Raw genomic sequence first — 57,671 nt, 5'->3', positions numbered from 1 at the left:
GTAATGTGAGTATGGGCATAAAAGAGCTGCAATCTTGGCAATTAATTAAAGTTCAGCACATTCCGGGTGATCGTAAAGAGTATTATGCGCCTGCAGGCGATATTTGGGATATGGCTAATCGAGTATTTGAAGAGCGAAAAAAACGTGAAATCGATCCCACGCTCAGCCTTTTGCGAGATAACTTACTCGACGAAGCGAATAACGAAGAAGAAGTGTATGCCCAAAAGCAAATGGAAGAAATTCACAACCTACTTGAAACGGTCACTAAATGGTCGTCTGAGTTACAGCGTTTAACTCCCGAGCAGCTCAACAAACTTATGAAACTGGGATCAGGAATTGGCAAGGTCATCGATTTAAAAGAGAAAATTTTTAAAAAAGAATAAAGCCGCATTGTGCGGCTTTATTTTTTGTTGAACTATATTTTTGGGTATCCGATTCTATCAGACAAATAACCCACACTCGTTGCAAAGTAATAAGAACGGTTCCAATGCATTAACACTTTGTAATTATCATAGGCCAAAAACATACGGCCGTTGATATCATCGGGCATAACCAGTGCTGCTCGTACATCAACATTAGGCAATGCAGTACCGTCTGCTCTTCTCACCCCTAAAGCCTGCCATTCATTGAGTGAACGCTCAGAATCATTCCAATACTCAAGCCATTGTTTACGTGTTTTAGTACCACGAACTAAAATATATTTATTGTCAAAGTTATCAGGAAGCATAACTTGACGACCCCAAGTTAATGAATCGTTCCACCCTTCTTGCTTTAAATAATTAGCAATTGAAGCAAACGCATCTTCTTTTGTAGTCCAAATATCTTTGCGACCATCGTTGTTATAATCAATTGCGTAAGCATTAAAAGACGTTGGCATAAATTGAGTTTGCCCCATAGCCCCAGCCCAAGAACCTTTAAACTTATCTAAGGTAATATGACCCGATTTTAAAATGTCTAAAGCCGCCCACAACTGGCGTTTATAAAGTGCTTCACGGCGGCCATCAAAGGCAAGTGTCACTAATGATGAAATAACATTGTGACCGCCTTGAATAGTACCAAAGTTACTTTCAAGACCCCATAAAGCGACTATAAAGCGTGCTTGTACGCCAAACTCTTTAGCTACTTGCTCAAGAATATCCTTGTTCTCAGCATAAAGTTTACGAGCACGGTCAATTTTCCATTGTGGTACACGTTTTGGTAAATAGGTCTCGAGTGTTTCTTTCACTTCAGGCTGGTTTTTATCAGCTGATACCACTTTCTCTTTATAAGTCGCGGTCGCAAATGCACTATCAATTAACGACGCTTCGTAGCCTTTTGCGATTGCTTCTTCTTTTAGGTTTACTAAGTAATCTTTAAATTCGGCTTGTGTTTTGGCAACAACTGACGAACTCAAGCATAAACCACATAATACAACTGCCAGTTTTTTAATCACGATCGGCTCCATTTTGTTTTCTTAGTTCAGTAAGCAAATTATCTTCCGGTGGTGGAAGTTGTAAATAGTATCCTTGATCGGTTAATGCACCCTTAACGGTTTCCAAATCCGCACCACCTAGGTGCTCACGTTTAGCTAAGTTGATGAGCATCACATATTGAGGTTTGCCAAACATAGCCATTAGAGGTTCTGGAACTTTGCTAAAATCATCTCTTTTTTCAACAAATAAGAAGGTATCCGTCTTTTTCTTACTTTTATATACCGCAGTTAACATTATGACCCTATAAATTCTTGCACAACAATGCTGCACACTATACCATGAGAGTAATAATAAGTTAGAAAATTTAGATTAGAAATTTTGATTAAGGCCTTATTCAGCCTGTGTTTATCTAATTATAATTTCTTATCATACAATTCAATTGAGCGTGTATGTCGGACCAAATTTTTGAGTTAAAAGGGAATCTTTTTACGTTATCAGTTTTACATCTTTATAGTGCTGATATAAACCTTTTAGCAGAACAATTGTACGTAAAAATAGCCCAAGCCCCTCGTTTTTTTGAAGGAGCCCCTATTGTTGTCAATTTAGAAGAAGTAAAAAGCAGTTCTTTAGACTTTGTTCATTTAAAGTCACTTATCGAACGAATGAGCTTCAACGCAGTGGGTGTATGCAATGGCTCTGATGGGCAGCATGCAAATGCCAAAAAAGCTGGCTTTTCAGTATTAAATTATTCGCAAGACATAAAAGCAGAGCCCGTTGAAAAGCAACCTAACACTTCAATTGTCGAAAAAAATATTATACTTCCAGCACAAATAATTAACGGTACTGTACGCTCGGGTCAACAGGTGTATGCAAAAGACCGCGACCTTATTGTATTAGGCGCTGTTAGTCATGGTGCAGAAGTAATAGCAGATGGCAACGTACATATTTACGGAACCCTTCGTGGTCGCGCAATAGCGGGCGCAAAAGGATTAGAAAACGCACATATATTTTGCCAAAAGCTAGAAGCAGAACTTGTTTCCATAAATGGCAACTACTGGATCAGTGACTCTCTACAAGGTGAGTTTTGGGGCAGTGCAGTGCAAATACAACAAAAAAATGAATCATTAGAAATTTCAGCTTTGGTTAAAGGATAAATCTCATGGCAAAAGTAATTGTCGTTACCTCGGGTAAAGGTGGTGTTGGTAAAACAACATCAAGTGCCGCAATAGGCACAGGCTTAGCATTAAAAGGCTACAAAACGGTTATTATCGATTTTGACATCGGTTTACGTAACCTTGATTTAATTATGGGGTGCGAGCGCCGCGTTGTTTATGACTTTGTAAACGTCATAAACGGTGAAGCAAACCTAAACCAAGCACTTATCAAAGACAAACGTGTTGAGAAGTTATTTTTACTTCCAGCATCGCAAACGCGTGATAAAGATGCACTAACTCGTGATGGTGTAGAACGCGTTTTAAACGAGCTAAAAGAAGACTTTGATTATATTGTATGTGATTCACCAGCAGGAATTGAAGCGGGTGCGATGATGGCAATGTATTTTGCTGATGAAGCGATTGTAACCACCAATCCAGAAGTGTCATCTGTACGAGACTCTGACCGTATTTTAGGTATTTTGCATAGCAAATCTAAACGCGCTGAAGAAGGCCTTGAAAATATCAAAGAGCACCTATTATTAACACGCTACAACCCTGAGCGTGTTGCTAAAGGTGAAATGCTTTCGGTAGAAGATGTACAAGACATATTAGCTATCGATTTGTTAGGTGTTATTCCTGAGTCACAAGCAGTATTGAGTGCATCAAATTCAGGTCAACCGGTAATATTGGATGGCGAATCAGATGCTGGTCAAGCATATGCTGATGCCATAAACCGCTTACTTGGTGAAACCGTCGATTTTCGCTTCTTAGATGTAGAGAAAAAAGGCATTTTTAAACGGATTTTTGGAGGCTAATGTGTCGTTACTTGACTATTTCCGCTCAGAAAAGAAAAACAGTGCGTCTCTTGCAAAAGAGCGATTGCAAATCATTGTCGCACACGAACGTTCTCAGCGTGGAACACCTGAATACCTACCACAATTAAAACAAGATATTTTGGATGTAATTCGAAAATATGTGAACGTTAATAGTGATGCAGTGCAGGTACAATTTGATCAGAATGAAGACGACTTAGCCGTATTAGAGCTAAACGTAACTTTACCTGACGAAGAAAAGAAATAATTGAAGAATGGGCGCGTTAAGCGCCCTCTTTATAACTAACAACTACTAAAATATTAACCTTTTAGGTATCCCACTCTTTTAGTGCTTCTTTAATAAAACTATAACGCCAAGAGCTCAATAAATCTGGCTTTATATGTGTCTTTTTTTGCTCTGCCGTCAACTTCCAATTCCAGCTAATTAATTGATTAACTTGTTTTTTAGATGCTAAAACGTCCTCAGGAATATTATTAGCCTTAGCAACTTTCGTTATTTTTTGCTTAATATCTTTTGCCGTTTGTTTATAATTAGGAAAATCTATTAAACGCTTCAACACTTGCGGGTGCTCGTCAACGGCAATTGCTTTAGCTTTTTCTATACACTTTAAAATCTCAACCCCTGAGCGATTAACTTCAATAGATTCTACACCCGGTATTTGACGCAATGAATTTAAACTAGATGGCCCTCGCTTAGCGATTTCGGTCATGTTATGTTCTTTCAACACAAAATTAAGAGCAAGGTTTTTACGTATTGCTTTATTACGGCGCCATATTGCTAGCTCTTTTAATACAGCTAATTCATGTGGTTTTAACTGCCAAGCATTTTTAATATCTTTATAGAGCAATTCATCCGGTGTTTGAAAAGCCCGTTTATTAGCAATTAATTCGCTCTCATCCAAAATAATCTCAAACAAATCAGCTTTGTTAATGCGATCGATAATTAATTCAAAGCACGGTAATAAATGAAATGTATCAGCGGCAGCATAATCAAGTTGCTTTGTAGTTAGCGGTCGTTGTAACCAATTGGTACGTGATTCGCTTTTATCTATTTCAATACCTAGGAGTGTTTTAACCATAAGGGCAAACCCCATACAGTTTCCTTCACCAAGCAATTGCAAAGCAAATTGAGTATCAAACAATGGTGCAGGAACAAACCCAGCATATTTTTGAAATACTTCAATGTCTTCAGATGGTGAATGAAGCACTTTTAAAACTGCGGGGTCTTTTAAAACCTGCCAAAAATCAAATAACGAGAGCTCAGCTAAAGGATCGATAAGTGCTAGATGCTCACCGTCAAAAACCTGAATGAGTGCAACTTCTGGATACAAAGTGCGACGACGCATAAACTCGGTATCAATAGCTAATATAGGCTTATTTTGGATCTGCTCAACAAAGGTATCAAGCTGAACTTGTGTTTGAATTAATTGATATTGCACTTAGTCTCCTACAATAAAAAAGCCGGCTAATGCCGGCTTTTTTATAGTTTTCTAATCTTTCAAGGCTCGTCTGAGTATTTTACCTACGTTTGTTTTAGGTAACTCATCCCTAAACTCAACGAGTTTTGGAACCTTGTAATTAGTTAAATTATCACGACAATGGTTTATTATATCTTTTTCAGTTAAAGAAGGGTCTTTTTTAACAACAAAAACTTTAACTTGTTCACCGCTGACATCATGAGGAATACCAACAGCCGCCACTTCAAGCACACCGTCGTGCATTGCAACAACTTCTTCAATCTCATTTGGGAAAACGTTAAAGCCAGATACTATAATCATGTCTTTTTTACGATCTACTATATAGAAGAAGCCTTCATCGTCATATGTAGCAATATCACCTGTTGCAAACCAACCGTCTTGTAAACATTCGGCTGTGGCATCTGGGCGCTTATAATAGCCAAGCATAACCTGAGGGCCTTTAACGCATAATTCGCCAGGCTCACCTTTAGCTGCCTCTTCACCATTCTCAAGCATTAGCTTAATGTCAGTATTTGGTGCAGGTAAACCAATAGAACCGTTATAAGACTCTAAGTCGTAAGGGCTAATTGTAACAAGTGGAGCACATTCAGTAAGGCCGTAGCCTTCCATCAGTTTTGACCCCGTCACTTTTTGCCACTTTTCAGCAACAGGACGTTGAACCGCCATACCACCACCTAACGACATTTTTAGGTGGCTAAAATCAAGTTCATCAAAACCTGGGGTGTTTAGTAAACCATTAAATAATGTGTTTACACCGGTGATTGCTGTAAATTTAGTTTGGCTTAACTCTTTTACAAAACCCGGCATATCACGCGGATTAGTAATCAATAAGTTTAAACCACCATATTTCATGAACGTTAAGCAGTTAGCCGTAAGTGCAAAGATATGGTAAAGCGGAAGTGCAGTAACAACCACTTCTGTTCCACGGTTTAGTACCTTATCTAAACAACCAGACACCTGCTCAAGGTTACCCACCATATTACCATGGCTCAACATAGCACCTTTAGATACACCGGTCGTACCGCCTGTGTATTGTAAAAATGCTAGGTCAGATAAATTTAATTCAGGGCGTGTGTAAGCATTTTCGTCAGCGTTTAACAAATCTGAAAATTTAATCGTGTTTGGTAAGTTGTATTTAGGCACCATTTTTTTAACGTGCTTAACAACAAAGTTAACAATGTGCTTTTTAAGGCCACCCACCATGTCACCAACTTGAGTAACCACGATGTGTTTAACGTCTGTTTTACCTAAAGCCTTTTCAAGAGTATCTGCAAAGTTTGCAAGAATGAAAATGGCGCTTGTGTCTGAATCTTTTAACTGATGTTCGAGCTCACGTACAGTGTATAAAGGGTTAACGTTAACTACCACACACCCGGCGCGTAAAATACCTAAAATAGAAATAGGTGTTTGTAATAAGTTAGGCATCATTACGGCAACTTTGTCGCCTTTTTTGAGTCCCAAATCATTTTGAATATACGAGGCAACTTTTTTAGTTGCTGTGTCTATTTCTTCATACGACAACGTTTTACCCATGTTTGTGAATGCAGGTAAATCTTTGTAATCAGAAAAACTTTTTTCGAACACTTCGAGTAACGAGTTGTAATGCTCAGGATCGATTGTTTCAGGCATACCTTCTGGGTAGCGCTTAAGCCAGATTTTTTCCACTCTTAGCCCCTGTTTATAGTTATATTTTTATTAACCTTAATCTAAGTAAGGCACTTTAACAATTGAGCAAATACTCTAATGCGGGAATAATCCCACATTTAACGTCAATATACAATTAACGTGCACCACTTTGCACCATAAATGCTTGAATGTGTTCATAACATTCTTTGCTACTTTGCATATGGCAATGGTGCCCACCTTCCACATTAATTACACTCAAGTCATTGTAATAATTAATATACTTTTCTAAATTTTGTTTTACAAACGCGTAACCTTGGTTACCTAAAATTAATTGGCATGGTGCAATTAATTCTTTTATTGCACCAATACATTGCACTTCATCAAACCTAAAACCTGAATGATTTTTGAGCTTAGGATCGGTTGTTAGTGCAAAACCCTTAGAGACTGCTTTGATATTTCGTTCCATCAATAGCGAAATTAATTCAACATCTAAGTCGGTTGTTTTAGACCGTGCCTCGTAAATATCTTTTTTACAGGGATATATTCTTGTTTTTTTATTATGCGTTCTTGCACGATTAAGCACAGCATTTTTTAGTTGCTCCGTAACTTCCTCGCTGGGTGTTGTTACGCAGCCAATACCCTCAATAAAATTTACCGATTTAACCATTTGACTAAAGCAACTGGCCAAAAGACCCGCGACCATAGCTCCCATAGAATGCCCGACTAAATGAACTTTGTCAGCACCAATGGCTTCAATAAATTGATAAACATCATCGATGTAATCAACAAAATAGTAATGAGCGTCATCACTGCGCCACGATGTTAAACCATGTCCAGAAAAATCAATACAGTACCAAGTTTGCTCTGGCTTTTGGCCATCAAGCATGGGCTTAAAACTATTACAATTATCTAACCAACCGTGAAGTGCTATTACTACCTCTTCACCAGAGCCTATTTTTAAACCATGAATATCTAAATTACGTGTTTTAATATTAAATGGCCGCACATAAACCCCTTTTATTTTTGTAAATTTATAACATACAAGTTGTCAGACCACTAAATAGTTTCACTAAATGTTTGTTATTTTAGTCGCTGAGGCTACAACTGCAACCTAGAAGAATAAATAAAAACCGTCATTTATTCATAATGTTATTTTTAATTTAGCTCGACTATTATGTGTGTATTTTTTGTTATTTGGTGATTCCTAATAGATATTTTAACGGCTTTACAATAATTTTTACGCACAATAATCAGCTTATATATAGCTAAATCATCATTTGTCGCAATCTATTAATTTATTTATCATAGTTAAGGTATACAATAATTTAGCTATTAATAAAGTACACTCAAAAGGTACATAAAACATGAAAAAACAATTAAGTGTGTTAGCTCTAATGTGCACTGCATCTGGTGCAATGGCCGAAACTGCACCTAAAAATGTAATTTATATGATTGGTGATGGCATGGGGCCTGCTTATACTACTGCTTATCGTTATTTTAAAGATGACCCCACTACAAAGTCTGTTGAGCAAACCGTTTTTGATACCATGCTGACAGGAATGGCGCGTACTTACCCTGACGATCACACAGTTGTAACCGATAGCGCCGCAAGTGCGACAGCGTTGAGCAGCGGGCATAAAAGTTATAATGGTGCAATTGCCGTAGATACTGATAAAAAACCACTTAAAACAATGCTTGAAATCGCTAAACAGCGAGGCATGACTACAGCCCTATTAGCTACATCACAAATAAACCACGCTACACCAGCAAGCTTTGCCGCTCATAATGAATCACGTAATAATTACGACGAAATTGCTAATGATTATATTGATAATAAAATTGCAGGCAAACTACCCGTTGACCTAATGCTGGGTGGTGGTACTAAATACTTTATTCGAGACGATAGAAATTTAGTTGACGAATTTAAAGCAGCGGGTTACCAGTATGGTGACGATATTCAAAACCTTGATCAAATTACGCAACTTCCAGCTATCGGTTTATATGCCGCTAAAGGCTTACCTTTTGCGTTAGACGAAAACCCAACAAGGTTAACTAAGCTTACTTCTAAAGCACTCGACCTTCTAGACAATCAAAATAAAGATGGTTTTTTTGTAATGATTGAAGGTAGCCAAATTGATTGGTGTGGGCATGCAAATGATATAGCCTGTGCCATGGCCGAAATGGATGACTTTGCATCTGCTATCGAAAAAGCTAAAGCATATGTTGATAAAAATAAAGATACTTTATTAGTTATAACTGCTGATCACTCTACAGGTGGCTTAACATTGGGTGCGCACGGCCAATATAAGTGGGAAGCAGATGTTGTGCATGGCGTAAAAGCAACAGCGGGTACAATTACACAACACTTACTTGAGTCTGATGATTTAAAATCAGTGTGGAATAAATATACCAGCATTGCATTTACCCCTGAAAACAAAATAAAACTTGAGCAAGCTAAATCTATGGGTGACAAAGCACTCAACTTAGCCGTTAAAAGTATTATTAGTGACACAAGCTTTACTGGATGGACTACGGGTGGACATACTGCAGTAGACGTACAAGTTTTTGCTTATGGTAAAGGGAGTGAACAATTTGTTGGCTCTCAAAATAATACAGATATAGCTGATAAGTTAATACACTTTATAGAACAGTAAAATACGTATAAAGCAAAAAAAACCGAACAGTGTTCGGTTTTTTTATTAAAGGTTGATTACTTTTAAGCGTAAATATCTACCCCAATTAAATTTTGTACTTCAGCTCTGCGTTCTAAATTTGCAAACTCAGTATAGGTAGAAATGGCTTTGCTATTTTTTGCACTAGGCTGGTCGTAAATTGTTTGGCTGAAGTTATCACCCTTTGCGCTAGTTTTGAACAATCGATTAGCAAGCTCAACGCCCTCGGCACTGGTTTTTACATAATCAGTATTTGTTTTTTGAGCAGCAGCTTGATCTGCCAAACCTTGTGGTCTTGCAGTTACTCCCTTAGCAGGGATTACTCTACCAGGAATATCACCTGTAAAAAAACCTGAGCCAATAGGCAGCGTCATCACTCTTCTCCAACCTTAAACACAACTAAAATTATGATTTAAAAACAATCAATTTGCAAATTAACGCGGTACTGTTTTATTCGCGCCCTGGTAACTTTTTCCATGTTACGGTATCACGAACGTACTTTGGTTGGGCATCACTTGCTTGAACGCCCTGGCCTGCAATAAATGCGGCATCAACAAAGGCAAGCATAAAACGTGCATCTGGTAATGTTATGTCTGTATTAATAGTGATGTTTTCAAAGTTTGCTAATGCATCAGGGTACGTTTTAAAACCTGTGCCTACTGCAACTGATGCTTCGTTACTCGTTATATACTCATTAGTTAAAAGTTCAGGTTTAATAACACACTCGTTATTAACTAATTCCATTAAACCATTATTTTCTTGGTATTGTGCAAAGTAAATTTCACCCATACGCGCATCTATACTTGGAAAAACAAGTGAGCTGTTGTTTTGCTCGTATGCTTGTTGCGCCATAACAGCCAATGTAGAAACACCTACCAATGGTAAATTAGTTGAGTACGCTAACCCTTGAGCTATAGCAACACTAATTCTTACGCCTGTAAAACTACCGGGCCCTTGGCCAAAACCAATAACATCCAGTTCTTTTAATTTACAATTTGCTTTGGCCAATAACTCATCAATCAAAGGTAGAATTTTTTGACTATGCTGCTGAGGGCACTCTTCAAAATGATGAAATGTCTCTCCCTTATAATGTAAAACAAGTGATAGTGCTTCTGTTGAAGCATCAAGGGCAAGAATATTACTTTTGATCATTTTATTACTCTAATTAATTTGTTGTAAAAATGTATTAGCGACTTCTAAGCTTCGCGTACGACGCATTGCAGGTAAGCTTTTTAAGAACACTTGACCATATTGGCGTGTTACTAATCTATTATCACATATAACAAGCACGCCTTTATCTTTGCTATCACGAATTAATCGCCCTACACCTTGCTTTAAGGCAATAACTGCTTGTGGTAATTGGATATGTGCAAATGGGTCTTTTCCCTGCATTTGGCAATCCTGCATTTTAGCTTGCAACAAGGGGTCGTCAGGCGCTGCAAAAGGCAATTTATCTATAATAACACAGCTTAATGTACTGCCTCTCACATCTACCCCTTCCCAAAATGATGCCGTACCGAGTAGAACTGCATTACCATGGCGGGTAAATTTTTCTAAAATAATCCGCTTAGACATTTGCCCTTGCATATAAACGGGGTAGTCTATTTGCGTTGTGAGCCCCTCTGCAACTAAATGCATCATACGGTAACTTGTAAAAAGCACAAAACAGCGCCCTTGCGCTGATTTTATAAGCTCAAGGGTTAATTTTACAATAGCATGAGGCATATTATCAGCATGCGATTCTGGCAAGTATCTTGGCAAACACAATAATGCTTGGTTTGGGTAATCAAACGGGCTGTCAACCATCATGCTTTGTGCTGGTTTTAACCCTAAGCTTGCATTAAAGTGGTCAAGCTTATTATCAACCGAGAGCGTTGCAGAGGTAAACACAAATGCAGCACCGGTATCTTGCATCATTTGTGAAAATTTTGCCGATACATTTAACGGCGTAATATTTATAGTTAAAAAACGCCGTGTTGTCTCATACCAGTAACTAAAACCAGTTTGTGCTGTATCAAAAACCCGCTCTAATTGACCTTTAAATGCTAAAGCCCGTTCAAACGGATGTTCTATTTTATCGCTTCTGTCTAAGCATAGTTTTAGTACTTGATAAACAAAGTCCAAATCGCTAATGACACGATGCAGTGCTGCACATATTTGCTTATCGCTAAGCTTTTCTCGCCAATCACCTCTACTGCCATCAACACCAAACTGCAAGCGTAAATCAGCTACACTGGTCTCTAATTTATTCAAGCTTTTACCAAGTTGTAACATATCAGGAATTTCAGCTCGGTATATCGCGCGTAAATCGTTAATTAAATCCACCAGCTTTTTAGTACTTACACTTTCACCAAAATAGTCGCTGGCAATTTCGCTTAGTTGGTGAGCTTCATCAAAAATATAAGCGTCGGCTGTGGGCATCAATTCAGCAAAGCCACTTTCTTTAACAGCCATATCTGCAAAAAATAAGTGATGATTAATAACAACAACGTCAGCTTCAGCAGCAGTTAAACGCGCTTTTCGTATGTAACACTCTTGAAAGTCTGGACACTCTTTACCTAAACAATTATCTGCAGTGGAGTTCACATAAGGTAAAACTTTGGCGTCATCTTCTATACCAATACAATCAGCTAAATCGCCTGATTGTGTTTCACTTGCAAATTTAGCAACCATGGCAAGTTGATGCATAACATCGGGATCGTCTGTAGGCACATGCGCAACATGTTGATTTAGCCTGTAAGTACATAAGTAATTAGCGCGACCTTTTAGTAAAGCCGTTTTTTTTGTAGCACTGAGTGCCTTTACTAATTGAGGTAAATCACGATGATACAGTTGCTCTTGCAATGCTTTAGAGCCAGTAGAAATAATTGTTCTACCCTTAGACTTAAGCGCGGGTGCCAAGTAAGCGAACGTTTTGCCCGTACCTGTGCCGGCCTCAACAACGAGTTGGGAACTGTTTTTTAACGCTTGGGCAACTGCAACGGCCATATCAATTTGCGGTTGACGTGGTGTGTAGCCATCAAAAGATAACGCTAAGGGGCCGGTTGCACTAAACAATTGTTTGATAACAGCAATCACATTTTAAAAACAATAGCGCGATTTTACGTAAGGCTGTAACCAAGGGCAAGCAAATCCCCCTCCTAACAAAATATAAAAAATTAAAATTAAGTACTAAAGACTGCAAAAGGAGCAACCCATATAAAATATTTACTTACCAACATTTGAAAAATCGAGAGCTAAATGCGGGTAATAGTGATCACAACTTTTGTTAATAAGTGCCGTTGGCATTGCCGCAAATTGCCCATGATCTTTTAAATACTCCATATGCTTTTCGCCGTCAGCAGTAAATTGATGAAATAAAGAGTGGTTTACTCCATCAAATTCTAATGGCTTTATACTAACGAGGTCACATAGCTCTTTATTAAAGGCAGGTGTCGATTTCACCCACTTTCCCTCAATAAACTGCTCTACATAAGCGTGCATTGTAAACACATCATTTTTTAGTAACTTGTCTAACTTAGGTGTACTTAAATGATTACGAACATCTGCCAAACCCAAGCGGGCAGGAATATTAATAGCTCGGCTCAATGCAATTTGTAATGATGCCTTTGGAATACAGTATGCTGCTTTATTGTCTAAGCAATAGTCACTACTAAGTGACTTTGCCCCATCTAAAAGTGTAAAAGGATCATATTTAATTCCATCTCTTACAAGGTAATAAATTGAAATGGCCTTAGTGCGATCGTCATGGCCTTTAACATTTTTCAACCAGTTATTTATTTCACTGTGCTTTTGATTAAAATAAGCATCATTTTGTATATACTGCTGCAAACCATTCCCCTTTGTGACTCTGATTTTTATAAATTAAAATATTTAAAATGCATTTAATGTGAAATAAAATAACTTTAAAACAGTTACTTAAAAATTAACCGCTATTTGAAGTAGGTTTTAATGTTACTAATATAAAAATTAAAATAATATGTCTGCACGGGTACTTTTAACAGTCCGATTGGGCCAAATGAAATTATGAAAAATATAGCAATTATTGCCTACGAGGGATGCTGGGCCGTCAGCGTATTATTAGCTAAAGACTTTTTTACCATTGTTTCGTTACTCGACTCGCATTATTTATTGCCTCAAAGTTATAACGTAGAAATAGTTACGACAGACGGTGCACCTATAACAAGCTCAAGTAATTCAATTGTTGTTGCCGATAATTCGCTTTCTGACAAACCGTATGATTTAGTGATTATTCCACCAATTGAGGGCTCTAAATTAAAGAGTATGCCCTCTAGCAGTATATTAATAATTGAATGGTTAATACCTAAAATCAATAGTAGTACGTCTATTCTCAGCTTAAGCACTGGTTCTTATTTTTTAGCCGCCACAGGCGAGTTAAATAACACAGCCATTGCAACTCATTGGAGTTTGGTTAAACCATTGAGTAAACTATTTCCCGACTGCCAGTTTATTAATCATAAATCGTATTTAAAAATGGGAAGTATCTATACAACGGGCTCTTTTGAGGCGGGAATAAGTGTACTACTAGAAATAGTTGCAAAAGACAAAGGCGATCGCTTTTCCCAGCAATGTGCCACACATTTACTTATTTCTGACTCTGGTAAATTAAATTTTGCATTACCAAAATATAGTAGCCACAGAGACGAAAAAATTAGTGAGGTGCAAGACTGGATTTATAATCACTCAAGCAGCGTAATCACAATCGTTGAGTTAGCAAAATACTTTAATTTTAGTGAGCGCAATTTAAAGAGGCGATTTACGCAAGCAACCGGTATATCTATAAATAGGTACGTGCAAGAAGTGAGAATAGACAAAGCTAAAAAACTGTTACTGTCTACAGATAAAACCGTAAACGAAATATCAATTAACGTAGGCTACGAAAACAGCAGTTTCTTCACCCGCCTGTTTAAAAAAAACACAGGGCTAACACCCGCAAAGTGGCGTAAAAATGAATAACAAGTTTTAATTTTATGAGCATTTATGCCCATGTGTCTAAATGCTCAATACCATCGTCATCTTTATTAACGCTTTTATTCTGGGTTGGTGGTTGAGTCTCGTCACTTAAACCGTTTAGTTTTTTCTTTTTCTGTAATTCTCTCTTTTTTTTGTTTTCAAGTTCTACTTTTTCACTCGCCGTGCTACTTTGCACACCTGCAATATGGAATGCCCCTTTAGTTTCAATTGACAGTCGCGTTATTCTACCCAAATAAGGGATCATCATATCCATTAATACATCCTTAAAGCCAAAGCCTAGTTGTGAGCAAAAATCAACCAATTGATATAATACAAACTAATGCGGTTACATCTATAGTATCGGCAGTTATAAGATATGCTTTAATTAAGCTTAAAAAACACTTGCCATAGTGGTGCATAATATGTTTTTATAATCGCGAAATTTATTAAAACAGATATTTGTTGAGCGTTACGTTAGTAACGAGCAGCACAAAGGAAATAAAATGCGCTTAAACCTGACAACAGTACATCATCACCACCATTCACCGGAATAACCTGTCAGGTCTTTCGCTGAGAGGTTATTCCTAAAAGGAACCTCTGGCGATTCAAAACACATTGATTCATTTTCGCCCTGAGGTTCCCCTCGGGGTTTTTAGTTTTTAAATTAAAGGAAAATGAATAATGAATAACACAAATCGTCTACGTATCGCCATCCAAAAAGGCGGTCGCCTGTCTAAAGATTGTCAAGATTTACTAAAGCAACTAGGTGTTAAATTAAACCTACGTGAGCAACGCTTAATTGCACACTCAACCAATATGCCAATTGACGTACTTCGTGTGCGCGATGACGATATTCCGGGCTTAGTAATGGACGGTGTTTGTGATTTAGGTATTGTTGGCGAAAACGTACTAGTAGAAGTACAAGCCGAACGTGAACGCCAAGGTGTACCAAGCGAAGTTAGCAAACTAGCAAAACTAGACTTTGGTTACTGCCGCCTTGCACTTGCATGGCCACAAGAGCTTGGCCCACGTGATAAAAGCTGGTTTGAAGGCAAGCGTATTGCAACAACCTACCCAGAAATATTAACGCAGTGGTTAAAGCGCGAGGGCATTAATGCAAGTACTGTAATGCTTACAGGCTCAGTAGAAGTAGCCCCACGTGCAGGTCTTTCTGATGCAATTTGTGATTTAGTTTCAACCGGTGCAACGCTAGAAGCGAACGGCTTGATTCAAGGTGATACAATTTTAGAATCAAACGCATGTTTAATTCAAAATAAAGACCTGCAAGATGAAGACAAACTAGCGCTAATCAATAAGCTTATGCCACGCCTTCGCGGTGTTAAACAAGCTAAAGAAAGCAAATACATTATGCTACACGCGCCAAAAACTAAACTTGATGAAATTTGCGAAATTTTACCAGGCTCAGGTCAACCTACTCTACTTGCACTTGCTGGTAATGAAGAGTACGTAGCGCTTCACATGGTAAGCAGCGAAACATTATTTTGGGAAACAATGGAGCAGCTTAAAGCCCTAGGCGCTAACTCTATTTTAGTAATGCCAATTGAAAAAATGATGGAGTAAGTACCATGCTTCGTTGGAATGAGGAATCTTCACAAGTACAAGCAGCGGCGCTAATGCGCCCTGCGGTTTCTGCCAGCGCAAAGGTTGAAGCAATATGCCAAACAATTATAAGCGATGTGAAAGAGCAAGGCGATATAGCCTTACTTGATATGGCTAAAAAGTTTGATAATAGAGCTAACCCTCGTTTACGTGTACCGCTTGATGAAATAAACGCATCAGAGCAGGCACTAAGCGCAGAGCTTAAATACGCAATTGACACCGCTTATGCAAACGTTAAACGTTTTCACGAAGCGCAATTGCCTAAAGATATTAAGTTATCAACCCAACCTGGCGTTGAATGTGAACTGAAATATCAGGCCATCGAAGCTGTGGGTATTTATGTACCGGGTGGCAGTGCTCCACTGCCATCATCGGTTATTATGCAAGGTGTACTTGCACAATTAAGTGGTGCTAAAACTGTTGTACTTGCAACCCCTGTGCAAGGTGATGAAAGCATTAACCCTGCGATATTATATGCAGCTAAGTTATGTGGCATTACAACTTTAATTGAAAGCGGTGGCGCAGGTGCAATTGCCGCAATGGCCTACGGCACTGAATCAGTGCCTAAAGTGAACAAAATTTTTGGCCCAGGTAATAGCTTTGTAACGATGGCCAAACAGCTTGTTGCGCAAACAATTCCTGGTATGGCAATCGATATGCCAGCAGGCCCTTCTGAAGTACTAGTTATTGCAGATGAGCGTGCAAACCCAGAATTTATAGCGGCAGATTTACTCTCGCAAGCTGAGCACGGCGCAGACTCGCAAGTTATTTTATTGTGTAACAGCGAAAGTATCATTGAGCAAACGCAGCAGGCTCTTACACGTCAGCTTGTTAAATTAAGCCGCAAAGAGACAGCCGAGCAAGCTCTGGCTAATTCATCACTTATTTTAGTGGACTCTGTTGAGCAAGCATTTGACGTATCAGCGCAATATGGCCCTGAGCACTTAATTTTGCAATTAGCAGATTCAACACCTTACTTAGATAAAGTAAAAAATGCAGGCTCGGTATTTGTTGGAGACTACACACCAGAATCAGCGGGCGATTACGCATCGGGTACTAACCACGTGTTACCTACCTACGGTTACAGTGCAACGTATTCAAGCTTAAACTTGCTTGATTTTTTCCGCACTTACACAGTACAAACTATAAGTAAAAGTGGCCTAACACAGCTGTCAAAAGCTATTTTGCCACTAGCAGATGCAGAAGGCCTTGATGCACACGCAAATGCGGTTTCAATTCGTTTAGAGGCAATTAAAAATGAGCAATAAGAGCGCGCAAGCGACAAGCTTGTTACCACAAAACATTGCAGCTCTTGCTGCCTATAGCTCTGCTAAAAGTGAAAAGCTAACAGGGTCAACGTGGTTAAATGCCAATGAAAGCCCGTACGCTAAAAATATTGAGCTGAGTATTGAAGATTTAAATCGCTACCCAGATCCACAGCCGCAACTGGTTATTGACCGCTACGCTGCGTATGCAGAGCTTGAAAGCGAAAACGTATTAATGACGCGCGGCGCCGATGAAGGCATTGAGCTTTTAGTACGTACCTACTGCGAACCTGCAAAAGACAGCATTGCTTTATTTTTGCCAACCTACGGTATGTACAAAGTAACTGCTGATACGCACAACGTTGCAATCAATGGCTTAACCCAAGCGCTATTACTTGATGGCAGTGTTAATGAAATAGTTGAGGCAGTGGGCAGCTCAAAACTGGTGTTTATTTGTAACCCAAATAACCCAACTGGTAGCTTAACCCCCCTTGAAAAAGTAAAAGCACTGGCAACAGCGCTTGCCGGTAAGGCCTTAGTTATTGTTGATGAAGCCTACATTGAGTTTTGCCCTGAGCAAAGTGCTACAGCGCTGATTAACAAATATAGTAATTTAGTGGTACTGCGCACTTTATCTAAAGCGTTTGCGCTTGCAGGGTTAAGAACCGGTTTTACACTTGCACAAGAAAGTGTACTTGCCCCTATTCGTAAAGTGATTGCGCCGTATCCGGTATCGGGTGTGGTAGCAAGTATTGCAGCACAAGCCATAGCGCCTGATGCAATTACATCAATGCGCCGCCAAGTGACTATTTTAAATAGTTTAAAAGCTAAACTTGTACAGTGGTTAAACGAATCCCCAGCTGCATTAAAAATTCTCACTGGTGAAGGTAACTTTGTTACCTTAAAATTAGCCGACAAAAACTACTTTAAAGTAGCACTTGAACAAGGCTTAGTGATGCGCGCGTTTACCCTATACGGTGAAGACGATTGGCTACGTATCTCCATTGGTAATGAGCAAGAACTTGAGCAAGTAAAAATTTGGTTAGATGGCCTTGATAAGCCAGCAACCTCACCTCTTTTATCAGGACAAGAAGTATCATGAGTAACCCCTATTTATTTATTGACCGTGACGGCACCATAATTGAAGAGCCAATCACCGACAAGCAGGTAGACAGCCTAGAAAAATTAGCGTTTTTACCTGGTGTTATCCCGGCTTTATTACAATTGCAAGCCGCAGGGTACCGCTTAGTAATGGTATCTAACCAAGATGGCTTAGGCACAGACAGCTTCCCGACTGCTGACTTTGACATAGCCCAAGATAAAATGATGGACATAATGCAAAGCCAAGGCATTAGCTTTGACGAGGTCTTAATTTGTCCACACTTTGACGAGCAAAACTGTGATTGCCGTAAACCTAAAACAGGTTTACTTACCGAGCTTATGCGCTCAGGCAAAGTTGATTTAGCTCGTTCATATGTAATTGGCGATCGCCAGACCGATATTGGCCTTGCTCAAAATTTATGTTGTGAAGGCATTTTGTATGATGGCAGCTGGCCTGCCATTGTTACAAAGCTTACAACGGCTAACCGCGAAGGCCGTGTTACGCGTAACACCAAAGAAACCCAAATTGATGTAGCCATAAACCTAGATCAAACTAAAAACGGTAGTATTGAAACAGGCCTTGGCTTTTTTGATCATATGCTTGATCAAATTCGCACCCACGCCAACATTGGTCTAAATATTAAAGCGAAAGGCGATTTACACATAGACGAGCACCACCTTGTTGAAGACATAGGTATTGCCCTAGGTGTTGCGCTTAAACAAGCGCTTGGCACTAAATCGCAAATAGCGCGCTATGGTTTTGCGCTACCTATGGATGAGTGTAAAGCTGAAGCACAAATTGATTTATCGGGCCGAGCTTCATTTGTATTAAACGCTAACTTTAGCCGCGAAAAAGCCGGCGATTTAGACGTACAAATGGTGGAGCACTTTTTCAAAAGCTTAAGCGATAATGCCGCTATTAGCCTTATTTTATCGGTGAGCGACGGTAACTGTCATCACCAAGTAGAAGGCTTATTTAAAGCGTTTTCACGTGCCCTTCGTATGGCAGTAGCACAAGACACGACCCAACAAACAGCCAGCTCTAAGGGATGTTTATGATTGCTATAATTAATACCGGGTGTGCCAATATAAATTCAGTTCGTTTTGCCTTTGAACGCTTAGGTCAAACGCCAACGGTCATTACCTCGCCAGAGCAATTAGCTGGCTTTGAGCGTGCAATATTACCAGGCGTTGGACATGCATCTGTTGCCATGAAGCGCCTTGTAGATAACGGCTGGCAACAAGCTATAAATGAATACCAGCGCCCTCTCATGGGTATTTGCTTAGGTATGCAGTTACTGTGCGAAAGCACCGAAGAAGGTAACGTTCAATGCTTAGGTAAAATACCAGGCCAAGTAAAAGCCCTTGATGTTGGCAATTTAACATCGCCGCATATGGGTTGGAATAACTTAAGCGTAAATAAAGAGCATGCACTCACAAAAGGCTTAACACAAGACGAGCAAGTGTACTTTGTACATAGCTTTGCGCACACCGTAAACGATGCAACACTTGTAAGCGGCGAATACGGCCAAACCTTTTCAGCCATAGTTGCAAAAGACAACTACGCTGGCATGCAGTTTCACCCAGAGCGCAGTGCAAAAGTAGGCACACGTTTATTACAAAATTTTGTTGATTGGCAGTTATAAACGGCCCATTAACCAACAATAAAGAGATTATTTGTGATTATCCCAGCATTAGACGTATTACAAAATCAAATTGTTCGTTTATACCAAGGTAAGTACGACACCGCTCAGTTTTACCCTTTTGAGCTTGGCGCACGTTTAAAAGAATACGCCGACAGCGGCGCAGGTAAATTGCACCTTGTAGATTTAGAAGGCGCACGCGATCCAAGTAAAAAACAGTGGCAACATATTCAAGCTGCAACTAAAGCGCTTAACGTACCGTATCAAGTGGGCGGCGGTATTCGCTCAGAGCAAGATGTAAGCGATTGGCTAAAAGCCGGGGCTAACCAAGTTGTTATTGGTTCTATGGCGGTAGAAAAACGCGAGCAAGTAAAAGCCTGGATTGAACAATTTGGCGCAGAGCACTTTGTTATTGCCCTTGATGTAAATAAAACAGCCACGGGCTGGGCTCCTGCAACCCATGGTTGGTTAAGTGAATCTGAGTTTGGTTTACTTGAGCTTGTAGATTTTTATGTAAGCTTGGGTGTTATTGACTTTTTATGTACGGACATCAGTAAAGATGGCACCATGACTGGCCCATCGTTTGAGCTTTACGAAGATTTAACTCGCCATAACAGCAGCATTAAAGTGCAAGCTTCAGGCGGCGTAAGCTCACTTGATGACATTAAAAAGCTTAAAGAGCTGGGCGTAGGTGGCGTTATTTTAGGTAAGTCACTACTGGATGGCGCATTTAGTGTTGAGGAGGCGTTGGCATGTTATCAAAACGCATAATCCCGTGTTTAGATGTAAAAGACGGCCAAGTAGTAAAAGGCGTTAAATTTAAAGGCCATGAAGTTGTTGGCGATATTTTAACAATGGCAAAAGCCTACAGCGATGCCGGTGCCGATGAACTGGTTTTTTACGAAATCAGCGCAAGTGTTGAAAAACGCCTACTTGATGTAAATTGGGTAGAGAGTATTGCCCGCCACATCGATATTCCATTTTGTGTGGCTGGCGGCATTAAATCGGTAGCCGATGCAGCACGTGTACTAGAGCGTGGCGCTGACAAAATAAGTATTAACAGCCCCGCTATTGCCCGCCCTGAGCTTATAAAAGAGCTACATGATGAATTTGGTAAGCAATGTGTTGTTGTAGGTATTGATAGCTTTTACGATGAGGTGACCGGCGAATATTTAGTGTATCAATTAACCGGCGATCCTAATGCATCAAGCCGTACACGTTATAAAACCGAGGAATGGGTTAAACGCGTACAAGACTTAGGCGCAGGCGAGATTGTTTTAAACTGTATGAACCAAGATGGCGTACGTAACGGTTACGACAATGAGCAGCTAAGTAAAATGCGCGCATTATGTAATATTCCTTTAATCGCATCAGGCGGTGCAGGCAGTATGCAAGACTTTGTTGATGTATTTAAACAAAGCGAAGTCGATGGCGCATTAGCAGCAAGCGTTTTTCACAAAAATGTGATTAACATTGGCGAATTAAAACAATTTTTAACCGATAACCAAGTGGCAGCAAGACTATGCAAGTAACACAACAAAACCAAACTCAAGTAGATTTTGCTAAAAGCGAAATGATCCCTGCGATTGTTCAAGATGCTCGCTCTGGTGTTATTTTAATGCAAGGCTTTATGAACAGCGAAGCACTAAAGGCGACGCTTGAAAGTAACAAAGTAACCTTTTACTCGCGTTCAAAGTCACGTTTATGGACCAAAGGTGAGTCATCAGAAAACTACTTAAACGTAGTATCGGTGCATACCGATTGTGACTACGACTCAATTTTAGTACTAGCTAATCCAGAAGGCCCAACATGTCACTTAGGCACACAAAGCTGCTTTGGTGATGATGCAAAACCTAGCCTAAGCTTTTTAGCACAATTAGAAGATGTGATTGTTGAGCGTAAAAACGACGACCCAGCAAAAAGCTACACCGCTTCATTGTTTGCTAAAGACTTAAGCCGTAGCTGTCAAAAAGTGGGCGAAGAAGGCGTAGAAGTAGCGCTTGCCGCAATGAAACACGATAACGATGAGCTTACTAACGAATCGGCTGATTTAATTTATCACCTTACTGTATTATTACAACGCCAAGGCTTAGCCCTAGAAGACGTTGTAAAATGCTTGCAAGGTCGCCATAAATAACGCGTGCTAAAGTAAGTTAAAAAGAGGCTCATATTTTATGGGCCTTTTTATTTTCCCTTTTAGTTGAATAAATGATGTGTGTTATAGTGCATGGCTCAATTTATCGGTTACTGTGAACTATGAAAAACTATATTACCCTTCTTATTATCGTGTTTATTTTAGCAGGCTGTACAAGCAAAACTAATCAGACTACAACCAAAGCTACTACAACGAATCAGTCTGTAAAAACCACAGTCACATCCGATGAATGTAGCAGCATAAATAAACTAATAAATGGTTATGAGTATGGTTTTAATTCAATCAAAGCAGATAAAGTGAATAACCCGTTTTCAAACCAATGGCACACTAATACTCATATCATTGGATCTGCCTGTACAATTACTTTAAATAAGTCTGAGCAAGTAAGTTACCAATGCCAAACACCTGTTAAAGCGCAAACGCATGCAGTAAATTCGCATCAAACACTTGCTGAACAGTTACGCCAATGCCTATCAAAAACAGGTTGGTTTGAAAGCCAAAAAGAAACAGCCAGTTCAATTTACAGCACCTTTGTACTTGATACTAAAAATCCGGTTATTACACTGTCTACAAATCAAGAAGGTAATGGGTTTTCTACTCGCTTTGAAATTGCTCCACCGTTAGGATTTTAATAATGCGAAAAACGAATAAAAACACATCTAAATTAAAAAGCGACTGTTTAGGCATATGTGAACGTCGCAGCGGTTATTGCACTGGGTGCGGTCGAACTAATGAAGAAATATTTGATTGGATCATTCTCTCTAAAGAAGAAAAAAACGCCATTTTAGCACAGCCGCGAGCTGACTTAAAAAATCCATAAATTTGCCACTTGCGTGTAACAGCCCCTCTTTAGTATTGCTAAAAATGCTAGGGGGTGAACATCATGGCAGCATTATTTGTAATAAACTTAGCGCGCTCAACGCAGCGACTCGCAAATACTCAAACACAACTGGCACGTGTTAACTTGCCATTTGAACGTATTGATGCCGTAGATGGCGCACAATTGAGTACACTACAAAAGTACCTTCATTACAGCCCGCAATTGAATAAACAACAGTATCACTATCCGCTAAGCAATGGCCAAATTGGCTGCTATTTAAGCCACCGTAAAGCATGGCAAAAAATAGTTGATGAGAAATTAAAATACGCGATTGTGCTAGAGGATGATTTTTATATTGATGACAGCATTCATAATGCGATTAAAAATATTGAGCAGTTAAACCAGCCCTGGCAACTTATTAAACTCGCAGCCTATGAAAACCGCACTCGCCCTATTGCCTATCAGCAAAACTTAAATAACCACCAGCGATTAGTCATACATAAAAAGCTAATGACTGGCTGCTGCGCCACAGCAATAAGCTATGAAGGGGCTAAGCAATTACTTAAAGCTACAGCTCAATTTGGTCGCCCTGTAGATTGCGACTTACAACATATTTGGGAAACCCACGTAAATGGTTTTTCGCTTATGCCATACCCTGTTTCGCAAAATACAGATATACAGAGCGATATTGCAAGCTGCGCTACTAAAACCAAGGTTAAAAAAGCTTTTTTGAGGCGTAAAGCACAGCAAATTAAAAGCTGTATTTTTAATAAGGTTTATACAAGCGCCTTTGTAAAAAAATTTAAACAAAATGAAAAAGGAGCCTCAAAGGCTCCAAGTTTAATTACTCAACGCTTATAACATCCTTAAAAGCTGAGAACCTGGTATGCCAGTTTGCGGTAATAACGCAGGGGTAACTGCAAATACTTCTGGGATTTTACTACTGATTTCGTTCATCTTTTTGCGGTTATTTTGTTTATCATAAACATAGTATTTAAGGATATTTCCGTATACATCATCTTTTGCATCTACCTGCTCTAGAGTTTTTAAAGCCTTATCGTAATCAGCAAGGTAAATGTATGCCAGTGCTAAGTTATCAGCAGAGCCAACATGTAGTTTCCCTCCAAGCTGTTTTGATAAATCTTCAAGCTCTACAACTGCAAGCTCATAACGCCCTAGTTGTATATACGCGGTTGCTAGTGAATTTTTTAAAAAGTAAGGCGGGTTACTACCAGGCTCATACCATTTTTCGTAAGCACTTAATATATCTTCATATTGCTCAAGTTTAGAGTAAACGTGATTTAGCAGCCTAAAGCTTTGTAGTTTGATTTCAGCTTCTTCAAAACCAGCAAGTTTATCTCTATTTAAGTGCCATTGTTGAATGCCTTGCGCAGCTTGGGTTAACAGTTCAGAGTTATCACTTTTTGCCCCTGCTGCACTTTTAAGAAGTTGTGCAAGTTGTTGATTATAAGCTTCACTTTTTACAGGTACCTGAGAAGTTTTACTACTTTGCTGTTTACTACTCGTATTACCATCTACAATTTGCGCTGCAGCTAAAGCACTAAAAGACATTGCCGCCGCAACCATAACCAAATATTTACTTTTCATTGTTTTTTCCTTGTTTAACATTTTGATCCTCTGAATATTAAAGCTCTTAGAATGAGCAATATTCAAAAGTGGGGGGGTAAAAAAGTTGTTTTTACTTATAACGTTTTGCTTTTTTAGTAATAAACTGGCTAAATCTAATTGGTATTTATCTTTTAGCTTTTCCATACACAATTCGTCACAGCTCAGTTCAAGTTGTTCTCGCGCTAAACCAGTTAACTTTAAGCAGATAGGATTCCACCAAAAAACGCTTTCTATAAAACAAATAAGCCACGTCCAATAAATATCACCTTGTTGTAAATGGGTTACCTCGTGCTGAATGACTGAATCTAATTCTTCACGATTTATCATCGTCGACTCTAACCAAATAACAGGCTTTATTAATCCTGTAGCAAAAGCTGGCTCTGTATGGGTTGTTAGTCTAATTGAATACTGATTGTTGATGTGTTTAAGTTCAGGACTTGGCTTTGAGTTAATGTATAAGTTTTTTATAAGCTTTACATATAAGCCCATGCGTAATAAAAACAATCCAAAACCAGCTAAAACTAAAACCATAAAAACAATACTAAGTGATGGCAATAAGTCCCATATACTCATATCGCTTTGTAATTCATCCTTAATTACTACTTGTTCAGCGTTTGGTATTAATGCTTTAACATCGGGAATTAATTGCGCCACGTTGAATGTGTAACGATTTGTCCCTTCAAATAACGGTAGCTGGGAAAAGTACTGCCAAGGGACAAACCAACATGCCAAGGCAATCATTAAAATGTAAAAGTTTAATCGTGCAGGGGCATTTTTTAATCCTTTTACTGTAAGTAAAATACATAAGCTAATAAGCGTGCTGGTAAATAAATAATCCGTCATTACCCTCTCCTTTAATCTAACTTCTTATTTTTTAAAAGCGTTTGTAAGTATTCTATATCTTCATCATTTAACTTTTCTTCTTTGATAAAGTGGGCAATTAAACTACGAGAATTACCTTTAAAAAATCGTTGCATAAAACTAGGCATAGCTTGCTCCGATAACGTGTCTTGAGTCACGATTGTTCTAAATACGATAGCTCGCCCTTCAAGCCCACAGCGCTCTATAGCACCTTTTTGCTCTAGCCTATCAACAATGGTTTTAACCGTTGTATAAGCTACTTTTTTATCTTTTTGTTTATCTGATAAAAGTACTTTATGTAGTTGACTCGCAGTACAGGGTTCTTCCTGCCAGAGCAGCTGCATAATATCCATTTCAAAATCACTAAGTTTCATTGTCGCTCCTATTACTACATTTGTAGTTGTACTGTTACAAATGTAGTAGTAAGTAATCTTAGTGTCAATACAAAATTGTCATATGAATAAAAAACAAACGGTAGAAATATAAAAGTCTTAGGAAGGTTTTATAAAAAAGGTAGATAAAATAAAGAGGTATACTTATTAATCGATTTTAGAAAAACATAAAAAACAATAGTTTATTTTCAACTATCGCTTTTTATGCTTTAAAGGTTTTTATGAAAGGTAGTGAGGTAACTATGCTTTATCGAGCGCTTGGCTTACATCGGCAATTATGTCTGCAATGTTTTCAATACCAACCGACAAACGAATTAAATCGCGACTTACGCCTGCATTAGCTAGCTCTTCATCGTTTAATTGGCGGTGTGTGGTTGACGCAGGATGGCAAGCCAGCGATTTAGCATCGCCAATATTAACTAAACGCAGGATCATATTAAGCGCATCAATAAAGCGCGTGCCTGCTTCAAGGCCGCCCGCGATACCAAAACTTAAAATGCCTGAGGCTTTACCACTGGTGATTTTTTGGCTCATTGCATTATACGGGCTTGATGTTAAACCTGCGTAATTAACCCAAAGAACTTTAGGGTGATTTTCTAAGTATTCAGCCAATTGCTGCGCGTTTTCGCAGTGGCGATCCATTCGTAAGCCTAAGGTTTCAAGGCCGATTAGAATGTCAGATGCGTTTTTAGGCGCAAGTGCTGCACCGGTATTTCTAAGTGGCACTACTCTACAACGACCAATAAATGCAGCTTCAGCAAACGCGTCGGTATACACAACATTGTGATACGACGGATCGGGCTCGTTCATCATTGCAAAACGTGTGGCATTGGCTTTCCAATCAAATTGACCTGAATCAACAATCATACCGCCAATAGCTGTACCGTGTCCGTTTATATACTTTGTCAGTGAGTGAACCACTATATCGGCACCTAACTCAAATGGCCGGCATAAATACGGCGTAGCCACGGTATTATCAACTATAAGCGGCACACCTTTGCTGTGTGCAATACGTGCTAAACGTTCAATATCAACAATATTACCTGCAGGGTTACCAATAGATTCACAAAAAACAGCGCGGGTGTTGTCATCAATCGCGTCTTCGAATGCGCTAAAGTCATCAGCTTTAATCATGCGCGCTTCAATACCTTGGCGGGGTAACGTATGAGCAAATAAGTTATATGTACCGCCATATACTTGGCTGGTGCTCACAATATTAGTGCCTACTTCACATAAGCATTGAATAGCATAGGTAATAGCTGCCATGCCCGAGGCTACCGCTAGTGCGCCAATGCCCCCTTCCATTGCAGCTATACGCTGTTCAAGCACGGCATTAGTAGGGTTCATTATGCGGGTGTAAATATTACCAGGTACTTTTAAGTCGAATAAATCTGCACCGTGTTGCGTGTTATCAAACGTGTAGGATGAGGTATTATAAATAGGTACTGCTGCTGATTTCGTGGTTTCTTCAGACTCGTAACCATGGTGCAGTGCTAATGACTCTAATTTCATAATTAATTCCCTTGGTAAATTATTAAAACATACCACTTAAGGGTAATTAAATGCACGTAAAAATATAAATTCACAATAAAAGAACAATTTAACCCCTTGATCCGAAAATTAAGATTAAACTAGTTAATTTTATTTAAGATCTCCTACTAACTCATACTAGAGCATGCACCAAACTTGTTAATTTTTATTGTCTATTAAATTGTCACCTCAAAACATAGCAGACGCTGAATGTGAAGTACTGATATAACTCGACCGATTTAAGAGCCATGGCACAGTCAAAACCCAACAAATACGCCTTCATGCTGCTGTATATGGAAGTAATAAATTAAACGAAGTCTTAAATCGATTTATGTTTGAATTAGAAAACCATTTAAAAAATGTTATTTAAACACGGTAGTTACATCGCACCCGTTACAAGGTTTACTGCAAGTTAACTATAAAATCGTATCGAAAAATCAATGAGGTCCTGCTCAGGTATTGGTTTACTAAAATAATATCCTTGAGCTAGATCGCAACCAAGTTCTTTTAATATTGTGAGTTGTTCTTTTGTTTCTACGCCTTCAGCGACAACTTTTAACCCTAAACCATGTGACATGGCAATTGTTGCTTCTACTAAACTGTAATCCTCATTATTTTTTGTAATCCCATTTATAAAACCACGGTCTATTTTTAGTACATTAAACGGGTACTTTCTTAAATAACTTAACGAGGAATAACCTGTGCCAAAATCATCCATTGACAATATAACACCTAAATTTGTTATATCGTTTAATGTTTCAGTAATGCTGGACTCTCCACTCATTAAAACACCTTCTGTAATTTCAAGTTCAAGACTTTGAGGTTCAATGTTCGCATTTGATAACGATGTTTTGATAAAGTTAAACAGGCTCAGATCTTTAAATTGACTAGGAGATAAATTTACTGCAATTGAAAAATTTCTGTTGAGCTGTTCTACGTTCTTCCATCGATTGAGTAAACTAAGTGACTCTTTAATAACAAACTCACCAATAGATATGATCACGCCTGTTTTTTCTGCAATAGGGATAAACTCATCTGGTGCCACACTTCCTAGTACAGGGTTTAGCCACCTGAGTAATGCTTCTGCCCCTATAATTTCGTTCTTTTTAACATCAAATTGCGGTTGGTAATAAAGAATGAATTCATTGCGCTGCAAAGCACCTCGCATTTGCTCTTCTATTGTTAAGCGTCGTTGGATTACAGTATTCATTTGATTAGTAAAAAACGAGTATGTATTTCGACCCAGAGCTTTGGCTTGATACATTGCCGTGTCGGCGTTTCTTAATAAGTCAGACACAGATTTGCCGTTATCTGGAAACATTGCTACCCCAATGCTAATTGTTAACATTAACTCTCGCCCCTCAATTGTGAAAGGTTCTCGAAAATTTTGCAGGAGTTTTTCGGCAATACCCACAGCATTTTGTTGAGTGGAAATTCCTTTTGACAAAATAATGAACTCGTCGCCACCTAAGCGGCCAATTGTGTCAGCTTTTCTTAATGCCCTTTGTAAACGATTGGCTGTTTCAATTAAAACTTTATCGCCTGCTTCATGACCTAGTGAATCGTTAATTTTTTTAAAATCATCTAAATCTAAGAAAAATACCGCTGCTTTTTCATCATTACGAGTCGCCTCAACTGTTAGCTGTGATAAACGGTCAAGAGCGAGTAAACGGTTTGGTAATTGTGTAAGGCTATCGAAATAAGCTTGTTTACGAATGAGTTGCTCTGATTGGTGTTGTTCGGTTATATCTCGAATAATTATCATTATTTGGTCGTATTTTAAAACTTTGTTAATTCTTGCTTCAAAATACACCTGCCCTTGAGGAACGGACAGCTCATATTTAAACGTTACAATTTCATCTTGTTCAATTGCTTTTTCTATGTAAACTTCAAACTTTTTAGCAACACTCTTTGGTAAAATATCAAGCATATTATTACCAACAAATTGGTCAGGGGAGACATAGAGGGCATCTTGATTATTAGCATGGTAATCGATAATTATTCCGTTATAGTCCATTAAAAAAAGCAAATCTGGGATTGCTTCAAAAATGGTTTTTAGCATTTGTTCTTTAAATGTGGCAATGGCTTGGGCTTTTTTTACATCCGACAAATTAATGTCTATACAATACATTTGCTTGTTTTTAAATTCATTTTCAAACATTGCGTGGCTTGAATAAACGTATATGTCAGTTCCATTTTTATGTTTAAGTAATATTTCTGCAGCAGGGATTGCTACGCCTTCATTGATCCACTTTGTATGAGCCTCAATTACCATATCTCTCATAGGGGCTGGTACTATCAGTTCTTCTAGCTTCTTTCCAAGTGCTTCCTCTTGTTTATAGCCATAAAGGAGTTCACTCCCTTTGTTCCAATACACAACTCGTCTTTGCTCATCATAACCTTGCACTGAGATTGAATTAACACTTTCAAATAATTGGTGCAATGAATCGTTAGTTACAAACTGTTTAGATAATTGATTTACAATTGAGTTGGCAGTCATGCAGAGTCTATCTCCTTTAAAATTTCCTTATTTTATAATAGAAGTTAATTGTTGAATTTCCATACACATATATTTAAAAAATAAGCTTAGGTTTATTTTTAATTGTTGGAGCAATAAAAAAGGAGCCTTAGCTCCTTTTTTACTATTTTTAAATCCTATTTAGTATCATTGGGGTGATCAACACCCATCCAAGCTTTGAAAAGGGCTTTTTGCTTCTCACTTGCTTGTAAATTCGCAGTTACCTTTTTAGGTTTATCAAACTTTTCAGTTAATACTAATGTGAGGCTTTGTAATGCATCACGACGAATAAAGTCAATTACCACTTTATCACCAGGTTTAAACGTCTCAAGGCTAGACTTTAAATCTTTATTAACATGGAGCTTATTAATAGCTACAATTTTATCGTTAGTTGTTAAGCCTGCTTTCCACCCGCTACCATCGCGTTGAACATGCGTTAATGTTAAAAGCTGGCCGGTATTTTTAGCCACTGCGTCTATGCTGGCAATAGCCTTAGCAGCTTGTGGTCGTTCAAAAGTCAAACCTACTTTATTAAGCAACTCGTCAAAATTAATATTTGCAGGTGAGTCAACATGCTCTTCCCACCAATTTGAATAATCGAGACCTGTCAGGTTTTGTAAGATGCTTAGTACATCTTTTTCATCGAAGCCCGCTGGTAGCTTATGATTGTTATATAGTGCTTTATGCACATCACGGTAACTTACTTTACCCGCTGTTTTTTCTAGTAGGTCAATATCAAGTACCATTGATAACAATGAGCCTTCTGAATATATATTGGTACTGTAATTACGTCCGTGATCCCCACCTTGGTTAATCCATTTATCAAAACTCGTTTCACTGGCACTTTGAACTTCTCTGCCTGGTGTTTGTAAGTGTCGATTAATGGTTTTTGTTAGCCCTTTAAAAAACTCATCTGTCGTCTCAATGCCTGAACGCACTAATAAATGATCCTCAAAGTAGCTTGTTGAGCCTTCTGCAATCCAAAGTAATTTTGAGTAATTCATATTGGTATAATCGTAAGGTACCAATCCATTTGGGCGATATGCTTTTACATTCCAAGTGTGAATAAACTCATGAGCTGCTGTGCTTATGAAACCTAAATAATCTTCACGAGAGCCAAATCGATCACGCGGCCTTTGAATTATGGTCGAATTTAAATGCTCGGTTGCACCACCAGCGCCAGAAGTTGCATGCACCATAAAAACGTAGCGCTCATATGGGTAACTATCCCAAATTACATTACCGGTTGTTACTAGCTTTTTAAGATCACGCAGCATTAATTCAACGTCGTAGTTACCCTCTCCCCAAATAACTAATTCGTACTCACGTCCTTCAACGTTAAATGAGTGAAGTTGGTTAATACCTGTTTCGATAGGCGAGTCCACAAGCACATCGTAATTAGCTGCCTTGAACGAATGAGTAGAATCTAAATTATCCATTCCAGATACTGAACGCCACTGCTTTGGAACATCTAAATTAACCGTTACAGGCTCTTGTCGAAATGATTCGCTAAACATAAAAAAGCCAGAAGCGTCTATAAAAGCGTGGCTATCATCAATATGGCGAGCACGTTTACCAAGCTCGTTTGCATAAATCTGGTACCCTACACTTACTTCTGTTGGTGTATCAATGTGAACACGCCATGTGCTGTGATCAATTTTTTCCCACTTTAAAGGATTACCCTCTTTATCTCTTGGGTTAAAGTAACGTACGCCATTGGCAAGATTTAGTATTTCATAACGACCGGTGCGCCAAGAAGGTAATTTAATATCAAGATGGGCTTGTGCTGATTTAGGGAATTGAACGCGCACATCACCAAGATGATGTTGAGGCTGTTCAATACTCAATGAATAGTTAACATCTGCAAATGCAGATGCAGATAACGCAGCACAAATTGATAAAACTAATAACTTTTTCATAGAAACCTAATTAAGACCTTAATTGTGCTCAAGGTTAACAAGCGAACATTTAAATGTGAATTAAAAGCGATAAACACTCATGTATACGAGTTTGTACGCACTAGGTTAATAAAATTATAGAGTTTTTACCGAGATAACTACACTTAATATAAATTTGTTGTAGACTTAGAATAATAAAATTACAAATCATGGTGGCTTGCCTAGGTGTCAGAAAAATCTACTGCTACAGAGAAAAAACTTAAACAAGCAATTGGTGCGCGCATGGCACTTGAAGACGCGCGAAAACATCAAGTAGACACCCTCTCTATTTTCTCATCTAAACTATCTCTAGCCTGTAAGGGTCTAGATACGGAACTTGATAACAGACTTGCTAACTTTAGAAGCGCATTAAATAAAGGCGTTGGTTTTGATGATTTATCTCCTTTAATCGACGAAACAATAGAGCTGTTAAAAAAGCAAGAAGCCATACAACTATCGCAGCAACGTGACCTGCAAGAAAGTGTTTTATCTGCTGGCAGGCAACTACAAAAAACCAAAGGCTTGCCAGAGGGTACACGCCGCTCGTTAAGAAACTTACTTGATCACGAAATGAATAACGTCCATTCCACTCATGACTTTATTCCGCTACTAGAAAAATTAATAAGCTTTTATCATCAGGCGTTAAACACAAAGCTACGTGCTGATAGCAATATTAGTTGTGAGGCCACGCCTGCACTAGCACAAAAGCTGCTTGAACTCGCTAACGACTTAGTTCTTGAAGATGAAGCAACTGTAGAAATTAAACGTATTAAGAGCATTATATCTGAAAGCGATAATTTAGGGTCTTTGCTCGATACGGCCATAAATATAATTACTGTTGTTGTTAAAAATATAAATAAAGAACGAGAATCAGCGCAAAGCTTTTTATCGTCACTTAACCAAACAATTGAAGAACTACACAAATCAATAGTCGCTACAAGTAAGCACTCAACCTCAATGGGGACTGAGTTTGAAAACCTAAATAAAAGTATTAAAAGTAAAATAGAAAGCTTAAACGAAAAAACACAATCTGCGACTTCTATTTCATCATTAAAAGAGCTTGTTGATAATGAGTTAAAGTCGTTAACTCAAGACTTTATGGCAAAAGAAAAACTAGAACGCGAAGACAGAGAAATACTTGTATCTAGTTTTAATGAGATTAATGGCCGTATTGGCACGCTTGAAACAAAGCTTACAAAATACAAAAAACGCTTAAACGATCAACGTTTTAAAAGCCTGCTGGACGGGTTAACAAAATTACCTAATAGAGCCGCTTTTGACGAACGTTACAATCACGAAATGCATTTATTTAATGTTCAGCAGTCAAATGTTACGCTGGTTGTCATCGATGTTGACCACTTTAAGTCAATAAACGATAGATTTGGCCATACAGCTGGCGATATAACGTTGCAAGTTATTGCAAAAGCATTACAAAAATCGATAAGAAAATCTGATTTTATAGCGCGATATGGCGGTGAAGAATTTGTCCTATTAATGAGCGAAACCACTGTTGATAATGCAGTTGCACCGCTTGAAAAACTCAGAAAGGTTATAAAAAACATCCCTTTTAAATTTAAAGACAAGCAAATTGAAATAACTATCTCCGTAGGCGCTACACAATTAAAAAAAGGAGATACGCCAATTAAAGCTTTTGATAGAGCCGACGACGCTCTGTATGAGGCCAAAAATACAGGTAGAGACCGCCTTTGTATAAGTAAATAATGTCATTCGATTATAAATATTGTGAATGTATGACTCAGTAGTAATTTACATAAATAGCAAGGAGTACGCCCATGTTAATACAGTTAAACCCAACTGGTGTATTAGATTTACTATCTCAGTTAGAGGTTGATTTATTAGAACAATCTTCTACCAGCGAACGTTATAAATTATTTAGAAATTGTGTGTTAGCGGTACTCAATGTAGGCAGCCACACAGACGAAAGTTCGCAAATATACGACAAGTATAAAGATTTTGATATTCGCTTGCTCAGCCGAGAGCGCGGTATAAAAATTGAACTTGAAAACCCTCCAAAAACAGCCTTTGTAGATGGTGAAATAATCACCGGTATACACGAACACATATTTTCAGTTATCCGCGATATTTTATTTATTTGTCAAAAGTACGAAAAAGACCTGCAAGAACAAAAAGCCATAACTCATATGGTGTTTGATATGCTCAGAAATGCGCATGCACTTCGTGTAAACAGCGAGCCTAATATGGTGGTTTGTTGGGGTGGACATTCAATAAACGAAACTGAGTACAAGTACACCAAACAAGTGGGTTATGAACTTGGCTTGCGTGGATTGAATATTTGTACTGGTTGTGGACCTGGGGCAATGAAAGGTCCAATGAAAGGTGCCACCATTGGCCATGCTAAACAACGTATTAAAAACAATCGTTATTTAGGGTTAACAGAACCCAGCATTATTGCAGCTGAACCCCCTAACCCAATAGTAAACGAACTCGTTATTTTGCCAGATATAGAAAAACGATTAGAAGCATTTATACGCACAGCTCATGCAATTATTATCTTTCCAGGTGGTGCGGGCACTGCCGAAGAACTATTGTACTTACTAGGGATTTTATTGCATCCAGATAACGAAAAGCAGTGTTTGCCCGTTATTTTAACAGGACCAAAACAAAGTAAAGATTACTTTGAAAAACTCTGTGAATTTATCGAAATGACACTCGGCAAAGAAGCATTAGACAAATTTGAAGTGATTATTGATGATCCGAGTTTAGTAGGTCAAAAGCTAAAATCTAAAATGGCCAATGTACGCGAGTATAGAAAAAGTGAAGGCGATGCGTATTACTTTAATTGGACGCTTAAAATTGATCACGATTTTCAGCAGCCTTTTGCACCCACACATGAAAATATGGCAAGCTTAGACCTACATTTGGATCAACCAAAACAACAGCTTGCAGCAAACTTACGACGTGCATTTTCAGGTATTGTTGCGGGTAATGTTAAAGATGAGGGTGTACGCGCTATTAAACAACATGGACCTTATACTCTCAGCGGCGAGCCTGCATTAATGCAAGATATGGATGTACTTTTACAGGCTTTTGTTGATCAGGGTCGTATGAAACTTCCTGGTAGTAAGTATATTCCGTGTTACAAAATAAAAGCATGAGTCGTATAGTTTGAAACCCCATTTATTATTAATTGATGCGCTTAATTTAATTAGGCGCATTTACGCAGTTGACGCAAATCAAAAACATAGCAACGAAGAGGAATTAGTACTTACGTGCAGCGAACGTGTAGCTCAAGCATGCATAAAAATGCTTCGCATAACGGATGCAACACATGCTATTGCGGTATTTGATGGGGATAAAAGTTGGCGTTATCATTTTTATGAACATTATAAACACTCCAGAGCCCCAATGCCTGAAACGCTAAAAAGTGCGTTGCATCATTTTAAATCAGCAATAGAGGAAACCGGCATTGTTGTTTTTGAACCAATAAATGATGAAGCTGACGATATTATTGCCACCCTTGCTTGCAAAGCTGCTGATAATAAAATCACGAGTACTATCGTATCCACTGACAAGGGATTTTTACCGTATTTAAACAGTGAAATACATATTTACGATTACTTTAAAAGGCAGCATTTAGATGAACCTGCAATACATGAACGCTTTGGGGTAGATAAGAATAGACTCGTCGACTTTTGGGCGCTTGCAGGTGATAAAACTAATGATATACCTGGTGTTAAAGGCGTTGGTATAAAATCAGCTCAACAGCTTGTTAATAATTACACCTCTATAAATGAAGCATTGAGTGATGAATTACTTAATTCAGGACTACGCAAAAAACTTGAAACCAATATGGATATGTACGTTATCTCCAAACAATTGGTTAGTTTAAGAACAGATATAAATTTAGGGTTTAGTTTAAAGCAGCTCAGGCTTAATTAGTCGCAAGTAAATAGCGTGTATTTATAGCAAAACGTATACTAATACCCGTGGTAGTATTTAAGGTAAATAGTGTTGAAAAAGTTTATACGGTATTTAATTTTAGGATTGGGGCTATATGCGCTCATTGCAACTTTGGTGATTGCTTTTTACAAAGACGATCCTCAAGCTATGATTTGGCAAGATCGAGAGTCATTTAACAAGCGCTACATTGAAAAACTTTCGCTAGATTCTCAAACTACACTCAACACCGTACTTGATTACCTTGGCAGCCCAGACCTGACATTTGCTAAGCGCGATAAAGAACAAGTATTGCAGATTATTTTTTATCGTACTCAGCATATTACGTCAGACGGAATAACGACAATGGATGAATGCACAGGTTTATTATTTAAAAATGGCCAGCTCATTTTATGGGGACCTAGTGCGTACAGTAAATATCAGGAAGAAGTTAGGTGAAGGCATAATGGATGAGCCACTTGCGAATCGTTTAAAGCAACTGCACGAAAATACGCAGCGTTTTTTAACAGGCTATAATAACAAAGAGCATTGGCAAGCTTTATATCCTATGGCTTGTAAATTAGCTGAACAGTATAGAATCTTATACGAACACTGCCCTAATGCACTGTTGTCTAAATTAACGTTATTTAATCCTCAATACAGCTATTCGACTAATTTAGTTATAAGCCAATGTGTAATTACCGCCGGCTTATGCGCTAGCCAAAATTACGATAAAAAACTTACCGAACTTTATATTAGCGCTGCGCTTGTGGAGCATATATGTGTTTGTTCGCAGTTAAATAAGCTAGCTGAACAGTCTAAATTTAGTGCCAATGATAAAAAAATTTGGCAGCTTCGCCACCAATTTGCAGCAAAAATAATGTTGAGCTGCGGCAATAGCGCAGCCCCTATTACACATATACTCGCAAAACTAAATAAATATAAGCAAGCCCTTGTAAATATTCCTAAAACAATGCTGTACGATGGTGGAATTACCCTTGTTGCATTAGCTAATATAATAGCAATGAATATAACTCACACCCCTGCTAAAAAGCACATAAGTTTTTATCAAGCTTTGGCCGACTTATATTTGCGCACGCCAAATCTGTTTGCACAACATTTGGTTAAGTCTTACGTGGCCGACGTGGGACCCTTTTTAGCGGGTAGCCGAGTTATATATCAAGATCAAAGTATGGTTTATTTAGCGACCGACAAACAAAACAGACATATTTTAGTTAACTCTGAAAATAAACAGAAATTAGCTTGGTATAGAATAAAAGCCCCACTAAAAGACACCCCAAAACAGTGGAAGTGTGAAGATAAAAAGCTTCTATACAGTGTGTGGAACAGTGAACATATTACTATTAACGAGCAAAGCAGTTTAGATAAACCAAGGCAACTAATTGAGTTAATTAGTCAAATTAAAGTTAACCAAGAATATAGTTTTAAAGGTTTGAATAAAATAATGGGTCATTACCCTGAGATTGTTGCGCGAGTATGTGAAGCCGTAAAACCTTATAACAAAGAACATCAAGCAGCTAAAGATCTCCGCCATAGCTTGTCGATGGTTGGGTACAACAACGCACCTGCTATTATTCAGCGCGTTGTATTTGAACAATTGGTGAATTCAACACCTCACCCACTACAAAGGTTTATAGTAAATCGATTAAACAGCTTAGTAAAAATAATGGCTTTATTGGTAACTCATAATAAGCAGTATCAATTTGAGCACATAACTTTACCTCTGTATGCATATACTCATTTTATATTAACCCAATGCAGTACTCACTTAACACGAAAAATAGCTATCGATGAAGTGCCTAACAAAACGCTAAGTGCACCATTTAGTGCATTTTTTGGTGTAGCAAGTATTAAAAATGAACACATCGAATCATTGTTTTCACAATTACTGAGCGATAACCCTTGGGCAAACACATTGTTACAGGCAGAGCAAACAGCAAAAAAACAGCTAACAAATAAACATAAGCTATGGGTCGCTTTAAAAGTAATTGCGCAACAGGTTTTCAAACCAGAACTAAAATTAACCTCATGGCAACAGCAAACTCTCAGTGAACAACTAGAATTAAATGGCTGGAATGAAGAGCGCACTTTTTACGACCAATTAAGAAATCTACAAATATATAACAATATTTAGTTCGGTTATTACCATTATAAATACAGGTTATACCCATTATTTATTCTATAAACTGGCAAAATAAGCGTTAAATTGGTATAAATGCGCCCTTAAAATTTTCAACCATTCACATAAATGACCTAACAAGCAGCTACTCTCTCAGAGTAGTAATTTATGTGCACATCAAACTCTTTAAAGGAAAAGATAATGGCCAAACAAACCATCACAGTGATCAAAGGCGACGGCATCGGTCCTAGCATCATCGACTCAGCACTTGAAATACTAAAAGCCGCAGGATGCGATTTTGATTATGAATTTGTTGATGCTGGCCTAGCCGCTCTTGAAAAAACAGGTGAGTTACTTCCACAAGAGACAATTGATACAATTGCTAAAAACAAAATCACACTTAAGGGCCCGTTAACCACCCCAGTAGGTGAAGGTTTTACGTCTATTAACGTAACACTGCGCAAGCAATTTGGCTTATACGCTAACGTACGTCCAGTAAAATCATTTGTAGGCACTAAAGCACGTTACGATGATATTGATATCATCACTATTCGCGAAAACACACAAGGTATGTACTCAGGTGCAGGCCAAGTAGTGAGCGAAGACGGCAATGAAGCAGAAGCAAAGTCTGTAATAACGCGTGAAGGCGCTGAAAAAATCGTAACATTTGCTTATGAGCTTGCGGTACGAGAAGGCCGTAAAAAAGTAACAGCGGTTCACAAAGCAAACATTTTAAAATCTACTTCTGGCTTATTTTTAAAAGTAGCTCGTGAAGTAGCTGAGCGTTACCCACAAATTGAATCAACAGAGATGATTGTTGATGCAACGTGTATGAAACTTGTAATGACACCAGAAGAGTTTGACGTTGTTGTAACGACTAACCTATTTGGTGATATTTTATCAGACCTATGTGCTGGCTTAGTAGGCGGTTTAGGTATGGCACCAGGTGCAAACATTGGTGAAGATGCTGCAATTTTTGAAGCTGTGCACGGTAGCGCACCAGATATCGCGGGTAAAAACCTAGCAAACCCTACTTCAGTAATTTTAGCGTCTATTCAAATGCTAGAGCACTTAAACATGGGTGACACAGCGGAGCGTATTCGCAGCGCTGTTGCTGATGTAATTAAATCAGGTGACCGTACTACACGTGATTTAGGTGGCAGCCACGGAACAACTGATTTCACACAGTCAGTGATCGACCGCCTGTAATTTAATAAAACGTTCAAAAAAGCCAGCATTTTTGCTGGCTTTTTTATGCCATTTAAGCGCGTTTAAACCTAATTGAAATTAACAACATAAAAATTAATAACCCGCCAAGCGCCCCTCCACTAGAGCTTGAACCGCTATTAGTTTGAGATTGTGCTACCGTTACGGATAAGTCATCACTGATAACCTCTCCCGTAATTGTGTCTGTTATAGTTAAAGTAACAGAATAACTGCCCGCATTTTGATACGTATGACCTGGATTTTGAACTTGAGAAAGCTCATTGCCGTCACCAAAATCCCAGCTATAAGTATAATTTTTAAACCCACCTATCACATCCGCGTTAAATTGGACCGTTAAATTATTTGTTGAAAAACTGGTATTAACTGAGAGTGGAACATTGACGTTTACATTTACGTTTTGAGATACCGACATTCCTTGGTCGTCAGTCACTGTTAGCGACAATAAATAATCACCCGAGTGTAAATAGTCATATGAAATGCTCTGTGATGCTAGCGAACTGCCATCGCCTAAACTCCACAAATAACTGTATGGTGCTAACCCTCCTGCAACTTCAGCTTTTGCCGTTAGTAGCCCTTGTGTTATTTCGTAATCAATTTCAGTAATACTCAGGGGTGCAACAATAATGACTGTTGTTGTTGCTATCTGCTCTTCTGCACCATTGCTTGCCGTAAATGTTACATCATAGCGTCCGTAACTCTCAAAAACGTGCGAAGGGGATAACTCAGAACTTGTTCTGCCGTCACCAAAATCCCAAGTAAACGTATCAGATGGCGAAAGCGTCAATCCATCAACTGTAAAATCTGCTGTGAAATCTGAGAGTGAGTAACTAATGCCATTTGATGGCTCGTAATTTAATAATATTTCTATGCTTTGATTATCGTTTTCTTGGTTTGTGAGCGTAAAACCAAAGCCGACTTGTGGTAATTTAACACCCGATTCAGCTTGTTCTGCAAAGCCATAGTCCATCTCGTCACTAAAAGAGCTGATAGCAGATAAATCGTCATCTCCTAGCCCTGCTCGTTGAGCATAAAGGCTAAATGCGGCATCTCTTATTTGAATAGCAGTATTTGCTGGTGATTGCGTGCCTCCTTTATTGATAGCACGCTGATCTGCGTCAACAACCAATGTAAAACCACTACCGGGGTGCTCAGTTGTATTGTTATCAGTGTGCGACTCATCGCTGTACCACAGTAATAATCCCGGCGAGTAACCTTCTTTTTGTAATCCATTATCTATACCCGAATAGTCACGCAACTGCAGGTAGTAGTAAGATGGCATAGCAAATACATAACTCCCTACTTTTGCAAACCCGGATAAGGTCGTATTACTTTGAGTTTCTGCGTTATTTTGCCAAATTAATGAACCATTTTGCTCAATGCGCATATCGTCAATAACAAAACCATAATAATGCGTATTAGCGTCTGTTAAGTATTGTACTTGTAACTCTATCGTTTGCCCTGCATAAGCAGATAAATCAAATTGATGCGTTAAGTATCCGTTAGGAAGTTGTGCATCAGGATTTAAAAATGAATCACCTGTAATATAAGGACCAATATTGCCATAGTAAGGGTTAGTAGGTTGCGTATAGTTACCCGCGATTGGCACACCATTAACCTTTATTTGAACTAAGTCATAATCTTGCTCAATGCTATAAAAAGCAACAAAGCTCAGCATAAGCGATTCTGTCGTGCTTGGTAAATTAATGGTGTTCACTAAACGAGTATTAAGATTATCGCCGGTATTTGAATAATATTGAAAAACGCCTTCTACTGGCGTTTTAAATTTTTCAAGCCTTGGTGGCAATGTGACCTTTACTTGGCTTTGTGATTTAGACGTACTTGCTGCGTTATTAATCACTTGCACTGGGTTCGTAACAACCTCATCCATATTAAGGCTAAGCTGGTTTACCCAATTACCTTGGTAGCGTGTTTGAAGATATTCTAGCGCATATGGGCTAAACATTACTGGCTCAGACCCGCGTGGTGAACCCGCCCACGTACCTGACGACATAACCGACCATGAAGCGACAGGCTCACCTACCGTATTAGACTGTAAATCGTATTCATCTTTTAAACCTAAATCGTGCCCAAACTCATGAACAACAACACCGATGGCGGCATCAATAGGGTTTATTGTGTAACCAAATAGCTTTATATTACTCCCAACAACTTCAGTTGGTTGGCTATTTTCGTCTAAAACATAATAACGATGTGACCAAATTGCATCTGTTGATAAATAACCCCCGCCCGACTCCTCACCAATACTAGAATGAAAAATCATAACATGATCGATTATCCCATTTGGTTCGTCGGTAATACCATCACCGTCTATGTCATCAAGATCAGTTAAGTCATAATCAGCCAAATTAATATTAAATTGTGCAACCGCTTTTTCAACAGCTTCTTTTACAAGGCTCGGCGCATTTTTATCTCGGGTAGAGCCTAAACGTTCACCATAAAATTTAGCGTTATTATTTGCAGTTACCCACCCGTAAACTTGCCCTTCAAAATTAAGGCTGTTGCCAGAAGCAGCTTTATAATAATCGGCCGCCGATAAAAGAACCTGTCCGTCAGGGCCTTCATAGCCGTTAGTGTTAAACAGCATCTGCTGGTAATGATCGGGGGAGTAGTCGGTATAAAACATATCAGTGTCTTGGGGAGTTAACTGGTTTTCGTCGTGCTTTAAATCAGGAAAATCAACTAAAATAGTTAATACTTTAACGGTATTGACTCGATCATCTGGGGTTAACCCCGCTGAAAAACTAGATTGTTGACTAGATAAGAGCCCCTTTTGTATTGAGTTATATGTCGATAAACGAGGTAGCTGGCTAAACCCATTTTTTAATGCTACTTGCACAGGTGATTTGTTATTGATGTATTCATTGTAAGACGCTTCTAACTCATCGGAAGTTAAGTCTTCTTTTTTATTAAGCCAATACAAAATACGTTCTTTGTTGGTCACACCTACATCGTGCGGAGTAGATGTTTTAGCTACAGTTATAAAGCTAAACAACGTAGTAATAAGAGTAAGTAACGCTATTTTGTTCACTGTATATTCCTCAAACAATTTGTTAAGCACATCATACCTAATAACAACTATTTAAACATGTTATAAACCAGCTTAAAGTATACGTAAGCAATCTAAAATTGCTTAATACTAAAACAACAGCAAACAAAGCAAAAACAAGCGCACTGCATATTATCTCCCTAAAAACTTCAAATTAAACGCACAAAAAGCAACAAACCACTAAAAAACAATAAAAAACGAATTTAAAATGCAAAAAACAACATTCAAGGTTGACATAAACACTTAAAACACTTAAAAATAAACCCATATAAAATTTCACATCAAAGCAGTGTTTTGCTGAGTAGAGTAAATAACTATGAAAACACAATTTAACCTTCTAGTCGTTCTCGTACTGGTCTTAGTAATAAGCCCAGCGGGGATGTATTAAAAGGTAATACTGCTTTTTAAAAACCCCCGCACCACGCGGGGGTTTTTTTATGCACAAAAAAAGCGCAGAGGAATGAGGATGAGCAAACAAGAGTATAATGGTTCTGAACTAGTCGTTCAGGCATTAAAAGAATTAAAGGTAAAATATATATTTGGCTACCCAGGTGGCTCAGTATTAGATTTATACGATGCACTTTTTCAACAAAATGATATTGAGCACATCTTAGTTAGGCATGAACAAGCAGCAACACACATGGCTGACGGTTATGCACGTGCTACTGGTGAGGTCGGTGTTGTTCTTGCTACTTCAGGCCCTGGTGCTACAAATTGTATAACCGGTATTGCAACTGCGTACATGGACTCTATTCCGATGGTTGTATTATCTGGGCAGGTACCTACTAGTCTAATTGGTGACGACGCCTTCCAAGAAACAGACATAGTTGGTTGCTCTCGACCAATTGTAAAACACAGCTTTAACTGCAGAAGTGCACAAGAAATACCTGCAATATTGGCAAAAGCTTTTTATATTGCCAGCACTGGTCGTCCTGGGCCTGTTGTTGTTGAGCTACCAAAAGATATGCTTAACCCTGCTGTCAAATTTGAATACGACTTCCCTGCAACGACTGAACTCCGAACTTACAGCCCAAATACCAAAGGCCATTCAAAACAAATTAGAAAAGCAGTGGCCGCTATATTGGAAGCTAAAAAGCTAGTTATATATTCTGGGGGTGGTATTATCATCTCAAACACCTCAGAGCAATTAACACGCTTAGTAGAATCATTGAATGCACCTATTACCAACACTTTAATGGGTCTGGGTGGTATTTCAGGGGGTCACCCTAACTTTATCGGTATGCTCGGGATGCACGGCACGCTAGAGGCCAACAAAGCTATGGCAAATGCCGACGTTATATTAGCATTAGGCGCTCGCTTTGATGATCGGGTTACAAATAACGTTAAAAAGTTTTGCCCTAACGCAACTATTGTCCATGTAGATGTAGACCCCACCTCTATTTCTAAAACCATTAAAGCGCATATACCTGTTGTAGGTTGTTTAGACACTGTACTTAAACAACTACAAGATGGAATAGACAAAAGTACAATTCAAATAGATCGCAGTGCACAAGAAGATTGGTGGCGACAAATTATTAGCTGGCGTGAACAAAAATGTTTGGGTTACAAACAAAGCCCTTCAGAAAAAATCAAGCCTCAAGCTGTCATTGAAGCGCTTTATAAAGCAACAGACGGCGAAGCATACATCAGCTCTGATGTAGGGCAGCATCAAATGTTTGCAGCACAGTATTACCCATTTAAATACCCTCGCCAATGGATCAATTCAGGCGGATTAGGCACTATGGGCTTTGGTTTACCGGCTGCCATGGGCGTTAAGCTCGCATTTCCTGATAAAGAGTCGGTGTGCGTAACTGGCGATGGTTCTATTCAAATGAACATTCAAGAGCTTTCTACGTGCTTGCAGTACAACTTAGCCGTTAAAGTCGTCTCTCTTAACAACCGCTCATTAGGAATGGTACGCCAATGGCAAGATATGGTGTATGGCGGTCGTCATTCATCATCTTACATGGACTCACTACCTGACTTTATAAAATTAGTTGAAAGCTATGGCCACGTTGGTATTCAGGTAAACACACTTGACGAGCTTCAACCCGCGATTGACAAAGCAATGAGCATAACGGATCGTCTAGTATTTTTAGACATACTTGTCGACGAAAAAGAACATGTGTACCCAATGCAAATTAAACTAGGTGGCATTGACGAAATGTGGTTACGTAAAGGAGTTAAAGCATAATGCGTCGTATTTTATCAATATTATTAGAAAACGAACCCGGTGCACTATCTCGTATTGTTGGACTATTTTCACAACGAGCATACAACATTGACAGCCTAACGGTAGGTACTACTGACGATCAGTCTTTATCGCGTATTACCATAACAACAATGGGTGATGACCGAATTGTTGAACAAATTACCAAGCAAGTGAACAAGCTAGTTGATGTATTAAAAATTATTGATTTAACAGAAATGAGCCACATTGAACGAGAACTACTCCTTGTAAAAGTATTTGCACAAGACGAAACAACGCGTGCTGCAGTTACCCGGGTAGTAGATGTGTTTAAAGGTGATATTTTAGATATGGGCCGTCAGAGTTACAGCTTACAACTTGTGAGCAGCACAGACAAAATAGAATCATTTTTAGATACGCTACGCCATGAAACAGATATCATAGAAGTTGTACGTTCAGGTGCAGTTGGAATTGGTAGAGGCGATAAAGCCTTAAAAGCATAACTTTTCAAATACTGAGCCGTTACATTACGGCTTTTTCAACACAAAAAAAAAAGGGCTTATTAGCCCTTTTTCAATTAATTTGTAAAACCAATTATAGGTTTACTTGGTCTTTAAGACCTTTACCTGCTTTAAAGCTTGGGATAGTTGCCGCTGCGATTTGGATCTCAGCACCCGTTTGAGGGTTACGGCCTGTGCGTGCAGCACGTTCTTTAACTGAGAATGTACCAAAACCAACTAATGCTACTGAATCACCTTCTTTAAGTGCAGAAGTTACAGCGCCAGTAAATGCGTCAAGAGCACGTGTAGCTGCGGCTTTAGAAATTTCCGCGTCAGTAGCAATTTTTTCAACTAATTGAGCTTTATTCATTGTTAGATTCCTATTCGTTATTATTTTGCCTTCGCAAAACCTATCTTTATGTATTTTTTAAAAGTTAGCAACAGCAAATTGCAATTTTTAGTTAAAATCTTATAAAACACATAAAATTATATTAATTTCCGCTAAAATACAGCATCTTGTGTTAACAAAGACTTAATTTTTGTACAATTTTGGTGCATGTTAATCAGCATATAAAAACTATATTTTTTCGATAACTAAGGTCACTTCCCCGACCTCGACACCAAACTTAACAATAGATGTGCGGTTAATCAAGCGCGATTGTGTTACCAAGTACATCCAATCATCAAAATTAACTTCTAAAGTGCTTCCGTCATAAGGGAGTTCTACGTTGTAGTTCCAATGAAATACACTGCCATCACTTTTACCTTGTGCAACGCCAAGAACGTCTGCAGCAGTCCCTGTAAGGGTGTTATCGTCATTAAGGGTTATTTTCCAGATGCGTTTTTGTGTTTCACCATCATCATACACAAAGTCTTCTTCTATGACGCCCTGGTTGCCCTCCCACGTCGCGTTCATATCAACGACTAACTTACGGGTTAACTCACCTTTAAAGTCTTGCACTACGCCGTAAGCTTTTAATTTGCCGCTAAAGAAGGTTTTAAAGTCAAAATTGGGAGTTGTTTTACTGTAGTGTTCTACATTAGGCGCTGAGCAACTAACCAAAAAAAGTGCAAATACACACACAAAAATCGTTTTTAACGCGTTATTAATCATCATTTTAATTTCCTAATAGTTTTTTTCTTAAAGCTGGCTCTGACGTATTTTTACCTAACCAAATAGCTAAAAAATCACTTGAAAACGCAACATCATCAATGACGCCAACCTCGCTATCGTTATGCAAAAAAGTACTTTTGCCTTCCTTATCAGTTATCAGCGTTAACGAATCACCTTTACCTATGTTTGGCCAAATAGACAAAAGCACCTCATCGTACTTGCCGACTAGATTTTTTTTACCTATGTGCTCCCACTGCTCATTGGTTGCTTTAACTATATCTTTGGCGTCAAAATCACGTAAATAGGTCAGCTTAAATTTGACGGGGTGTTCACCCAAAGCATAATCGCCAGAAGGGGTATACAAGGTGGCGTCGTAAACATCCCAAAACAAGTATTCCATTCTACCCTCGCCCACTTTGCTAAATTCAACATTAGCAAAGGCAGAAGTAGACAATAAAAGACATAAAACAGTTGTCGTTATGATTGATTTCACAATTAAAGTCCTTCTTTAAATAAAAAATAGGAGGGTAAACTAATTTTAACTTGCTAAAATAATCGACTTAATTTTTTGGTTTATAAATACAATAAACGTAAAGGCTGCCGACCAAATAACACCGTAGGCTACCCAAAACTGCCATAGCGGTAAGCCTAAATTAATTACGTTAAAACGCGCACCCGCCCAGTAGCTAGCCGGCGCAAAAATAAGGCAAACAACAAATACCTGCCAAAGTCTTAATCGACTTAAGAAATGCATCGATGTGTTTAATGAAAGAAGCAACGCAGCCCATAGAAGTACCAGCCAAATTGGAAAAGGATCAACTTTAAATGAAAGTAGACCAAGCTCCACCGCTATGTATTCAAGTAGCAAAGCAATAGGAAGTGCTTTTAATAGCAATAATGCATCTTGTTTTTTTTGCTTTGACAAATAAAACATTAAGACAATGATGCCAGCGCTAAATAAAAGTGATTGTCCTTCAAGCAGTAATGATAAAAACCACACTGCTTGAAACAAGACAAAATTAATAAGCGAGTGCAATTTCATCTACATTGCTACTAAAGCGAGGTTTACGCGCCATTAAATGTACAGTACTGGTTGCACGCGTTCTAAATGCGCCTTCACAGTAAGCAAAATAAAATAACCATAACCTATAAAAGCGGTCATCAAATTTTGTGCGGTCTAGATCTGGCCAACTTTTGATAAAGCGTTCACGCCAGTCAGCTAAGGTTCGTGCGTAATGCGTTCCAATATCACTAACAGTATGGATAACCATATCGGTGTTATTTTTGATTTGCTCACTCATTTCGTTTAATGAGGGTAAACACCCCCCAGGGAAAATATACTGTTGAATAAAATCTGAATTTTTAAGGTAGTGCTTGTATCGCTGATCGCTAATGGTGATTGCTTGTATCAACATTGCACCATCGTCTTTGAGTAGCGAACCACACTGGGTGAAAAAGCTAGGTAAATATTCGTGGCCAACCGCTTCAATCATTTCAATCGAAACGAGTTTGTCGTATTTGCCCGTGAGTAGTCTGTAATCAAGCTTAAGAAGCGTAATTTTATTCTCTAAGCCTAACTCTTTAATTTTTTCTGCAACAAAGTCATGTTGCTCATCAGATATTGTAGTAGTCGTCACGTGGCAGTCGTAATGTGTTGCTGCGTAAATGGCAAATGCGCCCCATCCAGTGCCAATTTCTATAACGGAATCGCCAGGTTGCAATTCTACTTGTTCACATATGCGCTTTAATTTGTACTGCTGCGCGTCTTCTAGACTGGCATCTTTTGATGGATAAACAGCACACGAGTAAAGCATTTCTTTACTCAAAAACGATTCGTATAAATCGTTACCTAGATCATAGTGAGCAACTATATTTTTTTTAGAGCCTGACTCAGAATTTTTATTTTTTAAATGAGTTAGTCTGTGGGCAATGTTGCTGAAAAACGCGAATTTTTTCTCAAACTCGTCTAACTGTTTTTCATTTATAGCAAATAACTCAATTAGTCGGGTTAGATTGTCACAACTCCATTGACCTAAAATGTAAGACTCGCCTGCGCCAACACTTCCAGATAATGCAAACGCCTTGTACATCGCTTTGTCGTGAATTGTTACCGTAACTTTTAAGTCGGATGATGCATCTCCAAAAACAAGCTGCAGATCTTCATCAATAACGGTGATTTGGCCTGTTTCTATTGAAGAAAAAGCTTTAAATACTAATTTTTTATAAAGCCCTGTAAACCAGCCTGTGTTTTGTTCGCAATTTAAGCTAGACACTTTTTCCATTAGAACACCTATATTATTTTTATTACTGCTTGTATGTAATTTGTGACGTTTAAGAATGACCTAAAAAAGGCACTCTTTTTATAAACAGCTTCAACGCTTGGTAATAAATACCTTTAAATATTGTCCACGTCATTGCTGGGAATCGTTTTAACAACTGACTCATTTCTTTTTCAGTCAGTTCTTTACGGGTTAATCGAAGAGTAGCATCAAATAGCAATTCTCCATCCCGTTTATTTTCAATATGAATCAATGTTTTATCTTGCGTTAACCTAATTGTCCAATGATAGTTCATATCGAGGTTCATAAAAGGTGATACGGAAAAGACTTTTTTAAAGTTCACTTTTTTTTCTAGTGGTATCAAGTAGTAGTGTCGCTCATTCCATGGCGTATTACTAACTTCAGCAACCATGTACTTAAATTCAGTGTCGCTATGACCATAAAAGAAGAAGTTTACTGGGCTAAAGTAAATACCAAAGCAACGGAGCTGTCCTAGCATGTATACATGGTTAAAAGTCTCAGTTACACCAAGCGATAATAACTGATGATTTGCACGTTCAATGATTGACGCATCATTATTGTGGGGCTTATTAACAAAGTAGTCTGATTCGTTAAACTTTAATGCTTTTGAACCAGACGTACCTAACCATTTATGCTTATTGTTCAATTGCTCTGGGTTGTTGAGATCAACCCACATCATATAAAGTGGATTACTAAAATGATGAGTCTTAACAGCAAAACGGCGATGCTTAACATCGCCTAAATAAACAGCACTAGTCAAATTCAACCCCTAACTGCCTTGCCACGTCTACACCACTGCGTACACCATCCTCATGAAAGCCGTTGTACCAATAGGCACCACAAAAATAACTATTATTTTGACCATCGATCGTTTGTTTAAGCCCTTGCGCAGCAATAGACTCTTTGTTGAAAACAGGGTGATGGTAAGTGAATTCACGCAATATTTTGCTTTTATCTATCCCTTCAAGGTGGTTTAACGTAACGCAAAACTGCGTGTCTGATTGAATACCTTGCAATATATTCATCTGGTAGGTAACAACAGCTGCTTTGTCGGTATTGTTATTTAATAAATAATTCCAACTAGCCCAAGCGGCTTTTCTGTCAGGTAGTAAATTTGTATCTGTATGAAGTACTACTGAATTTTCAGTATAAGGAATTGCGCCAAGTACTGATTTTTCTTGGTTTGTTGCATCACCAAGTAGTTTGAGTGCTTGGTCTGAGTGGCACGCAAAAATAACTTTGTCAAAAACGTGCTGCTCACCACTGGCAAGCTCAATGGTTACATCGTCATTTGCACGTGTTACCGATTTAATATCAGTGTTAAGCTTTATTCTGTCAGCAAACCCTTTAATTAATGGGTTTATGTATTCACGTGAACCACCAGGTACAACATACCATTGCGGCCTATTTGTGATATCTAAAAGGCCATGATTAAAGAAAAACTTTACAAAAAACTCTACGCCTACGTTTTCCATTTCTTTAATACTAGTAGACCAAATAGCTGCGCCCATAGGTAAAATATAATGATATTTAAAAAAGTCGTTAAACTGATTTTCATTAAGTAGCTGACCGAGTGTTTGCGATTGCTGATATTCGCCTTTTTCGTGTATGGCTTTACATAGTTTGTTAAATTTAACTATGTCAGATAACAAGCGCCAAAATTTAGGCCTAAAAATATTTCTTCTTTGTGCAAATAAACTGGTGAAGGTATGGCCATTGTACTCAAAGCCTGTTGCCTCATTATGAACACTGAAGCTCATTTGGGTTTCTTGCTTTTTTATACCAATACGCGCAAGTAACTTTTCAAAATAAGGGTAGGTTCGGTTATTAAAAACAATAAATCCGGTATCCACGGCGTAATTAACGCCCTTAATATCTACGTCAACAGTCGCAGTGTGCCCGCCAATGTAATCGTTTTTTTCAAATAAAGTGACATCGTAGTGTTTGTGAAGCAAATGCCCACATGTTAAACCTGATACACCAGTTCCTATTATTGCTATTTTTTTCAACGGGTTAATCCTTTTGCTATTTTAAGCCAAAGCGGCAAAGGCAATATCCGCAATGCTTTTAATATAAGCGTAAAGCGATACGGAAAGTGTACCTCCTTACGTCGTTTGTTTATTCCTTTGATCATATAATCTGCCGCTTCTTCAGCGGTCACTGCCATAGGCATGGGAAAATCATTTTTTTCGGTCAGAGGAGTTTTTACAAAACCTGGGTGAACTAACGTGACATCCACATCCATCAAATCAACGGCTAGGCTTTTAGCTAAATAACTTACGCCCGCTTTAGACGCCCCATAAGCCTCGGAGCGTGGTAACGGTAAGTATGTAACGCTTGAGCTAACAATAACTAATTGACCGCCACTTTTAACTTTAGGGAGTAATGCTTCTAAGCAGTAGCCAACCGACAGTAAATTTGCATTAATTACGCGCTCAAACAAAGCACTGTCAAAGTTTTTTGCGTCGTCTATGTATTCACAATTGCCCGCATTAAGAATTACTCGGTCAAAGTGTGGGTATCCAATGGTTGCTTCTTTAATATCTTTTAGGCTTGTTGCATCAAACTTACAACTCTCTATGTTGTTATGTTTTGAAAGCTCAGCTAGTTTTTCTGTATTACGTCCACATGCAATAACGGTGTCGCCCATTTGTGCATATTTAATAGCTAGTTGTTCGCCAATGCCTGACGTTGCGCCTGTAATTAAGGTAACCATAATTAGCCCGCCCTCTTATCAATGTAACTAACCACACTACCTAGAATTGGAATATGCTTGTAAAGTAGTTCGCCTACGTTGAAATAATCACGATGCTTAACAATTTTATCATTATCAAAAATTAGCTTACTGTGCCCCTGCACAGATATGGTTTTGCCAGAGGCCAGTTTGGGATGTGAATAATGCATTGTCCAATAAACAAATGCATTGTTGTTGATACCAAACGAATCCGTTATATCAAATTGACAATGCTTAACATTGCTATATAAATTTGCAAAATAGTCACGCAAACTTTCTATGCCGTTAATTTCGTGCATCGGATCAATAAATTGGATATTGTCGGCATAAATGTCACTTAATAAGTCCAAATTAGAGCTATTAAGTTGCTGGTAAATATCAACAAATTTATCTACTGGTAACTGGTTATCCATATCATACCTTAAATGCAGCGAGCGCACGTTCACGTGCAGCTTTGTGGTCAACAATTGCTGGCCAGTAACATTCACTTCCCTTGCCTGTTGCAGCTAAGTAAGTATGCGGAAAATGAATGTGTTTATCTGGCACATTTTCAAGCTCAGGCAAATACTTACGTATAAACTTACCTGTTGGATCAAAGCGCTCACTTTGAGTAATAGGGTTGAAAATCCTAAAATACGGTTGTGCATCACACCCTGTGCTTGCAGCCCACTGCCAGCCACCATTGTTAGAAGCTAAATCGCCATCAATAAGGTGCTGCATAAAAAAGCGCTCACCTTCACGCCAGTCAATTAATAGGTGTTTAGTTAAAAAACTGGCCACTACCATTCTTAAACGGTTATGCATCCATCCAGTTTGCTTAAGCTGTAACATAGCTGCGTCTACGAGTGGGTAACCAGTTCGACCTTCGCACCACGCGTTAAATTCTTTTTCACTTTTTCGCCATTCAACAGGATTGTATTTCTCGTTAAAGTTTTCACCACGAGAGAGCTTCGGGTACTCTGCAATAAGATGCCTGTAAAACTCTCGCCAAATAAGCTCGTTAACCCACGTGAATGTTTTACTTTTTGATGTAGTCAGAATGTCGGGGTAACGTTGCTGTATATTAATTAGCAACTGCTTTGGGCTAATAATGCCCAGCGCTAAATACGGGCTCAAACCCGATGTACCTTTAATACTGGGAATGTCACGCTGATCGTCGTAGCTTGTTAACTTATCGCAAATAAAATTATCAACAACACTCAAAAGCGTTTCATCATCAACGGGCCATTTATCCGAACTACCATCGCTTTCAAGGTGCTGGCTTTTTTCAATTTTTCTAGGGTTTTGTTCTATTGGCCATTGCGCCAAGCTAAAGTGAGTATCTTGATACTGTTTTAACCATGCGCGTTTAAATGGTGTGAATACTTTATACATTTCATTACTTTGGTTTTTAATGCTACCAACAGGCGCAATTAAATCTCCTTCGTATAATGTAAAAGTAATGGAACGTTTGTCACATTGCGCTAAAACAGCTTTGTCTCGATTTACTTCGTTAAGCTCATATTCTGTATTAGCAATAATATGCTGAATATCATGAGTTTCACAAAACGAAAGTAGCTCAGATTCACAATCACTAAAGCTGGGAGCGTTTATTACATTAAGCGTGATGCCGAAGTTGGCAAGTTGCTCTTGCAAATAAGTTACACGTCGCTTTAGTAAATCAATTTGTATTGGCGCTGCTTGGTGCTGTTGCCACTGCTTTTCGCAAACAAAAAAAATGGCGTGTTTAGCGCCATTATTTAGCGCTTCTATTAACGCTTCATTCGAAAAAAGGCGCAAATCGCGCCTAAACCAAAATAATGTATTCATTAAATACCAAATCGTAGTTTTAAATCATGAGGATAGGGATTAAAAAACACCTGTTTTTCTAGGTACTCTTTAGGGTGAACTTTTAGATGGTGCTTAAGTAAAGTAAGAGGCACATAAAGCGGCACTAAACCAGAGCGATACTCGTCTATTGCTTCACGCAGTTCTTGCTTTTCAACCTTAGCGAGGTCTTTTTTAAAGTAACCTTGTAAATGCATTAAGGTGTTACAGTTATTACGACGAGATGCAGGTTTTTTAAGCCCTGTCATTAAACCTAAAATGTATTCATCGGCCAATGCGTTTATATCATCACCAGCGTAGGTTCCAAGTAACTTGCCAAGCTCTCGATAAGCTTGGTAATTGTGTGCCATTAATAAATACTTATGCTTTGCATGAAATTGCGTTAAGTGATGAACACTTAATGGTTCTTTTACAAGCTGCTGCCAACTGCTTAGAACGTACACGCGCATTACAAAATTTTCACGCAGGTGTATGTCGTTTAACCTACCATTTTCCTCGCAAGGCAAAAGTGGATTGTGCTTCATAATTTGTTCTGCAAAAAAACCAACGCCCTCTGAGGTGTTACCCGTCCCAGCCTCGTTGTATATTTTTATACGCTCCATGCCACAACTTGGACTTTTTGCACAAAATACAAAACCACTCAACTCTTTAGCTTGCTCAGTAGCAACCTTTTTACCGTATTCAGTTAACTGCGGCCCAACATCACCAGAGCCATCAGGACGGCAAACTTTAATTGTGTCGCCAACTCGAACTTGGCGAATTGTAGGTCGAGGAATTGGTAAGCCAACCGCAACCTCAGGACAAAAGCGTGTGTATTCAACATGCTTTGCAAGTTCGTCCATACAAAAGTTTGACCTTTTGTGACCTGTATCAAATCTAACTTTCTCGCCTGCTAAGCAGGCGCTTATACCTATTTTTATTGTAGTTTTTTGCATGTAATCTCTTAGTAGATTAAATTACCAATTGGATTTAGTAATTTACTTAGCCCTTTATTAAAATGTAGCGCACTGCTCACAACTGTAAAGCATAAACACCCATCTTTTGTTATTGGCGTGTGTTGATGACGACCATCTTGCCAAATAAAGTCACCTGGCACGTAGTGTCCGTCCTCATCACAAAACTCACCGTCAAGTAATAGGGTTATTTCAAAACCTGTGTGCGTATGTTCAGGAATTTCACCGCCCGCATCTATGTGCAGTAAACTTGAACGTAATGCACCATCATCTAGTGCTACACGTGAACGAGCTAATTTGCCAACTTGAGTAAACTTGCTGTGCGAAATACGAGTCAGAGCACGAGGGAGCTGGTAATTGTGATCATTTACACTTACTTTAACTGGCTCTACTTCATACACTTCGTCTACAGAATCGTCTGCAGTAATTAAGTCAAGCACATTCATATCAAACTCTTCAAGCAACTGAGATTGATTATTAACTGGTTGCTCAAAAGCTTCGGCGTCTTCACTAAACAAAGCATCTGCGTTGCTTGCTTCTATTTTTGCTACTTTTTCTTGGCAAACAGGACACATATCCACATGTATCGAAACTGCAAGGCTCAAAGAGGCACTTAACGACGCTGAACAATACTCTGTAAGTAGTGTTTCACTCGGGTGATGTTTAATCATGCTGATCTCCCATTTCATTACGTAATTTCTGCAAGGCTAAACGTAATCGTGATTTTACCGTGCCTACTGGAATATTAAGTTGTTGAGCTAATTGCTCTTGCGACATATCTTGAAAATAAACACCACGAACAACCTCACGTTGAGCGATGGGCAATTTATCAAGGTAGCGTTTAATTTGTTTGTCTTCTAAATGGTCAGTGTATTCGTTATTTGTGTCTTCAGACTCATTAATTAAAGGCCAAATATCTTCGCTAATGTTTTCTTCTTTATTGCTCTTCATTTTACGAAGCATATCAAATGACGCATTACGCATTACTGTATAAACCCACGTAGTAGCAGCACCCTTATCGCTGTTATATAAGTGTGCTTTACGCCATACAGACGTTAATGTTTCTTGTACAAGCTCCATGGCTTGTGCTTCTACACCAAATTGCTTTATTCCAAAGCGTTTAATTTTTGGTGAAAAATATTCAAATAAATAGGCAAATGCTTTTTTATCACGGTCTTGTGCGACCGATAGTAATGCTTGCATAAGTTCAGAACTAGGCGTTTCTGGCATGGCAGTATACTTACCTGTATTAGGTTCACAACGAGTTGACTGTTGTTGACTTACCATAGTAATTAATCCCATTATTGTTTTGATAAAGGTAATACGTGCAATAAATGGTACGAGATCACATTATTTAGGCAAATTCGTTATTAATTACAGTATGGAGGAAATTAAGTAAGTTATCAAAGTTAGTTTCGAACGCAAGTTGTTGTTTTTTCTCGATCGAAATAGGTAACAACTCAAGCCAACGGGCGGCTATCCAAGCTAAATTATTAAAGTTAGTTGTTTTGTAAAGTAGGTTAAGTTCAGGGTTACCATAAAAAACGTTACGCAATGCGTCATGCAATAAAAAATGCTCACCAACTTGTTTGTTTTTATCGCTATACCAGTAAGGCGTTTTACAATCAGATATTAAACCATGGCGAAGTTCTTCTTCGTCTTGGTAAACATCATTTATTTGAACACTTTTAGACGCAAAAACATCAATAAGCAGCACGTCATTATCGTCTTGGTCAAAGTCGATTATATCAACCAAGCATCCTTGGGCGCTAATGTTAAAAGGTGTGTCGTGCTCAAACGTACATAGCACAAACCCCGTGTTATTTTTTAATGCGGTTTTAACCATGTTTAAATAACGAGGTTCAAAAATACGCAAACGCGTATAACCTTCAGGTAAAATAAAAATGGGTAATGGGAAAATCGCACGTTTCATAAAGTCTACTTCTATCAATAACACTGCCTTTATTTACGTGCGTTTTTACTAAGTCGATCAGCTTTAAGTAAACCGAATTAATTGCATTGTACTTAATTGGTTAAATATTAAGCCACCCACCCATACTCTTTAGTGCTTGTACAGATACATACGCAGTTATAATACTCACTACGGGTGCCAACATAAGTGCAAATAATCCAAGCTCGGTACTCATCGCCTTATTCCTTTAAGTTGCTTATTTTACGTTATTAACTGCAGGGTCTTTACTTTCTGCCGCTTCATTACTCACTAAATCAGCAGGCTCAATTAACGTTTCCAGTGTTAATTTTGTATCAAAATAAAGTGTTTCTTTTATAGATTTTTCAAGCTCAATGGTGGTTTGCTTAATGTAGCTAGTTACACTGTTTGTTAAAATATCAGTTACATTTAGGTCCACTTCTGTCGCGTTTACTTGCGAAGAACCTAATACTAATAAACTAGCCATAGCGATTTTAATTGAATGTTTCATAATGGTATTCCTTGTTTGTGTATTGTTTAGACGTAGTTATATACTCAAGGGTTGTGCCAAGATGAAAATAAAGTTTAAATCACTGATATTAATAAAGTTTTAATGAGCTGGTTAATTTATTGAAATTCAGGAGAGGTTAATTTAACCACGTAGTTTTATTTTTTAGCCACTTTTTAGTTAAAAAATAAATAGGGGTATGCTTAATTATTTTATGCTAGCTAAAAAATTTAAATACAAAATGGCACGTTGAATTACAAAGTCATTACGAAAAAACACACAACTTTAAATAATGGTTTTGAAATAACAAAAAAGTGAATACAAAAAAAGTGTAGGCCTGGGTTTACTTTTTACCTAAACGATAGGCATCAACCATACTCAGCACCCAAATAATTATCATAAGTGGCAAGTATTTGTATTCTGCAAGTTTTGCACATGCCAGTGACGGCTCTTTTGCAGCACCTAATATAGAGGTGATGGTCATCGGTATTTTTCCTGCCACAATTTCATTGGCTGTACATTGTGCAACGGCAAATATATCTTTCATCGTTAAAATTAATAATACCGAAAACACACCAGCAAATATTGCACCTATTAAATGTTTTTTTAACGAAAAGTGCCCTGCCCCTGGGTAAATAATGGCTGTTAGTAATGCGGCTTTTAAATTTGCTTTCATGGTTATTAACTTGAGTTTTGTTGTAAATAGGCCAACCCATAGTGAATTATTTTTGTTTAAAATCAAGAAAAAGCTTTAACTTATACAGTGATTGAAAGTTTCAGCGTACACTTGTACACTAAACGCAAATTAAATAGTGGTAGGAGCAGTAATGTCACTCGGCGCCCCTTATTCTCGTAAAGAAGAACAGCTCAATGTTATAAGCCACGCACTCGGTATTTTTTTTGCTGTTTTTGTGATGTGGGATTTATTTAACCAAGCAACCAGCACTAAAGCCAATATAAGTACCGTAATATACGGTAGTAGCTTATTTATACTATTTTTATCATCAACACTATACCACGCGAGCGTGCAACCTAAGTTGCGTGCCTTGTACAAAAAGTGTGACCACTGCGCCATTTATTTACTTATTGCAGGCACATACACTCCTTTTTTATTGCTCTCACTATCGGGGGCCTGGTCATGGGGTACACTCAGCTTTATATGGACCGTTGCGATTGCAGGTGTTGCATACAAAATACTTGTTAAAAATGGTAACAAAAAAATATCCCTAGCCACCTACCTACTCATGGGGTGGTTTGCATTAGCAATTATCTATCCGTTGTATTCAAGCATTGATGTAAAAGCTTTGTATTGGCTACTCGCTGGCGGAATTTTTTATAGCGCAGGCACATTATTTTACAGCGCTAAAACAACTCAATTCAGTCACGCAATTTGGCACTTATTCGTAATAGCTGGTTGTATTTGTCATTACATTTCGATCAGCACCTACGTTTATTAATGGCAGCTTAGAGCTTTAGTTAACAGTTACTTTTTAATCTCGTCAAAATATATTGCTTGCATAGTCAGGAAAACGACCCAATCGCTCGTTTTTATCTTGCATTAAAAACCAGAACAACTGTATTTTGTTAGTACTAGCAAATGCTTAAGAAGTTTGTTACAAATGAGTAATTAAGACAAACGAGCGAT

General features: G+C 38.4%; 58 protein-coding genes (1 of these 58 running past the window's edge). 26 read left to right on the top strand and 32 right to left on the bottom strand.

Annotated elements, in window-relative coordinates; translation table 11 throughout:
- On the top strand, positions 1-383 hold the 3' portion of the coding sequence (locus MTP24_RS16245) for a MarR family transcriptional regulator (protein ID WP_006793466.1). It extends 163 nt beyond the left edge of the window; 383 of the gene's 546 nt are visible here — the last part of the coding sequence; its start codon lies off the left edge, out of view; its stop codon occupies positions 381-383.
- 32 nt (positions 384-415) lie between these two features.
- On the opposite strand, the gene MTP24_RS16240 is transcribed toward MTP24_RS16245, so the two are convergent.
- Together MTP24_RS16240 and MTP24_RS16235 are read right to left on the bottom strand one after the other, a co-directional pair.
- Entirely contained in the window at positions 416-1,432 is a 1,017-nt protein-coding gene (locus MTP24_RS16240) for a lytic murein transglycosylase (RefSeq protein ID WP_243534201.1), read from the bottom strand.
- A complete protein-coding gene (locus MTP24_RS16235) occupies positions 1,425-1,706 on the bottom strand; it encodes a YcgL domain-containing protein (protein ID WP_006793464.1) in 282 nt (93 codons plus the stop codon). Before MTP24_RS16235 ends, MTP24_RS16240 begins: the two co-directional genes overlap by 8 nt.
- A 155-nt stretch (positions 1,707-1,861) precedes the next feature.
- Here MTP24_RS16235 and minC point away from each other — a divergent pair, with 155 nt between their 5' ends.
- From minC to minE, 3 genes are read left to right on the top strand one after another with little or no spacing between them, the layout of a single operon-like run.
- On the top strand, positions 1,862-2,566 hold the full coding sequence (minC, locus tag MTP24_RS16230; RefSeq protein ID WP_243534199.1) for a septum site-determining protein MinC: 705 nt from the start codon (positions 1,862-1,864) through the stop codon (positions 2,564-2,566).
- A gap of 5 nt (positions 2,567-2,571) precedes the next feature.
- On the top strand, positions 2,572-3,381 hold the full coding sequence (minD, locus tag MTP24_RS16225; RefSeq protein WP_006793462.1) for a septum site-determining protein MinD: 810 nt from the start codon (positions 2,572-2,574) through the stop codon (positions 3,379-3,381).
- A gap of 1 nt (position 3,382) precedes the next feature.
- The gene (gene minE, locus MTP24_RS16220) at positions 3,383-3,646 is read left to right on the top strand and encodes a cell division topological specificity factor MinE (protein ID WP_006793461.1); all 264 of its coding nucleotides are present in this window, start codon (positions 3,383-3,385) and stop codon (positions 3,644-3,646) included.
- A gap of 61 nt (positions 3,647-3,707) precedes the next feature.
- Here minE and rnd read toward each other — a convergent pair whose 3' ends face one another.
- The 3 genes from rnd to MTP24_RS16205 form a co-directional block, all read right to left on the bottom strand.
- Entirely contained in the window at positions 3,708-4,838 is a 1,131-nt protein-coding gene (gene rnd / locus MTP24_RS16215; RefSeq protein WP_203987559.1) for a ribonuclease D, read from the bottom strand.
- A 51-nt stretch (positions 4,839-4,889) separates the two neighbouring features.
- Positions 4,890-6,542: a long-chain-fatty-acid--CoA ligase FadD gene (gene fadD, locus MTP24_RS16210; protein WP_006793459.1), complete on the bottom strand. Its 1,653-nt coding sequence runs from the start codon at positions 6,540-6,542 to the stop codon at positions 4,890-4,892.
- Between the two features lie 115 nt (positions 6,543-6,657).
- Positions 6,658-7,509: an alpha/beta fold hydrolase gene (locus MTP24_RS16205; protein ID WP_243534197.1), complete on the bottom strand. Its 852-nt coding sequence runs from the start codon at positions 7,507-7,509 to the stop codon at positions 6,658-6,660.
- Positions 7,510-7,867: 358 nt separating this feature from the next.
- On the opposite strand from MTP24_RS16205, the gene MTP24_RS16200 reads away from it, so the two are divergent.
- The gene (locus tag MTP24_RS16200) at positions 7,868-9,157 is read left to right on the top strand and encodes an alkaline phosphatase (protein WP_243534195.1); all 1,290 of its coding nucleotides are present in this window, start codon (positions 7,868-7,870) and stop codon (positions 9,155-9,157) included.
- Between the two features lie 62 nt (positions 9,158-9,219).
- On the opposite strand, the gene MTP24_RS16195 is transcribed toward MTP24_RS16200, so the two are convergent.
- The 4 genes from MTP24_RS16195 to MTP24_RS16180 all read right to left on the bottom strand — a co-directional run bounded on the left by MTP24_RS16195 (position 9,220) and on the right by MTP24_RS16180 (position 13,006).
- Complete coding sequence (locus tag MTP24_RS16195) at positions 9,220-9,549, bottom strand: hypothetical protein (RefSeq protein WP_010556199.1); 330 nt, start codon at positions 9,547-9,549, stop codon at positions 9,220-9,222.
- 76 nt (positions 9,550-9,625) lie between these two features.
- Entirely contained in the window at positions 9,626-10,327 is a 702-nt protein-coding gene (gene tsaB, locus MTP24_RS16190; RefSeq protein ID WP_006793454.1) for a tRNA (adenosine(37)-N6)-threonylcarbamoyltransferase complex dimerization subunit type 1 TsaB, read from the bottom strand.
- Positions 10,328-10,336: 9 nt separating this feature from the next.
- On the bottom strand, positions 10,337-12,253 hold the full coding sequence (locus MTP24_RS16185) for an ATP-dependent DNA helicase (RefSeq protein WP_010556200.1): 1,917 nt from the start codon (positions 12,251-12,253) through the stop codon (positions 10,337-10,339).
- Positions 12,254-12,382: 129 nt separating this feature from the next.
- A complete protein-coding gene (locus MTP24_RS16180; protein ID WP_243534194.1) occupies positions 12,383-13,006 on the bottom strand; it encodes a transglutaminase-like domain-containing protein in 624 nt (207 codons plus the stop codon).
- Positions 13,007-13,201: 195 nt separating this feature from the next.
- Between MTP24_RS16180 and MTP24_RS16175 the strand changes: the two genes are divergently transcribed.
- Positions 13,202-14,152 (top strand): helix-turn-helix domain-containing protein, encoded by a 951-nt coding sequence (locus MTP24_RS16175; RefSeq protein ID WP_243534192.1) that lies wholly within the window; start codon positions 13,202-13,204, stop codon positions 14,150-14,152.
- Positions 14,153-14,174: 22 nt separating this feature from the next.
- Here MTP24_RS16175 and MTP24_RS16170 read toward each other — a convergent pair whose 3' ends face one another.
- The gene (locus MTP24_RS16170) at positions 14,175-14,423 is read right to left on the bottom strand and encodes a hypothetical protein (RefSeq protein WP_243534190.1); all 249 of its coding nucleotides are present in this window, start codon (positions 14,421-14,423) and stop codon (positions 14,175-14,177) included.
- 407 nt (positions 14,424-14,830) lie between these two features.
- On the opposite strand from MTP24_RS16170, the gene hisG reads away from it, so the two are divergent.
- The 11 genes from hisG to MTP24_RS16115 all read left to right on the top strand — a co-directional run bounded on the left by hisG (position 14,831) and on the right by MTP24_RS16115 (position 23,614).
- Complete coding sequence (gene hisG / locus MTP24_RS16165) at positions 14,831-15,730, top strand: ATP phosphoribosyltransferase (RefSeq protein ID WP_008129142.1); 900 nt, start codon at positions 14,831-14,833, stop codon at positions 15,728-15,730.
- A 5-nt stretch (positions 15,731-15,735) separates the two neighbouring features.
- Complete coding sequence (gene hisD / locus MTP24_RS16160) at positions 15,736-17,037, top strand: histidinol dehydrogenase (RefSeq protein WP_243534188.1); 1,302 nt, start codon at positions 15,736-15,738, stop codon at positions 17,035-17,037.
- On the top strand, positions 17,027-18,136 hold the full coding sequence (gene hisC, locus MTP24_RS16155; RefSeq protein ID WP_243534186.1) for a histidinol-phosphate transaminase: 1,110 nt from the start codon (positions 17,027-17,029) through the stop codon (positions 18,134-18,136). The genes hisD and hisC overlap by 11 nt, the downstream gene beginning before the upstream one ends.
- Positions 18,133-19,194, top strand: coding sequence for a bifunctional histidinol-phosphatase/imidazoleglycerol-phosphate dehydratase HisB (gene hisB, locus MTP24_RS16150; protein WP_006793446.1), 1,062 nt, complete (start codon positions 18,133-18,135; stop codon positions 19,192-19,194). The genes hisC and hisB overlap by 4 nt, the downstream gene beginning before the upstream one ends.
- The gene (gene hisH / locus MTP24_RS16145) at positions 19,191-19,781 is read left to right on the top strand and encodes an imidazole glycerol phosphate synthase subunit HisH (protein ID WP_004586382.1); all 591 of its coding nucleotides are present in this window, start codon (positions 19,191-19,193) and stop codon (positions 19,779-19,781) included. The genes hisB and hisH overlap by 4 nt, the downstream gene beginning before the upstream one ends.
- Positions 19,782-19,814: 33 nt before the next feature.
- Positions 19,815-20,549, top strand: coding sequence for a 1-(5-phosphoribosyl)-5-[(5-phosphoribosylamino)methylideneamino] imidazole-4-carboxamide isomerase (locus MTP24_RS16140; RefSeq protein ID WP_004586383.1), 735 nt, complete (start codon positions 19,815-19,817; stop codon positions 20,547-20,549).
- Positions 20,531-21,310, top strand: coding sequence for an imidazole glycerol phosphate synthase subunit HisF (hisF, locus tag MTP24_RS16135; RefSeq protein ID WP_010556206.1), 780 nt, complete (start codon positions 20,531-20,533; stop codon positions 21,308-21,310). The genes MTP24_RS16140 and hisF overlap by 19 nt, the downstream gene beginning before the upstream one ends.
- Positions 21,301-21,915, top strand: coding sequence for a bifunctional phosphoribosyl-AMP cyclohydrolase/phosphoribosyl-ATP diphosphatase HisIE (gene hisIE / locus MTP24_RS16130; RefSeq protein ID WP_006793442.1), 615 nt, complete (start codon positions 21,301-21,303; stop codon positions 21,913-21,915). The genes hisF and hisIE overlap by 10 nt, the downstream gene beginning before the upstream one ends.
- Positions 21,916-22,034: 119 nt before the next feature.
- On the top strand, positions 22,035-22,565 hold the full coding sequence (locus tag MTP24_RS16125) for a hypothetical protein (protein WP_243534184.1): 531 nt from the start codon (positions 22,035-22,037) through the stop codon (positions 22,563-22,565).
- A gap of 2 nt (positions 22,566-22,567) precedes the next feature.
- Positions 22,568-22,753: a DUF1289 domain-containing protein gene (locus MTP24_RS16120; RefSeq protein ID WP_243534182.1), complete on the top strand. Its 186-nt coding sequence runs from the start codon at positions 22,568-22,570 to the stop codon at positions 22,751-22,753.
- Between the two features lie 63 nt (positions 22,754-22,816).
- Positions 22,817-23,614 (top strand): glycosyltransferase family 25 protein, encoded by a 798-nt coding sequence (locus MTP24_RS16115; protein WP_243534180.1) that lies wholly within the window; start codon positions 22,817-22,819, stop codon positions 23,612-23,614.
- Here MTP24_RS16115 and MTP24_RS16110 read toward each other — a convergent pair.
- The 5 genes from MTP24_RS16110 to MTP24_RS16090 form a co-directional block, all read right to left on the bottom strand.
- Entirely contained in the window at positions 23,609-25,225 is a 1,617-nt protein-coding gene (locus tag MTP24_RS16110) for a M56 family metallopeptidase (protein ID WP_243534178.1), read from the bottom strand. The two genes, MTP24_RS16115 and MTP24_RS16110, sit on opposite strands and share 6 nt — an antisense overlap.
- Positions 25,226-25,236: 11 nt before the next feature.
- Positions 25,237-25,617 carry a BlaI/MecI/CopY family transcriptional regulator gene (locus tag MTP24_RS16105; protein WP_039037384.1) on the bottom strand — a complete coding sequence of 127 codons (381 nt, stop codon included), beginning with the start codon at positions 25,615-25,617 and terminating at the stop codon, positions 25,237-25,239.
- 258 nt (positions 25,618-25,875) lie between these two features.
- Entirely contained in the window at positions 25,876-27,147 is a 1,272-nt protein-coding gene (locus MTP24_RS16100) for an aminotransferase class I/II-fold pyridoxal phosphate-dependent enzyme (RefSeq protein WP_243534176.1), read from the bottom strand.
- Between the two features lie 430 nt (positions 27,148-27,577).
- Complete coding sequence (locus tag MTP24_RS16095; RefSeq protein WP_243534174.1) at positions 27,578-29,665, bottom strand: bifunctional diguanylate cyclase/phosphodiesterase; 2,088 nt, start codon at positions 29,663-29,665, stop codon at positions 27,578-27,580.
- A gap of 155 nt (positions 29,666-29,820) precedes the next feature.
- Positions 29,821-31,602, bottom strand: a complete 1,782-nt coding sequence (locus tag MTP24_RS16090) for a M61 family peptidase (protein WP_243534172.1) — start codon at positions 31,600-31,602, stop codon at positions 29,821-29,823.
- Positions 31,603-31,806: 204 nt separating this feature from the next.
- Here MTP24_RS16090 and MTP24_RS16085 point away from each other — a divergent pair, with 204 nt between their 5' ends.
- From MTP24_RS16085 to MTP24_RS16060, 6 genes are all read left to right on the top strand, one after another.
- On the top strand, positions 31,807-33,342 hold the full coding sequence (locus MTP24_RS16085) for a GGDEF domain-containing protein (protein ID WP_010556215.1): 1,536 nt from the start codon (positions 31,807-31,809) through the stop codon (positions 33,340-33,342).
- Between the two features lie 71 nt (positions 33,343-33,413).
- Positions 33,414-34,757, top strand: coding sequence for a nucleotide 5'-monophosphate nucleosidase PpnN (gene ppnN / locus MTP24_RS16080; protein WP_039037389.1), 1,344 nt, complete (start codon positions 33,414-33,416; stop codon positions 34,755-34,757).
- Between the two features lie 10 nt (positions 34,758-34,767).
- Complete coding sequence (gene xni / locus MTP24_RS16075; RefSeq protein WP_243534170.1) at positions 34,768-35,541, top strand: flap endonuclease Xni; 774 nt, start codon at positions 34,768-34,770, stop codon at positions 35,539-35,541.
- A 69-nt stretch (positions 35,542-35,610) separates the two neighbouring features.
- On the top strand, positions 35,611-35,997 hold the full coding sequence (locus MTP24_RS16070) for a DUF3192 domain-containing protein (protein WP_243534168.1): 387 nt from the start codon (positions 35,611-35,613) through the stop codon (positions 35,995-35,997).
- A gap of 7 nt (positions 35,998-36,004) precedes the next feature.
- The gene (locus MTP24_RS16065) at positions 36,005-37,693 is read left to right on the top strand and encodes a hypothetical protein (protein WP_243534525.1); all 1,689 of its coding nucleotides are present in this window, start codon (positions 36,005-36,007) and stop codon (positions 37,691-37,693) included.
- A gap of 186 nt (positions 37,694-37,879) precedes the next feature.
- Positions 37,880-38,887: an isocitrate dehydrogenase gene (locus MTP24_RS16060; protein ID WP_006793428.1), complete on the top strand. Its 1,008-nt coding sequence runs from the start codon at positions 37,880-37,882 to the stop codon at positions 38,885-38,887.
- A gap of 52 nt (positions 38,888-38,939) precedes the next feature.
- On the opposite strand, the gene MTP24_RS16055 is transcribed toward MTP24_RS16060, so the two are convergent.
- Positions 38,940-41,954, bottom strand: a complete 3,015-nt coding sequence (locus tag MTP24_RS16055) for an immune inhibitor A domain-containing protein (protein ID WP_243534166.1) — start codon at positions 41,952-41,954, stop codon at positions 38,940-38,942.
- A 484-nt stretch (positions 41,955-42,438) separates the two neighbouring features.
- Between MTP24_RS16055 and MTP24_RS16050 the strand changes: the two genes are divergently transcribed.
- Both MTP24_RS16050 and ilvN read left to right on the top strand, forming a co-directional pair.
- Positions 42,439-44,166, top strand: a complete 1,728-nt coding sequence (locus MTP24_RS16050; RefSeq protein ID WP_243534164.1) for an acetolactate synthase 3 large subunit — start codon at positions 42,439-42,441, stop codon at positions 44,164-44,166.
- On the top strand, positions 44,166-44,663 hold the full coding sequence (gene ilvN, locus MTP24_RS16045) for an acetolactate synthase small subunit (protein ID WP_006793425.1): 498 nt from the start codon (positions 44,166-44,168) through the stop codon (positions 44,661-44,663). Before MTP24_RS16050 ends, ilvN begins: the two co-directional genes overlap by 1 nt.
- A 91-nt stretch (positions 44,664-44,754) precedes the next feature.
- Here ilvN and MTP24_RS16040 read toward each other — a convergent pair whose 3' ends face one another.
- The 16 genes from MTP24_RS16040 to MTP24_RS15965 form a co-directional block, all read right to left on the bottom strand.
- A complete protein-coding gene (locus tag MTP24_RS16040; protein ID WP_006793424.1) occupies positions 44,755-45,030 on the bottom strand; it encodes an HU family DNA-binding protein in 276 nt (91 codons plus the stop codon).
- Between the two features lie 207 nt (positions 45,031-45,237).
- Positions 45,238-45,777, bottom strand: coding sequence for a DUF3833 domain-containing protein (locus tag MTP24_RS16035; RefSeq protein WP_243534161.1), 540 nt, complete (start codon positions 45,775-45,777; stop codon positions 45,238-45,240).
- A 1-nt stretch (position 45,778) separates the two neighbouring features.
- Complete coding sequence (locus MTP24_RS16030) at positions 45,779-46,174, bottom strand: chalcone isomerase family protein (RefSeq protein WP_008129192.1); 396 nt, start codon at positions 46,172-46,174, stop codon at positions 45,779-45,781.
- Positions 46,175-46,312: 138 nt separating this feature from the next.
- Complete coding sequence (locus tag MTP24_RS16025; protein WP_243534159.1) at positions 46,313-46,816, bottom strand: DUF2878 domain-containing protein; 504 nt, start codon at positions 46,814-46,816, stop codon at positions 46,313-46,315.
- On the bottom strand, positions 46,794-48,056 hold the full coding sequence (locus MTP24_RS16020) for a cyclopropane-fatty-acyl-phospholipid synthase family protein (protein WP_039037395.1): 1,263 nt from the start codon (positions 48,054-48,056) through the stop codon (positions 46,794-46,796). Before MTP24_RS16020 ends, MTP24_RS16025 begins: the two co-directional genes overlap by 23 nt.
- 49 nt (positions 48,057-48,105) lie before the next feature.
- Complete coding sequence (locus MTP24_RS16015) at positions 48,106-48,834, bottom strand: DUF1365 domain-containing protein (protein WP_243534157.1); 729 nt, start codon at positions 48,832-48,834, stop codon at positions 48,106-48,108.
- Positions 48,827-50,083: an FAD-dependent oxidoreductase gene (locus tag MTP24_RS16010; RefSeq protein WP_243534155.1), complete on the bottom strand. Its 1,257-nt coding sequence runs from the start codon at positions 50,081-50,083 to the stop codon at positions 48,827-48,829. Before MTP24_RS16010 ends, MTP24_RS16015 begins: the two co-directional genes overlap by 8 nt.
- Complete coding sequence (locus MTP24_RS16005) at positions 50,080-50,790, bottom strand: SDR family NAD(P)-dependent oxidoreductase (protein ID WP_008129197.1); 711 nt, start codon at positions 50,788-50,790, stop codon at positions 50,080-50,082. Before MTP24_RS16005 ends, MTP24_RS16010 begins: the two co-directional genes overlap by 4 nt.
- Positions 50,791-50,792: 2 nt before the next feature.
- Entirely contained in the window at positions 50,793-51,221 is a 429-nt protein-coding gene (locus tag MTP24_RS16000; protein ID WP_006794850.1) for a nuclear transport factor 2 family protein, read from the bottom strand.
- A 1-nt stretch (position 51,222) separates the two neighbouring features.
- Positions 51,223-52,617 carry a deoxyribodipyrimidine photo-lyase gene (phrB, locus tag MTP24_RS15995; RefSeq protein ID WP_243534153.1) on the bottom strand — a complete coding sequence of 465 codons (1,395 nt, stop codon included), beginning with the start codon at positions 52,615-52,617 and terminating at the stop codon, positions 51,223-51,225.
- On the bottom strand, positions 52,617-53,570 hold the full coding sequence (locus tag MTP24_RS15990) for a DUF523 and DUF1722 domain-containing protein (protein ID WP_243534151.1): 954 nt from the start codon (positions 53,568-53,570) through the stop codon (positions 52,617-52,619). The genes phrB and MTP24_RS15990 overlap by 1 nt, the downstream gene beginning before the upstream one ends.
- A gap of 8 nt (positions 53,571-53,578) precedes the next feature.
- Positions 53,579-54,259: a ChrR family anti-sigma-E factor gene (locus tag MTP24_RS15985; RefSeq protein ID WP_243534148.1), complete on the bottom strand. Its 681-nt coding sequence runs from the start codon at positions 54,257-54,259 to the stop codon at positions 53,579-53,581.
- Positions 54,252-54,875 (bottom strand): sigma-70 family RNA polymerase sigma factor, encoded by a 624-nt coding sequence (locus MTP24_RS15980; protein WP_243534146.1) that lies wholly within the window; start codon positions 54,873-54,875, stop codon positions 54,252-54,254. The genes MTP24_RS15985 and MTP24_RS15980 overlap by 8 nt, the downstream gene beginning before the upstream one ends.
- A 67-nt stretch (positions 54,876-54,942) precedes the next feature.
- Positions 54,943-55,521 carry an LON peptidase substrate-binding domain-containing protein gene (locus MTP24_RS15975; RefSeq protein ID WP_033020167.1) on the bottom strand — a complete coding sequence of 193 codons (579 nt, stop codon included), beginning with the start codon at positions 55,519-55,521 and terminating at the stop codon, positions 54,943-54,945.
- A gap of 235 nt (positions 55,522-55,756) precedes the next feature.
- Positions 55,757-56,029: a hypothetical protein gene (locus MTP24_RS15970; RefSeq protein WP_243534144.1), complete on the bottom strand. Its 273-nt coding sequence runs from the start codon at positions 56,027-56,029 to the stop codon at positions 55,757-55,759.
- 340 nt (positions 56,030-56,369) lie between these two features.
- Positions 56,370-56,702, bottom strand: coding sequence for a hypothetical protein (locus tag MTP24_RS15965; RefSeq protein WP_008129213.1), 333 nt, complete (start codon positions 56,700-56,702; stop codon positions 56,370-56,372).
- 151 nt (positions 56,703-56,853) lie between these two features.
- On the opposite strand from MTP24_RS15965, the gene MTP24_RS15960 reads away from it, so the two are divergent.
- Positions 56,854-57,483 carry a hemolysin III family protein gene (locus MTP24_RS15960; RefSeq protein ID WP_243534142.1) on the top strand — a complete coding sequence of 210 codons (630 nt, stop codon included), beginning with the start codon at positions 56,854-56,856 and terminating at the stop codon, positions 57,481-57,483.
- Positions 57,484-57,671: the final 188 nt, after the last annotated feature.

The organism is Pseudoalteromonas sp. APM04, assembly GCF_022809815.1.
GTDB lineage: Bacteria > Pseudomonadota > Gammaproteobacteria > Enterobacterales > Alteromonadaceae > Pseudoalteromonas > Pseudoalteromonas marina.
The sequence above is the reverse complement of the archived record's forward strand: the minus strand, read 5'-3'. Positions and strand labels throughout refer to the sequence as shown.

Bases quoted from the DNA above. Each gene is read 5' to 3' on its own strand.
- MTP24_RS16175 (WP_243534192.1), top strand. From the start codon at position 13,202: ATGAAAAATATAGCAATTATTGCCTACGAGGGATGCTGGGCCGTCAGC.
- MTP24_RS16120 (WP_243534182.1), top strand. From the start codon at position 22,568: ATGCGAAAAACGAATAAAAACACATCTAAATTAAAAAGCGACTGTTTA.
- MTP24_RS16050 (WP_243534164.1), top strand. From the start codon at position 42,439: ATGAGCAAACAAGAGTATAATGGTTCTGAACTAGTCGTTCAGGCATTA.
- ppnN (WP_039037389.1), top strand. From the start codon at position 33,414: ATGTTAATACAGTTAAACCCAACTGGTGTATTAGATTTACTATCTCAG.
- MTP24_RS16095 (WP_243534174.1), bottom strand. From the start codon at position 29,665: ATGACTGCCAACTCAATTGTAAATCAATTATCTAAACAGTTTGTAACT.
- hisG (WP_008129142.1), top strand. From the start codon at position 14,831: ATGAATAACACAAATCGTCTACGTATCGCCATCCAAAAAGGCGGTCGC.
- hisIE (WP_006793442.1), top strand. From the start codon at position 21,301: ATGCAAGTAACACAACAAAACCAAACTCAAGTAGATTTTGCTAAAAGC.
- MTP24_RS16195 (WP_010556199.1), bottom strand. From the start codon at position 9,549: ATGACGCTGCCTATTGGCTCAGGTTTTTTTACAGGTGATATTCCTGGT.
- hisH (WP_004586382.1), top strand. From the start codon at position 19,191: ATGATTGCTATAATTAATACCGGGTGTGCCAATATAAATTCAGTTCGT.
- hisD (WP_243534188.1), top strand. From the start codon at position 15,736: ATGCTTCGTTGGAATGAGGAATCTTCACAAGTACAAGCAGCGGCGCTA.
- hisF (WP_010556206.1), top strand. From the start codon at position 20,531: ATGTTATCAAAACGCATAATCCCGTGTTTAGATGTAAAAGACGGCCAA.
- MTP24_RS16020 (WP_039037395.1), bottom strand. From the start codon at position 48,056: ATGGAAAAAGTGTCTAGCTTAAATTGCGAACAAAACACAGGCTGGTTT.
- MTP24_RS15975 (WP_033020167.1), bottom strand. From the start codon at position 55,521: ATGAAACGTGCGATTTTCCCATTACCCATTTTTATTTTACCTGAAGGT.
- MTP24_RS15965 (WP_008129213.1), bottom strand. From the start codon at position 56,702: ATGAAAGCAAATTTAAAAGCCGCATTACTAACAGCCATTATTTACCCA.
- ilvN (WP_006793425.1), top strand. From the start codon at position 44,166: ATGCGTCGTATTTTATCAATATTATTAGAAAACGAACCCGGTGCACTA.
- MTP24_RS16110 (WP_243534178.1), bottom strand. From the start codon at position 25,225: ATGACGGATTATTTATTTACCAGCACGCTTATTAGCTTATGTATTTTA.
- MTP24_RS16040 (WP_006793424.1), bottom strand. From the start codon at position 45,030: ATGAATAAAGCTCAATTAGTTGAAAAAATTGCTACTGACGCGGAAATT.
- MTP24_RS16005 (WP_008129197.1), bottom strand. From the start codon at position 50,790: ATGGTTACCTTAATTACAGGCGCAACGTCAGGCATTGGCGAACAACTA.
- MTP24_RS16025 (WP_243534159.1), bottom strand. From the start codon at position 46,816: ATGAAATTGCACTCGCTTATTAATTTTGTCTTGTTTCAAGCAGTGTGG.
- MTP24_RS15960 (WP_243534142.1), top strand. From the start codon at position 56,854: ATGTCACTCGGCGCCCCTTATTCTCGTAAAGAAGAACAGCTCAATGTT.
- MTP24_RS16000 (WP_006794850.1), bottom strand. From the start codon at position 51,221: ATGGATAACCAGTTACCAGTAGATAAATTTGTTGATATTTACCAGCAA.
- MTP24_RS16105 (WP_039037384.1), bottom strand. From the start codon at position 25,617: ATGAAACTTAGTGATTTTGAAATGGATATTATGCAGCTGCTCTGGCAG.
- MTP24_RS16065 (WP_243534525.1), top strand. From the start codon at position 36,005: ATGGATGAGCCACTTGCGAATCGTTTAAAGCAACTGCACGAAAATACG.
- MTP24_RS16090 (WP_243534172.1), bottom strand. From the start codon at position 31,602: ATGAAAAAGTTATTAGTTTTATCAATTTGTGCTGCGTTATCTGCATCT.
- MTP24_RS16235 (WP_006793464.1), bottom strand. From the start codon at position 1,706: ATGTTAACTGCGGTATATAAAAGTAAGAAAAAGACGGATACCTTCTTA.
- phrB (WP_243534153.1), bottom strand. From the start codon at position 52,617: ATGAATACATTATTTTGGTTTAGGCGCGATTTGCGCCTTTTTTCGAAT.
- MTP24_RS16115 (WP_243534180.1), top strand. From the start codon at position 22,817: ATGGCAGCATTATTTGTAATAAACTTAGCGCGCTCAACGCAGCGACTC.
- hisB (WP_006793446.1), top strand. From the start codon at position 18,133: ATGAGTAACCCCTATTTATTTATTGACCGTGACGGCACCATAATTGAA.
- MTP24_RS16170 (WP_243534190.1), bottom strand. From the start codon at position 14,423: ATGGATATGATGATCCCTTATTTGGGTAGAATAACGCGACTGTCAATT.
- minD (WP_006793462.1), top strand. From the start codon at position 2,572: ATGGCAAAAGTAATTGTCGTTACCTCGGGTAAAGGTGGTGTTGGTAAA.
- MTP24_RS15980 (WP_243534146.1), bottom strand. From the start codon at position 54,875: ATGGTAAGTCAACAACAGTCAACTCGTTGTGAACCTAATACAGGTAAG.
- MTP24_RS16125 (WP_243534184.1), top strand. From the start codon at position 22,035: ATGAAAAACTATATTACCCTTCTTATTATCGTGTTTATTTTAGCAGGC.
- MTP24_RS15970 (WP_243534144.1), bottom strand. From the start codon at position 56,029: ATGAAACATTCAATTAAAATCGCTATGGCTAGTTTATTAGTATTAGGT.
- tsaB (WP_006793454.1), bottom strand. From the start codon at position 10,327: ATGATCAAAAGTAATATTCTTGCCCTTGATGCTTCAACAGAAGCACTA.
- MTP24_RS16035 (WP_243534161.1), bottom strand. From the start codon at position 45,777: ATGATGATTAATAACGCGTTAAAAACGATTTTTGTGTGTGTATTTGCA.
- MTP24_RS16030 (WP_008129192.1), bottom strand. From the start codon at position 46,174: ATGGAATACTTGTTTTGGGATGTTTACGACGCCACCTTGTATACCCCT.
- MTP24_RS16100 (WP_243534176.1), bottom strand. From the start codon at position 27,147: ATGAAATTAGAGTCATTAGCACTGCACCATGGTTACGAGTCTGAAGAA.
- MTP24_RS15985 (WP_243534148.1), bottom strand. From the start codon at position 54,259: ATGATTAAACATCACCCGAGTGAAACACTACTTACAGAGTATTGTTCA.
- MTP24_RS16200 (WP_243534195.1), top strand. From the start codon at position 7,868: ATGAAAAAACAATTAAGTGTGTTAGCTCTAATGTGCACTGCATCTGGT.
- hisC (WP_243534186.1), top strand. From the start codon at position 17,027: ATGAGCAATAAGAGCGCGCAAGCGACAAGCTTGTTACCACAAAACATT.
- MTP24_RS15990 (WP_243534151.1), bottom strand. From the start codon at position 53,570: ATGCAAAAAACTACAATAAAAATAGGTATAAGCGCCTGCTTAGCAGGC.
- minC (WP_243534199.1), top strand. From the start codon at position 1,862: ATGTCGGACCAAATTTTTGAGTTAAAAGGGAATCTTTTTACGTTATCA.
- MTP24_RS16060 (WP_006793428.1), top strand. From the start codon at position 37,880: ATGGCCAAACAAACCATCACAGTGATCAAAGGCGACGGCATCGGTCCT.